48 protein-coding genes and 2 pseudogenes (2 of these 50 only partly in view) are annotated in these 57,671 nt (G+C 64.8%); 28 read left to right on the forward strand and 22 right to left on the reverse strand.

Going from position 1 to position 57,671, the window contains the following annotated elements; genetic code table 11:
* The 4 genes from nusA to rbfA form a co-directional block, all read left to right on the forward strand.
* Positions 1 to 526 carry the 3' portion of a transcription termination factor NusA gene (gene nusA, locus BLJ79_RS15650; RefSeq protein ID WP_071215661.1) on the forward strand. The gene continues 449 nt to the left of window position 1, outside the view, so 526 of the gene's 975 nt are visible here — the last part of the coding sequence; its start codon lies beyond the left edge, outside the window; it ends in the stop codon at positions 524 to 526.
* 232 nt (positions 527 to 758) lie between these two features.
* Entirely contained in the window at positions 759 to 1,088 is a 330-nt protein-coding gene (locus tag BLJ79_RS22510; RefSeq protein WP_286135455.1) for a YlxR family protein, read from the forward strand.
* A gap of 165 nt (positions 1,089 to 1,253) precedes the next feature.
* Positions 1,254 to 4,136 carry a translation initiation factor IF-2 gene (infB, locus tag BLJ79_RS15655; protein WP_071215662.1) on the forward strand — a complete coding sequence of 961 codons (2,883 nt, stop codon included), beginning with the start codon at positions 1,254 to 1,256 and terminating at the stop codon, positions 4,134 to 4,136.
* 114 nt (positions 4,137 to 4,250) lie between these two features.
* Positions 4,251 to 4,688: a 30S ribosome-binding factor RbfA gene (gene rbfA / locus BLJ79_RS15660; protein WP_071215663.1), complete on the forward strand. Its 438-nt coding sequence runs from the start codon at positions 4,251 to 4,253 to the stop codon at positions 4,686 to 4,688.
* A 118-nt stretch (positions 4,689 to 4,806) separates the two neighbouring features.
* Here rbfA and BLJ79_RS15665 read toward each other — a convergent pair whose 3' ends face one another.
* Positions 4,807 to 5,904 (reverse strand): ScyD/ScyE family protein, encoded by a 1,098-nt coding sequence (locus BLJ79_RS15665; protein WP_071215664.1) that lies wholly within the window; start codon positions 5,902 to 5,904, stop codon positions 4,807 to 4,809.
* A gap of 424 nt (positions 5,905 to 6,328) precedes the next feature.
* Positions 6,329 to 7,780 carry an MFS transporter gene (locus BLJ79_RS15670; protein WP_071215665.1) on the reverse strand — a complete coding sequence of 484 codons (1,452 nt, stop codon included), beginning with the start codon at positions 7,778 to 7,780 and terminating at the stop codon, positions 6,329 to 6,331.
* Positions 7,781 to 8,014: 234 nt separating this feature from the next.
* On the opposite strand from BLJ79_RS15670, the gene truB reads away from it, so the two are divergent.
* Genes truB through BLJ79_RS15685 form a run of 3 tightly spaced genes read left to right on the forward strand, consistent with a single transcriptional unit; the run spans position 8,015 to position 9,821 of the window.
* Positions 8,015 to 8,893, forward strand: coding sequence for a tRNA pseudouridine(55) synthase TruB (gene truB / locus BLJ79_RS15675; RefSeq protein ID WP_071215767.1), 879 nt, complete (start codon positions 8,015 to 8,017; stop codon positions 8,891 to 8,893).
* A 53-nt stretch (positions 8,894 to 8,946) separates the two neighbouring features.
* Complete coding sequence (locus tag BLJ79_RS15680) at positions 8,947 to 9,321, forward strand: hypothetical protein (RefSeq protein WP_071215666.1); 375 nt, start codon at positions 8,947 to 8,949, stop codon at positions 9,319 to 9,321.
* Positions 9,318 to 9,821, forward strand: a complete 504-nt coding sequence (locus tag BLJ79_RS15685; protein WP_071215667.1) for a hypothetical protein — start codon at positions 9,318 to 9,320, stop codon at positions 9,819 to 9,821. Before BLJ79_RS15680 ends, BLJ79_RS15685 begins: the two co-directional genes overlap by 4 nt.
* Positions 9,822 to 9,931: 110 nt before the next feature.
* On the opposite strand, the gene BLJ79_RS15690 is transcribed toward BLJ79_RS15685, so the two are convergent.
* On the reverse strand, positions 9,932 to 10,543 hold the full coding sequence (locus tag BLJ79_RS15690) for a DUF937 domain-containing protein (protein WP_071215668.1): 612 nt from the start codon (positions 10,541 to 10,543) through the stop codon (positions 9,932 to 9,934).
* Positions 10,544 to 10,720: 177 nt separating this feature from the next.
* Between BLJ79_RS15690 and BLJ79_RS15695 the strand changes: the two genes are divergently transcribed.
* The 7 genes from BLJ79_RS15695 to narI all read left to right on the forward strand — a co-directional run bounded on the left by BLJ79_RS15695 (position 10,721) and on the right by narI (position 19,950).
* Positions 10,721 to 11,668: a bifunctional riboflavin kinase/FAD synthetase gene (locus tag BLJ79_RS15695; protein ID WP_071215669.1), complete on the forward strand. Its 948-nt coding sequence runs from the start codon at positions 10,721 to 10,723 to the stop codon at positions 11,666 to 11,668.
* Positions 11,661 to 12,476: a class I SAM-dependent methyltransferase gene (locus BLJ79_RS15700; protein WP_083411355.1), complete on the forward strand. Its 816-nt coding sequence runs from the start codon at positions 11,661 to 11,663 to the stop codon at positions 12,474 to 12,476. The genes BLJ79_RS15695 and BLJ79_RS15700 overlap by 8 nt, the downstream gene beginning before the upstream one ends.
* A gap of 97 nt (positions 12,477 to 12,573) precedes the next feature.
* On the forward strand, positions 12,574 to 12,783 hold the full coding sequence (locus BLJ79_RS15705; RefSeq protein ID WP_071215670.1) for a hypothetical protein: 210 nt from the start codon (positions 12,574 to 12,576) through the stop codon (positions 12,781 to 12,783).
* 432 nt (positions 12,784 to 13,215) lie between these two features.
* On the forward strand, positions 13,216 to 16,920 hold the full coding sequence (locus BLJ79_RS15710; RefSeq protein WP_071215671.1) for a nitrate reductase subunit alpha: 3,705 nt from the start codon (positions 13,216 to 13,218) through the stop codon (positions 16,918 to 16,920).
* The gene (gene narH / locus BLJ79_RS15715) at positions 16,920 to 18,551 is read left to right on the forward strand and encodes a nitrate reductase subunit beta (RefSeq protein ID WP_071215672.1); all 1,632 of its coding nucleotides are present in this window, start codon (positions 16,920 to 16,922) and stop codon (positions 18,549 to 18,551) included. Before BLJ79_RS15710 ends, narH begins: the two co-directional genes overlap by 1 nt.
* Complete coding sequence (gene narJ / locus BLJ79_RS15720) at positions 18,548 to 19,204, forward strand: nitrate reductase molybdenum cofactor assembly chaperone (protein WP_071215673.1); 657 nt, start codon at positions 18,548 to 18,550, stop codon at positions 19,202 to 19,204. Before narH ends, narJ begins: the two co-directional genes overlap by 4 nt.
* Positions 19,204 to 19,950 (forward strand): respiratory nitrate reductase subunit gamma, encoded by a 747-nt coding sequence (gene narI, locus BLJ79_RS15725; RefSeq protein WP_071215674.1) that lies wholly within the window; start codon positions 19,204 to 19,206, stop codon positions 19,948 to 19,950. The genes narJ and narI overlap by 1 nt, the downstream gene beginning before the upstream one ends.
* A 49-nt stretch (positions 19,951 to 19,999) precedes the next feature.
* Here the strand turns inward: narI and BLJ79_RS15730 are convergent, their stop codons facing one another.
* The gene (locus BLJ79_RS15730) at positions 20,000 to 21,160 is read right to left on the reverse strand and encodes a tellurite resistance/C4-dicarboxylate transporter family protein (RefSeq protein ID WP_083411356.1); all 1,161 of its coding nucleotides are present in this window, start codon (positions 21,158 to 21,160) and stop codon (positions 20,000 to 20,002) included.
* A gap of 350 nt (positions 21,161 to 21,510) precedes the next feature.
* Here BLJ79_RS15730 and rpsO point away from each other — a divergent pair, with 350 nt between their 5' ends.
* Positions 21,511 to 21,780 (forward strand): 30S ribosomal protein S15, encoded by a 270-nt coding sequence (gene rpsO, locus BLJ79_RS15735; RefSeq protein WP_071215675.1) that lies wholly within the window; start codon positions 21,511 to 21,513, stop codon positions 21,778 to 21,780.
* Positions 21,781 to 22,603: 823 nt separating this feature from the next.
* On the forward strand, positions 22,604 to 23,353 hold the full coding sequence (locus tag BLJ79_RS15740) for a YceI family protein (RefSeq protein WP_071215676.1): 750 nt from the start codon (positions 22,604 to 22,606) through the stop codon (positions 23,351 to 23,353).
* A 52-nt stretch (positions 23,354 to 23,405) separates the two neighbouring features.
* Here the strand turns inward: BLJ79_RS15740 and BLJ79_RS15745 are convergent, their stop codons facing one another.
* Positions 23,406 to 24,395, reverse strand: a complete 990-nt coding sequence (locus tag BLJ79_RS15745) for a GlxA family transcriptional regulator (protein ID WP_071215677.1) — start codon at positions 24,393 to 24,395, stop codon at positions 23,406 to 23,408.
* A gap of 357 nt (positions 24,396 to 24,752) precedes the next feature.
* Between BLJ79_RS15745 and BLJ79_RS15750 the strand changes: the two genes are divergently transcribed.
* On the forward strand, positions 24,753 to 25,988 hold the full coding sequence (locus BLJ79_RS15750) for an alpha/beta fold hydrolase (protein WP_217641923.1): 1,236 nt from the start codon (positions 24,753 to 24,755) through the stop codon (positions 25,986 to 25,988).
* A 456-nt stretch (positions 25,989 to 26,444) separates the two neighbouring features.
* Here the strand turns inward: BLJ79_RS15750 and BLJ79_RS15755 are convergent, their stop codons facing one another.
* From BLJ79_RS15755 to BLJ79_RS15765, 3 genes are all read right to left on the reverse strand, one after another.
* On the reverse strand, positions 26,445 to 27,557 hold the full coding sequence (locus tag BLJ79_RS15755) for an ImmA/IrrE family metallo-endopeptidase (protein WP_071215678.1): 1,113 nt from the start codon (positions 27,555 to 27,557) through the stop codon (positions 26,445 to 26,447).
* Positions 27,558 to 28,111: 554 nt separating this feature from the next.
* A complete protein-coding gene (locus tag BLJ79_RS15760) occupies positions 28,112 to 29,182 on the reverse strand; it encodes an IS110 family RNA-guided transposase (protein WP_071215679.1) in 1,071 nt (356 codons plus the stop codon).
* Positions 29,183 to 29,496: 314 nt separating this feature from the next.
* On the reverse strand, positions 29,497 to 30,546 hold the full coding sequence (locus BLJ79_RS15765; protein WP_071215680.1) for a transposase: 1,050 nt from the start codon (positions 30,544 to 30,546) through the stop codon (positions 29,497 to 29,499).
* Between the two features lie 288 nt (positions 30,547 to 30,834).
* Between BLJ79_RS15765 and BLJ79_RS22515 the strand changes: the two are divergent.
* A pseudogene (locus BLJ79_RS22515) lies at positions 30,835 to 31,035 on the forward strand (protein adenylyltransferase SelO family protein); the annotation flags it as partial.
* Between the two features lie 127 nt (positions 31,036 to 31,162).
* The gene (locus BLJ79_RS15770) at positions 31,163 to 32,185 is read left to right on the forward strand and encodes a DUF808 domain-containing protein (RefSeq protein WP_071215681.1); all 1,023 of its coding nucleotides are present in this window, start codon (positions 31,163 to 31,165) and stop codon (positions 32,183 to 32,185) included.
* A gap of 204 nt (positions 32,186 to 32,389) precedes the next feature.
* Here BLJ79_RS15770 and BLJ79_RS15775 read toward each other — a convergent pair whose 3' ends face one another.
* The 6 genes from BLJ79_RS15775 to BLJ79_RS15800 all read right to left on the reverse strand — a co-directional run bounded on the left by BLJ79_RS15775 (position 32,390) and on the right by BLJ79_RS15800 (position 37,377).
* Complete coding sequence (locus BLJ79_RS15775; protein ID WP_071215682.1) at positions 32,390 to 33,157, reverse strand: SCO1664 family protein; 768 nt, start codon at positions 33,155 to 33,157, stop codon at positions 32,390 to 32,392.
* Entirely contained in the window at positions 33,157 to 33,717 is a 561-nt protein-coding gene (locus tag BLJ79_RS15780) for a DUF3090 domain-containing protein (RefSeq protein WP_071215683.1), read from the reverse strand. Before BLJ79_RS15780 ends, BLJ79_RS15775 begins: the two co-directional genes overlap by 1 nt.
* Positions 33,718 to 33,726: 9 nt before the next feature.
* Positions 33,727 to 34,434, reverse strand: coding sequence for an MSMEG_4193 family putative phosphomutase (locus tag BLJ79_RS15785; protein WP_071215684.1), 708 nt, complete (start codon positions 34,432 to 34,434; stop codon positions 33,727 to 33,729).
* A gap of 293 nt (positions 34,435 to 34,727) precedes the next feature.
* A complete protein-coding gene (locus BLJ79_RS15790) occupies positions 34,728 to 35,435 on the reverse strand; it encodes an HpcH/HpaI aldolase family protein (RefSeq protein ID WP_083411358.1) in 708 nt (235 codons plus the stop codon).
* A 420-nt stretch (positions 35,436 to 35,855) separates the two neighbouring features.
* A complete protein-coding gene (locus tag BLJ79_RS15795) occupies positions 35,856 to 36,122 on the reverse strand; it encodes a hypothetical protein (RefSeq protein ID WP_071215686.1) in 267 nt (88 codons plus the stop codon).
* Positions 36,123 to 36,714: 592 nt separating this feature from the next.
* Positions 36,715 to 37,377, reverse strand: a complete 663-nt coding sequence (locus BLJ79_RS15800; RefSeq protein ID WP_071215687.1) for a cyclodeaminase/cyclohydrolase family protein — start codon at positions 37,375 to 37,377, stop codon at positions 36,715 to 36,717.
* Between the two features lie 343 nt (positions 37,378 to 37,720).
* On the opposite strand from BLJ79_RS15800, the gene BLJ79_RS15805 reads away from it, so the two are divergent.
* The 3 genes from BLJ79_RS15805 to BLJ79_RS15815 all read left to right on the forward strand — a co-directional run bounded on the left by BLJ79_RS15805 (position 37,721) and on the right by BLJ79_RS15815 (position 40,489).
* Positions 37,721 to 37,906 (forward strand): CsbD family protein, encoded by a 186-nt coding sequence (locus BLJ79_RS15805; protein WP_071215688.1) that lies wholly within the window; start codon positions 37,721 to 37,723, stop codon positions 37,904 to 37,906.
* Between the two features lie 141 nt (positions 37,907 to 38,047).
* Positions 38,048 to 39,289: an NAD(P)/FAD-dependent oxidoreductase gene (locus BLJ79_RS15810; RefSeq protein WP_071215689.1), complete on the forward strand. Its 1,242-nt coding sequence runs from the start codon at positions 38,048 to 38,050 to the stop codon at positions 39,287 to 39,289.
* Between the two features lie 108 nt (positions 39,290 to 39,397).
* Positions 39,398 to 40,489: a glucose 1-dehydrogenase gene (locus BLJ79_RS15815; RefSeq protein ID WP_071215690.1), complete on the forward strand. Its 1,092-nt coding sequence runs from the start codon at positions 39,398 to 39,400 to the stop codon at positions 40,487 to 40,489.
* Here BLJ79_RS15815 and BLJ79_RS15820 read toward each other — a convergent pair.
* Positions 40,486 to 41,790 (reverse strand): cation:proton antiporter, encoded by a 1,305-nt coding sequence (locus tag BLJ79_RS15820; RefSeq protein WP_071215770.1) that lies wholly within the window; start codon positions 41,788 to 41,790, stop codon positions 40,486 to 40,488. The two genes, BLJ79_RS15815 and BLJ79_RS15820, sit on opposite strands and share 4 nt — an antisense overlap.
* Positions 41,791 to 42,227: 437 nt before the next feature.
* Between BLJ79_RS15820 and BLJ79_RS15825 the strand changes: the two genes are divergently transcribed.
* Positions 42,228 to 43,466, forward strand: coding sequence for a serine hydrolase domain-containing protein (locus tag BLJ79_RS15825; protein ID WP_071215691.1), 1,239 nt, complete (start codon positions 42,228 to 42,230; stop codon positions 43,464 to 43,466).
* A 135-nt stretch (positions 43,467 to 43,601) separates the two neighbouring features.
* Here BLJ79_RS15825 and BLJ79_RS15830 read toward each other — a convergent pair.
* Positions 43,602 to 43,986, reverse strand: a pseudogene (locus BLJ79_RS15830) (type 1 glutamine amidotransferase family protein); the annotation flags it as partial.
* Positions 43,987 to 44,373: 387 nt separating this feature from the next.
* Between BLJ79_RS15830 and BLJ79_RS15835 the strand changes: the two are divergent.
* Entirely contained in the window at positions 44,374 to 45,297 is a 924-nt protein-coding gene (locus BLJ79_RS15835; RefSeq protein WP_071215692.1) for a polysaccharide deacetylase family protein, read from the forward strand.
* On the forward strand, positions 45,294 to 46,451 hold the full coding sequence (locus BLJ79_RS15840) for a C45 family autoproteolytic acyltransferase/hydrolase (RefSeq protein ID WP_071215693.1): 1,158 nt from the start codon (positions 45,294 to 45,296) through the stop codon (positions 46,449 to 46,451). Before BLJ79_RS15835 ends, BLJ79_RS15840 begins: the two co-directional genes overlap by 4 nt.
* Positions 46,452 to 46,734: 283 nt before the next feature.
* Here BLJ79_RS15840 and BLJ79_RS15845 read toward each other — a convergent pair whose 3' ends face one another.
* From BLJ79_RS15845 to BLJ79_RS15865, 5 genes are all read right to left on the reverse strand, one after another.
* A complete protein-coding gene (locus BLJ79_RS15845; RefSeq protein WP_071215694.1) occupies positions 46,735 to 48,474 on the reverse strand; it encodes an ABC transporter substrate-binding protein in 1,740 nt (579 codons plus the stop codon).
* A complete protein-coding gene (locus BLJ79_RS15850; RefSeq protein WP_071215695.1) occupies positions 48,471 to 49,580 on the reverse strand; it encodes a histone deacetylase-like amidohydrolase in 1,110 nt (369 codons plus the stop codon). The genes BLJ79_RS15845 and BLJ79_RS15850 overlap by 4 nt, the downstream gene beginning before the upstream one ends.
* 70 nt (positions 49,581 to 49,650) lie before the next feature.
* The gene (locus tag BLJ79_RS15855) at positions 49,651 to 50,727 is read right to left on the reverse strand and encodes an ABC transporter permease (RefSeq protein WP_071215696.1); all 1,077 of its coding nucleotides are present in this window, start codon (positions 50,725 to 50,727) and stop codon (positions 49,651 to 49,653) included.
* Positions 50,724 to 52,163, reverse strand: a complete 1,440-nt coding sequence (locus BLJ79_RS15860) for a sugar ABC transporter ATP-binding protein (protein ID WP_286135457.1) — start codon at positions 52,161 to 52,163, stop codon at positions 50,724 to 50,726. The genes BLJ79_RS15855 and BLJ79_RS15860 overlap by 4 nt, the downstream gene beginning before the upstream one ends.
* Before the next feature lie 75 nt (positions 52,164 to 52,238).
* Positions 52,239 to 53,231 (reverse strand): sugar ABC transporter substrate-binding protein, encoded by a 993-nt coding sequence (locus BLJ79_RS15865; RefSeq protein WP_071215698.1) that lies wholly within the window; start codon positions 53,229 to 53,231, stop codon positions 52,239 to 52,241.
* Between the two features lie 323 nt (positions 53,232 to 53,554).
* On the opposite strand from BLJ79_RS15865, the gene BLJ79_RS15870 reads away from it, so the two are divergent.
* Together BLJ79_RS15870 and BLJ79_RS15875 are read left to right on the forward strand one after the other, a co-directional pair.
* The gene (locus BLJ79_RS15870) at positions 53,555 to 54,334 is read left to right on the forward strand and encodes an SDR family NAD(P)-dependent oxidoreductase (RefSeq protein WP_071215699.1); all 780 of its coding nucleotides are present in this window, start codon (positions 53,555 to 53,557) and stop codon (positions 54,332 to 54,334) included.
* A gap of 135 nt (positions 54,335 to 54,469) precedes the next feature.
* A complete protein-coding gene (locus tag BLJ79_RS15875) occupies positions 54,470 to 55,210 on the forward strand; it encodes an SDR family NAD(P)-dependent oxidoreductase (RefSeq protein ID WP_071215700.1) in 741 nt (246 codons plus the stop codon).
* On the opposite strand, the gene BLJ79_RS15880 is transcribed toward BLJ79_RS15875, so the two are convergent.
* Positions 55,207 to 56,970 carry an ABC transporter substrate-binding protein gene (locus BLJ79_RS15880; protein WP_071215701.1) on the reverse strand — a complete coding sequence of 588 codons (1,764 nt, stop codon included), beginning with the start codon at positions 56,968 to 56,970 and terminating at the stop codon, positions 55,207 to 55,209. The genes BLJ79_RS15875 and BLJ79_RS15880 overlap by 4 nt on opposite strands.
* 137 nt (positions 56,971 to 57,107) lie before the next feature.
* Between BLJ79_RS15880 and BLJ79_RS15885 the strand changes: the two genes are divergently transcribed.
* Positions 57,108 to 57,671, forward strand: partial view of an APC family permease gene (locus BLJ79_RS15885; protein WP_071215702.1) — the start only. 783 nt of this gene lie beyond the right edge of the window; 564 of the gene's 1,347 nt are visible here — the first part of the coding sequence; it begins with the start codon at positions 57,108 to 57,110; its stop codon lies beyond the right edge, outside the window.

Below are 57,671 nucleotides of genomic sequence, written 5' to 3' on the forward strand. Positions count from 1 at the left end.
CACCCACGGCAACCGCATCCGCTGCTACGTGGTCGACGTCAACCGCGGCCCCAAGGGCCCGGCCGTCACCCTGTCGCGTTCGCACCCGAACCTGGTCCGCCGGCTCTTCGAGCTCGAGGTCCCGGAGATCGCCGACGGCGCCGTGGAAATCATGGCGCTGGCCCGCGAAGCCGGCCACCGCACCAAGATCGCCGTGCAGGGCAACGTCCCGGGCCTGAACGCCAAGGGCGCCTGCATCGGTGAAATGGGTTCGCGCGTGCGCGCCGTGATGACCGAGCTGAACGACGAGAAGATCGACATCGTCGACTACAACGACGATCCGGCGAAGTTCATCGCCTCGGCGCTGTCCCCGTCCAAGGTCGTCTCGGTGACCATCACCGACGAGTCGACCCGCTCGGCCCGCGTCGTGGTTCCCGATTACCAGCTCTCCCTGGCCATCGGCAAGGAAGGGCAGAACGCCCGCCTGGCGGCCAAGCTCACCGGCTGGCGCATCGACATCATCTCGGACGCCGTCGCAGCAGAGTAGCCGCTTCAAGCCATCAGGCCGTCGCGCCCACAGGCCGGTAGGCACCCCCACGACGGGGAGCCAACCGGCCGGGGCCGGCGGTCTTTTGCCTGCCGGGCGCCGCCCGCGGCCCATCGGCACGGAAACTCGATCCACGTGTCCCACGGCACGCTCCATGGATTCCCGAAACGCGCTAGACTTGTCTGTGGTCCACTATGCATAGTGGTAAATCGAATGCAGGAGAAGAACCAACGTGTCATTGCAGCAACAGCCGCAGCGCACGTGCATCGGTTGCCGCACCGTGGTGGACCAGAACCAGCTGACGCGCTGGGTCTTGAGGGCGAAGGACGGCAAGTCCGTCCCGGTGCCCGATCCGACCCGTCGTCTCGCCGGGCGGGGTGCTTGGCTGCACCCCAACCCGGAATGTGCCCAACGTGCCGTACAACGCGGGGCATTCGCACGGTCCTTTCGGACCAACGTGGATGTCTCCTCGCTTGTGGCGGAACGGCGGGCCAAGGAACGGACCCAACCTGGGAAACCGGCCTTCACAAACGTCCAACCTGAAAGCGGGTCAGAAATCTGATGGAAACCCGATGAGTTCCAAGCGATGAGCGCCTAACGATGATGAATCGGTTATGCGTCGCAGCGCCTGTGGCATCCGTTTTGGATGCTGGGCTAGACAGCAAACGTTGGTTCGTACCAAAAACTTTGTAAGAAGAAGTGGTGCGGACCTTCAGACAGGAGAAATGTGGCTAAGGTCCGCGTACACGAGCTCGCCAAAGAGCTCGGAATCACTTCAAAGGATGCAGTTGCCAAACTGCAGGAAATGGGCGAGTTCGTCCGTTCCGCATCCTCAACCATCGAGGCACCGGTCGTGCGCAAGCTGCGCACCGCGTTCCCGAACGCTGCCCCGGCAGCACCCAAGGCAGCCCCGGCAGCCAAGGCTCCGGCCGCCCCGGTGACCCCGGGCGCAGCCGCACCGAAGCCGGCCGGCACCGTCCCGGCCCCGGCTCCGGCAGCAGCAGCCCCGGCCGCATCCGAGGCGCCAGCCGCCCCGGCAGCACCGGCCCCGGCCGCCGAAGCAGCAGCACAGTCGGCCGCCCCGCGTCCGGGTGCCAAGCCCGGCGCACCGCGTCCGGGCAACAACCCGTTCTCTTCCCAGCAGGGCATGCGCCCCACCGGTGAGAACGCGCGCCCCGAGCGCACCGAGCGTTCGGACCGCCCGGCTTCGGCCCCGCGTCCGGGTGCCAAGCCAGGCGGCCCGCGTCCGGGCAACAACCCGTTCGCATCCCAACAGGGCATGCGCTCCGGCGGCCCCGGTGCCGGTGGATCCCGTCCCGGCGGTCCCCGCCCGGGTGGCCCGCGTCCCCCGGCCGGTGCCGGTGGTCCCCGTCCCGCAGCAGGCGCCGGCGGTCCCCGCCCGGCAGCCGGTGCAGGCGGCCCCCGTCCGGCCGGTGCCGGTGGACCGCGCCCCGCAGGCGCAGGTCCGCGCACCCCGGGAGGCGCTCGCGCTACTCCCGGCATGATGCCCAACCGCACCGAACGTCCGGCTCCGGCCGGTGCACGTCCGGGTGGTCCGGGCCGCGGTGGCCCGGCACGTCCGGGTGGCGCACCAGGCGCCGGCGGAGCTCCGGGAGCAGCCGGTGGCGGCGGCGGTTACAAGGGCGGCGGCGGTCCCAACCGCGGTCGCGGTGGAACCCAGGGTGCCTTCGGCAAGGGCGGCGCAGGCCGCGGCAAGCAGCGCAAGTCCAAGCGCGCAAAGCGCCAGGAACTTGAGCAGATGAGCGCTCCGTCGCTGGGCGGCGTCAGTGTGCCCCGCGGCAATGGCTCGACCGAGGTTCGCCTCCGTCGTGGCTCGTCGATCACCGACTTCGCCGACAAGATCAACGCCAACCCGGCAGCTCTTGTCACCGTGCTCTTCCACCTGGGAGAAATGGCCACCGCCACCCAGTCCCTGGACGAGGCAACCTTCGACGTCTTGGGTGCCGAGCTCGGCTACGTCGTCACCGTCGTGTCCCCCGAGGACGAAGAGCGCGAACTGCTCGCCTCGTTCTCGATCGACTTCGACGCCGAGCTTGACGCCGAAACCGAGGACATGCTTGAGGCACGTCCGCCGGTGGTCACCATCATGGGTCACGTTGACCACGGTAAGACCCGCCTGCTGGATGCCATCCGCAAGTCCAACGTCATCGAGGGCGAAGCCGGCGGCATCACCCAGCACATCGGTGCGTACCAGATCCACCACATCCACGAAGAGATCGATCGTGCGATCACCTTCATTGACACCCCGGGCCACGAGGCGTTCACCGCCATGCGTGCACGTGGTGCCAAGGTCACCGACATCGCCGTGTTGGTTGTTGCAGCGGACGACGGCGTCATGCCGCAGACCGTTGAGGCACTCAACCACGCCAAGGCCGCCGGTGTTCCGATCGTCGTGGCAGTGAACAAGGTCGACAAGGAAGCCGCGAACCCTGACAAGGTCAAGGGCCAGCTGGCCGAATACGGCCTGGTTCCGGAGGAATACGGTGGCGACACCATGTTCATCCACGTCTCCGCCCTGCAGAAGCTCGGCATCGACGAGCTGCTCGATGCAGTGCTGCTGACGGCCGACGCCGCGTTGGACATGCGTGCCAACCCGGACAAGGACGCCCGCGGCATCGCGATCGAAGCGAACCTCGACAAGGGTCGCGGCGCCGTGGCAACCGTGCTGGTCCAGTCCGGTACCCTGGCCGTCGGCGACACCATCGTTGCCGGTACCGCACACGGCCGTGTGCGTGCCATGTTCGACGAGAACGGCGACAACCTCGACGTTGCACTGCCCTCGCGCCCGGTCCAGGTCCTTGGCCTGTCCTCGGTGCCGCGTGCAGGCGACACCTTCCTGGTGACCGACGACGAGCGCACCGCTCGCCAGATCGCCGAGAAGCGCGAAGCCGCGGACCGCAATGCGGCCCTGGCCAAGCGTCGCAAGCGCATCACCCTGGAAGACTTCGACCAGGCCGTTGCCGACGGCAAGATCGACACCCTCAACCTCATCCTCAAGGGTGACGTTTCCGGTGCCGTGGAAGCCCTGGAAGATTCGCTGCTCAAGATCGACGTGGGCGAAGGCGTGCAGCTGCGCGTCATCCACCGCGGCGTTGGCGCAATCACCCAGAACGACGTCAACCTTGCAACCGTTGACAACGCGATCATCATTGGCTTCAACGTCAAGCCCGCGGAGCGCGTTGCCGAAATGGCCGACAAGGAAGGCGTCGACATGCGCTTCTACTCGGTCATCTACGGTGCAATCGATGACATCGAGCTGGCTCTCAAGGGCATGCTCAAGCCGGAGTACGAGGAAGCCCAGCTGGGCACCGCGGAGGTCCGCGAGGTCTTCCGTTCATCGAAGTTCGGCAACATTGCCGGCTCGATCGTTCGCTCGGGCACCATCCGCCGAAACACCAAGGCACGCGTCCTGCGCGATGGCAAGGTCATCGGCGAGGGCCTGACCGTGGACTCGCTCAAGCGGTTCAAGGACGACGCCACCGAGGTCCGCGAGGGCTTCGAATGTGGTATCGGCCTGGGCTCGTTCAACGACGTCAAGGACGGCGACACGATCGAGACCTACGAGATGCGCGAAAAGCCGCGCGCTTAATCAATACCAAGCGCTGCTAGTCGACGGTGGGGCGCCGCAACCGCACAAGGTTGCGGCTCCCCGCCGTCGAAGCGCATTAACCGGCATCCGCGGGTGCCGAGAAAAGGAGTGAACGTGGCTGACTCAGCTCGCGCCGCAAAACTGGCCCAACGCATCAAGGTGGTTGTAGCCCAGGCACTGGGCAAGGCCGTGAAGGATCCACGCGTGGAGGCCATCACGGTCACCGACGCACGGGTGACCAACGACCTGCAGCACGCCACCATCTACTACACGGTCTTTGGCGACGACGAAGCCAAGGCCGATGCAGCAGCTGCCCTGGCGAAGTCCAAGGGCGTCCTGCGCAAGGAGGTCGGCAAGAACGTCACCGTGCGCCTGACCCCGACCCTGGAATTCGTCGCTGACGAGATCCCGGTCAACGCCTCGAACCTCGAGGCGCTGCTTCGGGTTGCCAAGGCCAAGGACGCCGAGGTTGCCGCGCTGGCGGCAGGCAAGACCTTCGCCGGCGACGCCGACCCGTACAAGCGCGACGAAGAAGAAGAGGACGACGCCTAGGCGTTTTGCCCCTTCCGCCCGGTTCCCCGGGCAGCACGAAACCCCGCAACGGGAGCCTGGAAACCAGGATCCGGTTGCGGGGTTTCTGCGTTCGGCGTGCAAGGCCGCGGACATGGCGCTACTTGATCGTGGCGGTCACCACCGATCCGGAGGGTGTCAGGACCATGGTGCTGACGATCATCTTTTTGTTTTGGATCGCGATGTCGGCTGCCAGGCCCGCGGGAAGGACCGTGGTGGCGTGGCCGTTGACGATCTTGGCGACGCCGCCGCCGAAGAGCTCGGCCACGTAGATGTTGCCCATGTGGTCCAGTGCGACCCCGGTGGGGGCGTTGAGCCCGGTGGCAACGACCTGGGTCTTCTTGGTCTGCAGGTTCATCTTGTAGACCTTGCCCACGGAGAGGGATTCACCCGGTACCCCCGGCAGGACCGTGTAGTACAGCCAGTTGCCCTTGACGGTGATGTCGGTGGGAACAGGCTGGGCCCAGTAGGTGTGCCCGAGCATGCAATCGGGAACCGTCATGCCCATCTCGGCGGCCATCGCCTGGACCGCCGCGGTGATCGTGATTCCCTCGGCGGGAAGCGCCTTCACCAGCGAGACCTTGCCCTGGTTGTTCACATGCAGGATGGCGTTCGCCCCGGCATCACCGACGTACAGGCCGTTGCGGGTCGGCACGCTGGAGTACGGGTGGGAGAACTCCTCGCCCATGGACTGCAGGTACGGTGCCTGGGCCAGGCAGCCGGCCGAGGCGTCGCGGACCCCGTAGACGGTATTGCCGTCGGAGTTGTGCGTCCTTTCGTACTCTGCCATGTCGGTCACGGTGCGGACCTTGCCCTTGTGGTCGATGGTCTTCAGCACCGCCGGGGTGAGCCCCGGAGCGGGCGGCTCCCCGCCTTCGGAACCCGCGTTCTGGAAGTAGTACGTGGTGTTGTTGCCGTAGGAAACACCGGCGATTTCATGTCCCGGCGCCGAGACCAGCACGGTCTTTTTGCCCGAAGGTGAAATGGAGGAGACCAATCCCGCCATTGCCTCGGCAACCAAGACATTGCCATGTGGCCCGAAGGCAACCTTCAACGGCCCCCCAAGACCCGTTGCAAGCTGCTTGACGTTGGTGATGTCCGGGGACGGCGGAGCGGTGGCTGACTGGGCCGGGGCGACGGAAAGCGTCACCGTCATGGCCGAGGCTGCGGCTACTGCCGCAAAAACGCGAAACTTCATGGTGGAGTGTCCTAGTCAAGAGAACTGGATGCGCCGCAAGCAAGCGGCACGTGAACTGTTGAACTGGCTCGTCTCATCACGCGACATGGCCCAAGGCAGCGGCCCGATGGACGCTGCCGGAAATTGGTGGTGCAAGGAATCATCAATGGCAGGCGAGTGACGCCGATGAAGGAATTAACGAGTGGATGCCGTGAAAACGGTGACGAGGGTGTCGGCGCCCCCAGTTGCGCCCTGCCCGATACGAGTGACCCGGCCGTGGCCAGATAGTCAGAAGGTTATGGCGCGAATGCGGGGAAGTCAATGGAAAACGTGTCCCACTCGTTATTGACATGAGCAGGGATGGCGCCGGCATTTGATATCCCAGGGAAGCCTTGGGGCCGGGCCCTGCGTCGAGTCGGGGCCGGGCACGGACCTAACGGCTCCCTCAGGTGGGCTGGAGCCCGCGCTCTTGCCCGTCCCCGTCCAGCCCGTGGGACACGATGCGGTCGTGGCACGCGGCGGTGGCCTCGGGCGGGATGGGCGGTGCACCGACGTGCAGCTTGTTGCTGATGCCCAGTGCCGAGACGACGCCGGAAACCACCATGAGCACCGCGGTCACCAGCACCACCCTGTGGAAGGCGGCGGTGTCCAGCACCGGCCCGGTGACCAACCCCACCACGGCAATCGCGAGCAGCCCGGCCACCCGGGACACCGCGTTGTTGATGGCCGAAGCGATGCCGCTCTGCGCCGGATCGATGGCGCCGAGGATCGCGGCGGTCAGCGGCGCAACGGTGACCGCCAGGCCCAGGCCGAACACCACGACGCCCGGCAGGATCTGCCACCAGTAGTCCAACGGGTCCTCGGCGAAGAGCATCAGCGCGAAGCCCGTTCCTGCCAGCACCGGTCCCACCGACATGAATAGCCTTGGTCCGTATTTGCCCGCCAGCGTCCCGAAGAGCGCCGAAAGCGCCAGGGACATGAGCGTCAGCGGGATCGTTGCCAACCCGGCGGCAAAGGCGGTGAAGCCCGCGGCTTCCTGCAGGAAGACCGGGATGATGAATGTCCCCAGCGAGATGCCGGCATAGAAGGCCGCGGTGGCCAGGTTCCCGATGCCGAAGTTCCGTTCGCGGAACAGGTGCAGCGGCATCATCGGATCCTTGGCCCGCGACTCGCGCCAGATGAAGGCGGCCAGGCACAACAATCCCAGCGTGAATGGCAGGTAGACCATGGGGTGTGCCCAGCCGGGCCCGGCCTGGAAGATCAGGGCAAAGACCGTCCCGGCGAGCCCGAAGGCCACCAGCACGGCACCGGGAAAATCGATCGGCGTCCGGGCTTCGATTCGCGCCGGGTCGTGCAACCGGGCCAACAGCACCAGCGTGGTGGCGATGGGAATGACGTTGATGGCAAAGACCAGCCGCCAGGAGACGGTGTCCACCAGCAGACCGCCGAGCAGCGGACCGGCAACGAACGCCGTGCCGGTCCACCCGGTCCAGGTGCCGATGGCGCCCGCCCGGGGGCCTTTCTCGAAGGTGGAGGTGATCAGGGCCAGGGAACTGGGGACCAGCAACGCCGCCGCGGCGCCCTGCAGCAGGCGGGCGGCGACCAGCACGGCCCCGGTCGGTGCCGCGGCGCACAAGAGCGAGGCGATGCCGAAAAGGATGAGCCCGATGCGCAGGATCCGCACCCGCCCGAAGATGTCCGAAAGGCTTCCGGCGACCATGATCAGGGACCCGAGCGTGAGCAGGTAGCCGTCAAGCACCCACTGCTGGGTGGTGATGCCGCCGCCCAGTTCCCGGGCAATGGCCGGCAGCGCCACGTTGACGATCGAGCCGTCCAGGAAAGCAACGAAAGACGAGAGGATGGCCACCAAGAGCACGATTCTTTCATGCCGACTCATGATGTTCGTCCCCTTTGGCCTTGGCATCCCTTGCCCCGACCGTAGGAGCCGGGCCCCAGGCAAGTCAATGGCTTGTCGGCCGATCGCCGGATGGGGCCGGGCACGCAACAACGGGCCGCCGTTCCCTGAAGGCCGGAAACCCGAGGCCCGCGGAAGAACCGGGGGAAAAAGCCCCCAGCGAACCGGCCTATACTGGAGGGCGTGAAAACTGCCCCGGAGAACCCCACCCAAGTCATCGGCTCAGGCCTGGTCATCGTCGACAAACCGCAGGGTTGGACGAGCCACGACGTGGTCGGGCGCACGCGCCGGCTGGCGGGGACCCGCAAGGTCGGGCACGCGGGCACCTTGGATCCGATGGCCACCGGCGTGCTGGTGCTGGGCATCAACAAGGCCACGCGCCTGCTGACCTACATCGTGGGCGCCAACAAGACCTACACGGCCACCATCCGCCTGGGCGAATCGACGATCACCGACGACGCCGAGGGCGAGATCGTGCAGACCCGGATCGCCGCCGCGCTCACCGAGGAGCAGATCCGCGCCTCCATCGCCAAGCTCACCGGCCCGATCGAGCAGGTGCCCTCATCCGTCAGCGCCATCAAGGTCAACGGGGAGCGTGCCTACGCCCGCGTGCGTGCCGGGGAAGACGTGAAGCTGGCCTCCCGCCCGGTGACCATCCACCGCTTCGAGGTGCACGACATCCGCCGCGAACGAGGCGGCAAGGTCCAGGACATCGACGTGACCGTCGAGTGCTCCTCGGGCACCTACATCCGGGCCCTGGCCCGCGACCTGGGCGAGGACCTGGCCGTGGGCGGGCACCTGACCGCGCTGCGCCGCACCGAGGTCGGGCCCTACACGCTGGACCGTGCCCGCACGCTGGAACAGCTGGCCAAGGACTTCGAGTACCTGCCGCTGGAACTGGCAGCCGACGCGCTGTTCACCCGCCGGGACTTGAGTGAGCACGAACGCTCCGAGCTTTCCTTCGGCCGGCGGATCAGCGCGAACGAGACCGAGGAAATGACGGCGGCCTTCGCCCCCGACGGGACCCTGGTGGCCTTGCTGAAGAACAAGGGCAAGGAAGCCAAGCCCGAACTCGTGTTCGCCACCGCTTCCTAGCCTGGCTGCGTGCCCGTGTGTGAACGAATGACTTTTAAGGGGTAACTTCCGCCGTGATCGTTGACGGATTCTTCATTGCCGGTGCCATCCTGTGCGCCGTGGCCGTGCTGCTGGGCGTGCTGGCCACCATCATCCGCACCTATCCGGACGACTTCGCGTTGGTCGCGGTCGCGCTGCTGGAGGTGTTCCTGGTGGTCTACGGGATCGCCGCGGCGATCCGGCAGGCCGGGGGACAGGCGATCAGCGGGGAGCCCTGGGAGTTCTGGGGCTACCTGCTCACCGCGCTGCTGATCCCGGTGCTGGCCTTCGTGTGGGCGGTGACCGACAAGTCGCGGTGGTCGAACACCGTGCTGGCGGTCTCCGGGGCCATAGTCTTTGTCATGTTGTACAGGATGGAACAGATTTGGGACGGGGCGTTGCCGGCATGAGCGAGCACGGAAAAAACCAGGTGAAGCGTTCGCGCATCGTGGATGCGGCTAACCGCAAGGACAACAACAAGCCGGTGCGCTCAAACGGCGGGCGCAGCTCGGGCCTGGGCCGGATCATCATCGCCGTGTACGGGGTGCTGGCACTTTCGGCCACGGTCCGTGCCGTCTACCAGATCCTGCTGGACTTCGGCGCGGCTCCGCTGGCCTACCTGCTCAGCGCGCTGGCCGGTGCCGTGTACATCGTGGCGACCCTCGCGCTGGCCTCGAAGAAGCCCGGCAGCTGGAGGCTCTCCTGGTACGCAGTGCTCTTCGAGCTGGTTGGCGTGCTGGTGGTGGGCACGCTCAGCTTCGCGCTGCCCGCGCTCTTTGCCCACCCGGCGGTGTGGTCGCACTTCGGTTCGGGCTACGGCTACGTGCCGCTGGTGCTGCCGCTGATCGGCCTGTGGTGGTTGGCCAGACACAAGATGCCGCAGGCCCGGGAGGAAACTGTGGGGGAGTAGCTTCCCAACGCGCAGAAGCACGGATACACCACGAGCCGGGTTTCCCCGCCTTTCGCCAGTGACGAAAAGGCCAGGGAAACCCGGCTCGCTTGGTCTTGCGGGAAGTGGCGTTACTTCTTGCCGAAGAGCCCGCCGAGGATGCCGCCCAGATCCGGGCCGCCGGCACCCTGCCCCGGCTGCTGCTGGCCGGCGCTGTTCCCGCCGCCAAAGAGCCCGCCCAGGATGCCGCCGAGGTCCAGCCCGCCGGGAGCCTGGCCGTTGCCGGCTTCCTGGCCGCCCAGCAGCCCGCCGAGCATGCCGCCCAGCCCGCCCTGCGAGGAGGACAGCTTCTTGGCCAGGAACGCCATGACGAGCGGGGCCAGGATCGGCAGCGCCTTTTGCACCAGCGCGCCAAGGTCCACCCCGCCGCCTGCGGCGCCGCTGAGCTGGGAGGCAAGGGCCGACTGGTTCTCTCCCAGGGCGTGCTGCACGATCTTTTGCCCGTCGGCGGTGTCCACCGCGTCGATGTCGACCCCGCCGTCCAGGAACGTCGCGTCGTGCTGCGCGATGGCCGCGGACAGGGCATCGGCGCCGTCGGGGGAGGCCGCGTTGTTTTGCAGGCCCGCCAGCAGCGAGGGAAGGGCCGTGGCGGCGGTGGCGCGTGCCGTGTCGGCATCGACCCCCAGCTTCGCCCCGAGCTGGTCCAGCGGGATCATGTTGAGCAGTTCGTTCAGGTCGGCCATCGAGAGCTCCTTGCGATTGGGGGACCGGCGGATTCGCGGCCCTGGGCCCCATCCTATGGCGCGCGCCACCTCGATGGGTCGCACGACGGACAAGAATCGGCACTTGGAGTATTTGTCGTCCATAATGGTTATGGCCGTGCTCGAATCGGCCGCCCGGATCACCAGCGAAGGAGCAACGTGCACTATTGGAAAGGCCTCGAAGCCGTACCCCCCGGCATCGGCCCGTCGGTAGTGACCATTGGCAACTTCGACGGGGTCCACCGCGGCCACCGGGAGGTGCTCGCCGCCGTGGTTGCCACGGCCAAGGAGCGCCACGCCAGGGCCGTGGCCATTTCCTTCGACCCGCACCCGGCACAGGTCCACCGCCCCGACGACGCCCCCGAACTGATCATGGGGATCGAGGACCGCATCGAGACGCTCGCCGAGGAGGGCCTCGACGGGTTGCTGATGATCCGCTACACCTTGGACTTCGCGCGGGCCAGTGCCGAGGAATTCGTTGCCAAGGTCATCGTGGGCGCGCTGAACGCCTGCACGGTGGTCGTGGGCCACGACGTGCGCTTCGGCCGCGAGAACTCCGGGGACTTCAACGTGATGGTCGCCCTGGGCAAGCAATACGGTTTTGACGTCATTGGCATCGAGGACGTGGGGGAGCACCGCCGCTGGTCCTCGACCTGGGTGCGCGAGGCGCTGAACCGCGGCGAGGTGGCCACCGCCGCCCAGATCCTGGGCCGCCCGCACCGCATGCGCGGCGAGGTCGTGCACGGGGCAGCACGCGGCCGCGAGCTCGGCTTCCCCACCGCCAACCTCGACCCCGCCGCCTCCGGCATCATCCCGGCCGACGGCGTGTACGCCGGCTGGTTGGTGGACGAGGCACAGGTGCGCTGGCCCGCCGCCATTTCCGTGGGCTCCAACCCGACCTTCGAGGGCGTCAGCCGCCAGGTCGAGGCCCACGTGATTGACCGGCCCGCCGAGGGCGTGGAGGACTTCGACCTCTACGGCCAGCAGATCATCGTGGAGTTCGTCGAGCACCTGCGCCCGATGGTGGCCTACCGCGGCATCGAGGCGCTCATCGAACAGATGCGCGAGGACGTTGCGCGTACCCGGACCGTCTTGCTAGATGCCTGATTCAACCCCGGAAACCGGTGAGCAGGCCCCTCGGCCGGTTCCCGGTTTGCCCGCCCGCGCCTTCACCATGGACGCCAAGCGCCGCCGCGAACTGGCCACGGCGTTCAAGGTCGGCGGCGCCCACTATGACGCCGTGCGTCCCAACTACCCCGACGCCGCACTGGCCTTCATGGTCCCCGTAGCCACCCGCGACGTCGTGGACGTGGGCGCCGGAACCGGGATTTTCACCGCACAGCTCTTGGCCCGCGGGCTGAACGTCACGGCGGTCGAGCCCTCGGCCGACATGCTCGCGGTGCTGCGCGAGCGCCTGCCCGAGGTCATGGCCCAGGAAGGGACCGGGGAAGAGACCGGGCTGGAGGAATCCAGCGCGGATGTCATCACCTACGCCCAGGCCTGGCACTGGGTGGACCCGAACGTTGCCAGCACCGAGGCCGCCCGCGTGCTGAAGCCCGGCGGGAAATTGTCGCTGGTGTGGAACCAGCTCGATGTCTCGGTGCCCTGGGTGCACCGGCTGGCCCGGATCATGCATGCCGGGGATGTGCACCGGCCGGACTTCGTCCCGCCGGTGGGTCCGGAGTTCCACGCCCCCGAGTCCGGTTCCTGGATCTGGGAGCAGTCGCTGAGCGCCGAGCAGGTCATCGAGCTGGCCAAGTCCCGAAGCTATTACCTGCGTGCCGGGGCGGCGACCCGCGCGCGGGTCGAGCACAACCTGTCCTGGTACCTCTACGACCACCTGGGCCACACCCAGGGGGAACCGTTCGGGCTGCCGTACCTGACCCACGCATGGCGGGCGAGGCTGCGCAGCTAGATTCCTGGGGGTTGGCTTGGGCACGTGCCTCGCCGCCTACGCTACGATCGGTGGTATTCCGATCATCGTCGTTGCAAGCTGCTTGTCAGGAGCTGAAATGAGTAAGACGTTCTTGGTCGCCCTTGGGGCAATGGCCCTGGCAGGAGTAGTTCTGATCCTGTCGATTCCCGCATTGTTTGGCCAGCACCAGCCCTACCAGGAACAGCTCACCGGGTGGGCGGGAGGACTCTTCGTCGTGTTCACCGCGATCGTGGTCTCCCTGAGGATTTCTGCACGGCGCAGGCCCCGGCCGGCAGGCAACAAATAAAGCGATGCGCAATCGTTCTTCGAGGACGGCGGTGCCGGAGGCGCTCCCGCTTCCTTGAATCCGGTTCAGCCGCGAGCCGGGGCAGTGTCGCTCGGTGAGCCGAGATCTTGGTGGTATCGACCTGCATGCGTCATGGGCGAGGGTGCGCAGCCCAGACCTCGGCGCGAGTGGGGTCCACTGCGCCATGAAGCCCCGGAGACCCGGGCTGTACCGCCTGCGCAGATTTCCCGGGTGCCGCCGGAGCGTTTCCCGGCCGGAACCGCAGGCGGATGCGCGGGGCAGAAGCCGGGTGTGATGGTGGTCTCAATCCTTCCGTGTTAGCGTGAGGGGAATTCGAGGTTCTGGGCCCGGTCACACCGGTAATTGCCGGTTGGGTTCGGGCATAGGCACCGATCGATTCCGGCGTTCTTGCACCGGGGGAGAAGGACCACCATGGGCACCAGCATGAACTCCGGCCTGACAGACGCCTTGATCAAGACCCGAAGGTTTTTTACCAGCAAGGAGGCGGTGTCCCCCGACGGACGCACCCTGCTCAAGGTCGGCGGGCGCAGCGGGGACGCGTTCTACCGCGACCGCTGGAGCCACGACAAGGTGGTCCGTTCGACCCACGGGGTGAACTGCACCGGCTCCTGCTCGTGGAACGTGTACGTCAAGGACGGCATCATCACCTGGGAAACCCAGGCCGTCGATTACCCCACCACCGGGCCCGACAAGCCGGAATACGAACCGCGCGGCTGTCCGCGCGGAGCTTCCTTCTCCTGGTACACCTACTCGCCGACCCGCACGCGCTATCCGTACATCCGCGGGGTGTTGCTGGAGATGTACCGGGAAGCCAAATCGCGCCTGAAGGATCCGGTGCTGGCCTGGGCGGATGTCACCGAGGACCCGGAGCGCGCGCAGCGGTACAAGCGGGCCCGCGGCAAGGGCGGGCTGGTGCGCGCCAGCTGGGACGAGGCGGTCGAGATCGTCGCCGCCGCGCACGTGCACACCATCCGCAAGTGGGGTCCGGACCGGGTGGCCGGTTTCTCGCCGATCCCGGCCATGTCGATGGTCTCCCACGCTTCCGGGGCCCGGTTCGTGAACCTGATCGGCGGCTCGATGCTGAGCTTCTACGACTGGTACGCCGACATGCCGATCGCCTCCCCGCAGGTTTTCGGCGACCAGACCGATGTCCCCGAATCGGGGGACTGGTGGGATGCCGGATACCTCATGATGTGGGGCTCCAATGTCCCGGTGACCCGGACCCCCGACGCGCACTGGATGACCGAGGCGCGCTACCGGGGGCAAAAAGTCGTCGTGGTGTCTCCCGACTTTGCCGACAGCACCAAGTTTGCCGATGAATGGCTGGCCGCCGAGCCTGGCACCGACGGCGCCCTGGCGATGGCCATGGGGCATGTGATCCTCAAGGAATTCCATGTCGAGCGGCAGACCCCCTACTTCACCGGGTACGTGAAGAAATACACCGACCTGCCGTTCCTGGTCATCCTGGACGAGGCGCAAGACGCGGACGGGGCGCGCACCTTCACGGCCGGAAAGTTCCTCACCGCCGAGGACCTGACCACGGAAATCGCCCATGAAGAGGAAAACGCGGCCTTCAAGGCGGTGCTCGTGGATGCGGCGACCGACTCCCTGGTGGTGCCCCCGGGCACCTTGGGCCACCGCTACGGCGAAACGGGCGTGGGCAAGTGGAACCTGGACCTGGGGGACATCGACCCGAGACTCACGTTGATCGACAAGGCCGATGAAAACGTGAGCGTGGACATGCCGCGCTTCGACGCCGGCCAGGGCAACATCGGAGTCATCCGCCGCGGGGTCCCGGCGCGCCGGGTCGCCGGCCGGCTGGTGACCACCGTCTTTGACTTGCTGCTGGCCCAATACGGGGTGGGACGCCCCGGGCTTCCGGGGCAGTGGCCCACAGGCTACGACGACGCCGACTCCCCGTACACCCCGGCCTGGCAGGAAAAGATCACCGGGGTCCCGGCAGCCGCGGCCGAGCGGATCGGCCGCGAGTTCGCGCAGAACGCGGAGGATTCCAAGGGCAGGTCCATGATCCTGATGGGTGCCGGAACCAACCACTGGTTCCACTCCGACACCATTTACCGCACCTTCCTGACCATGACCACTGTCACCGGATGCCAGGGGGTCAACGGCGGGGGCTGGGCCCACTACGTGGGCCAGGAAAAGGTCCGTCCGCTGACCGGATACACGCAGCTGGCCAACGCCTTGGACTGGATGCGGCCGGCACGGAACATGGTGCAGACCGCTTATTGGTACCTGCACACCGATCAATTCCGCTACGACCAGTTCGGCGCGGACGCGCTCACCGCCCGGACCGGCAAGGGCCAGCTGGCCGGCAAGACGACCGCCGACGTCATAGCCCAGTCCGCACGTCTGGGCTGGATGCCTTCCTATCCCACTTTTGACCGCAACCCGTTGGTCATCGGCGCCCAGGCGCGGGAAAAGGGGCAAACCTCTGCGGACTACGTGGTCGAGGAGCTCAAGGCCGGGCGCCTGGCCTTCGCCGCGGAGGACCCCGACGCCCCGGAGAATTTTCCCCGGGTGCTTTCGCTGTGGCGCTCGAACCTGATCGGTTCCTCGGCCAAGGGCAACGAGTACTTCCTCAACCACCTGCTGGGGGCCTCGCACACGATCACGGCGAAGGAAACAGCCGAGCGTTTCCGGCCCAAGGACGTGAAGTGGCGTGAGAAGGCACCGATCGGCAAGCTCGACCTGCTGACCACGCTGGATTTCCGGATGACCAGTTCGACCCTGCACTCGGACATCGTGTTGCCTGCGGCGACCTGGTACGAGAAGTACGACCTGTCCACCACGGACATGCACCCGTTCGTGAACTCCTTCAACCCCGCGATCTCCCCGCCCTGGCTCGCGCGCACGGACTGGGATGCCTGGCAGGAGATTTCCCGGGTCTTCAGCAAGCTGGCCGAACGCCACCTGGGCACGCAGACCGACGTGGTCGCCGCACCGCTGACCCACGACACCCCCGACGCGATGGCGGCTCCTCACGGGAAGGTGCGGGACTGGAAATATGGCGAATGCGAGCCCGTGCCGGGCGTCACCATGCCCAAGATCATCGAGGTCGAGCGGGACTACACCGCAATCGGCGAGAAGATGCGATCGATCGGGCCCCTGCTGGACACCCTGGGCGCCACCACGAAGGGCATCACCTTTGAGCTGGGACCGGAGATCGAGGAGTTGAAGAAGAAGAACGGGGTCGTGCGCGGAGGCGTGGCCCACGGGCGCCCGGACATCCTCAAGGACTTCCAGGCCTGCGAGATGATCCTGATGCTCTCGGGCACCACCAACGGGCGCCTGGCGACCGAGGGCTTCAAGACGCTGGAGAAGCGCACCGGCACCAGACTGCACGACCTGGCCTCGGAACACGAGGGCAAGCGCATCACCTTTGCCGACACCCAACGCGGACCGGTGCCGGTGATCACCTCGCCGGAATGGTCGGGCTCCGAAGCCGGGGGACGGCGGTACTCCCCGTTCACCATCAACGTCGAGCGGCTCAAGCCCTGGCACACCCTCACCGGGCGGATGCACTTCTATCTGGACCACGACTGGATGACCGAGCTGGGCGAGTCGCTGCCCACCTTCCGCCCTCCCTTGGACATGACCGCACTGTTCGACGAACCGGAGATCGGCTCCACGTCGTCGGCGGGCGTCACCGTGCGCTACCTGACCCCGCACAACAAATGGTCCATCCACTCCGAGTACCAGGACAACCTGCTGATGCTCTCGCTGTTCCGGGGCGGGCCGGGGATCTGGATGAGCCCGATCGACGCGGAAAAGATCGGGGTGCAGGACAACGAATGGATCGAGGCGGTCAACCGCAACGGCACCGTCACCGCCCGGGCCATCGTCTCGCACCGGATGCCCGAGGGAACCGTCTACATGTACCACTCCCAGGACCGGCTGATCGACATGCCGCTGTCGGAGACCAGCGGCCAGCGCGGCGGCAACCACAACTCGCTGACCCGGCTGATGATCAAGCCCACGCACATGATCGGCGGCTACGCCCAACAAACCTACGCCTTCAACTACATGGGGCCCACGGGAAACCAACGCGACGAGGTCACCGTGATCCGCCGCCGCAACCAGAAGGTGGAGTACTGATGCGTGTCATGTCGCAGATGGCCATGGTGATGAACCTGGACAAGTGCATCGGCTGCCACACCTGTTCGGTCACCTGCAAGCAGGTCTGGACCAACAGGTCCGGAGCCGAGCACGTTTGGTTCAACAACGTCGAAACCCGTCCCGGCCAGGGATACCCGCGCACCTACGAGGACCAGGAGAAGTGGAAGGGCGGTTGGACGCTGACCAAGCGCGGCCGGCTCAAGCTCAAGGCCGGGGGACGGCTGAAGAACCTCATGACCATCTTCGCGGCCCCCAACATGCCGGGCATCAAGGACTACTACGAGCCGTGGACCTACGACTACGACAACCTGACCACCGCCCCGGCGCAGAAGCACATGCCGGTGGCGCGGCCCAAGTCGCTGCTGACAGGGCAGGACACCAAGATCACCTGGTCCTCGAACTGGGACGACGACCTGGCCGGGTCGACGCAGAACACGCACAACGACCCGATCCTGAAGCAGGTCGGAGACAAGATCAAGTTCGAATACGAACAGACCTTCATGTTCTACCTGCCGCGCATCTGCGAGCACTGCCTGAACCCCTCCTGCGTTGCCTCCTGCCCCACCGGGGCCATCTACAAGCGCGAGGAAGACGGGATCGTGCTGGTGGACCAGGACCGCTGCCGCGGCTGGCGCCAGTGCGTGGGCGGCTGCCCGTACAAGAAGATGTATTTCAACCACAAGACCGGCAAGGTCGAGAAATGCACCTTCTGCTACCCGCGCATCGAGATCGGCCAGCCCACCATCTGCTCGGAGACCTGCGTGGGGCGCCTGCGCTACCTCGGGCTGATGCTCTACGACGCCGACAAGGTGCTGGAGGCGGCATCCACCACGGATGAACACGGTCTCTACGAGGCCCAGCGCGACGTGTTCCTGGATCCCCGGGATCCCGAGGTCATTCGTGAAGCGAAACTGGCCGGAATTCCGGACGATTGGGTGGAAGCGGCCCAGCGCTCGCCGATCTGGGCCTTGATCAACGAATTCAAGGTTGCCCTGCCGCTGCACCCCGAGTACCGAACGATGCCGATGGTCTGGTACATCCCCCCGCTGTCCCCGGTCGTGGATGCGGTCGGAGAGACCGGGGAAGACCCGGAGCGCAAGGACAACCTGTTTGCGGCCATCGACAAGCTGCGGATCCCGATCGAGTACCTGGCCGGGCTCTTCACCGCGGGGGACACGGTGCCGGTGGACCGGGTCCTGCACAAGCTTGCGGCCATGCGTTCCTACATGCGCGACATCAACATGGGATGGGAACCCGACGAGTCCATCGCCGAATCGGTGGGGATGACCGGGCAGCAGGTCCGGGACATGTATCGGTTGCTGGCCATCGCCAAGTACGAGGAACGCTACGTGATCCCGGCGGCCCACTACGAGGACGCCCACAAGCTGGAGAACATCGCCACGGAGTGCTCGCTGGATGTCGAGGGAGGTCCGGGCATGGGCGGCATGGGTGGCATGGATGATTCCTTTGGTTCCGACCCGGGCGGCGGGGGACCGGATGTCCCGGGCCGACCCGAAGGTGTGCGCATCAACCTGCTGAACTGGAACGGCCAGGGCACGCCCACCGGGCTGTTCCCCGGCACGCCGCCTGACCCGGGAGCCACCCCGTGACGCCCAAGGTGCCGGCCCTGAAGTACACCTCGGAGGAAATCACCGCGGCCTGGCAGTGCGCCTCCATCCTGCTGGATTATCCCGACGAGCTGATGCTCTTGCGCCTGGACCTGCTCGACGAGGTCGCCGCTTCCCTGCCGGCCAAGATCGGGGCGGGCCTGCTCGAGACGATCCGATACCTGCGCCGGCCAGGGGTGGCGGACACCCAGAGCCAATACGTCGACACCTTCGACACCCGTCGGCGCGGATGCCTGTTCCTGACCTACTTCTCCAACGGCGAGACCAGGAAGCGGGGGTTGGCGCTGCTGCGCATCAAGCAGGTCTACGCCCGGGCCGGCCTGGAACCGGCCCCGGAGCAGCTGCCGGACCACCTGTGCGTGGTCCTGGAATTCGGCGCGCTCACCGATGCCAAGGCGGGCCTGAAGATCATCCTGGACAACCGGGCCGGCTTGGAACTGCTACGCCTTCACCTGCGCGAGACCGACTCGCCATGGTCTGGGGCGGTCGAATCGGTCTGTTCCACCCTCCCGGGGCTCAAGGGCACGGACCACGAGATCGTGGCACGGCTCATTGCCGAGGGGCCCGCGGACGAACAGGTCGGACTGGACACCTATGGAATGCCGGATTTGGCACCGATTCAAGGAGGCGTGTGATGGATAACGGATGGCAAGTGTTCCTGTGGCTGATTTTCCCCTACATCTGCCTGACGGTCTTTGTCCTGGGGCACATCTGGCGATACCGCTATGACAAGTTCGGGTGGACCTCGCGCTCGAGCCAGATGTACGAGAGCAGCATCCTGCGCTGGGCCAACCCGATGTTCCACTTCGGCATCCTGGCAGTATTCCTTGGCCACGTCATGGGCCTGGGCATCCCCAAGAGCTGGACGGATGCAATGGGCATTTCGGACGGGGCATACCACTTCATGGCCGTCTCGGTGGGCGCCGTTGCCGGGGTCTTCACGATTGTGGGATTCCTTGGACTGCTCTACCGGCGCCGCTTCACCAAGGCGGTGATGGGGGCAACCACCGTGATGGACAAGGTCATGTACCTCGTGCTCGGAATCGTGATCCTGGGCGGACTGGTCAACACCGTCTCCGGGGTGGCGGGGGAGTACAACTACCGGGAAGGGGTGTCGGTCTGGTTCCGCAGCATCTTCTACTTCAACCCGCAGCCGGAATTGATGGTCGGTGCACCGCTGAGCTTCCAGTTCCACGCGGTTGCCGCCATTGCGCTGTTCGCGCTGTGGCCCTTCACCCGCCTGGTGCACGTGTTCACCGCACCGGTGGGTTATCTCTTCCGCCCCTATATCGTGTATCGCAGCCGCGACGCGCACGAGGGCTCGCGGGCGCACCGGCGCGGGTGGGACAAGGTCGATACGATCCCGCGCCGCCCCAAGTAAGCAGCGCGAGGAAGGGGACTTGCCGTGCCACGGAACCGGGCCGGTGAGGTCAGGACACTGCGGGGCCCGGCCGCGTGCCACGGAGGCCCCGGCGGCGGCGCAGCCAGGAGAATGCCGCATGGGCCATGGCGAGGGAGGACGCCAGCCAGGCGAGCAGCGCCACCCAAATGATGATCCGGCCCAGGCCCACCATGAAGTCGAGCCCCTCGACGGTGCCAAAGAGCATGCTGGCGCTGGCATACATGCCCAGCGGGAAGACGATGCTCCACAGGCTGATTTCATAGCGCAACGGCCGGTGCCGCAGCACGTGCCGCCAGATCCCGAAGAGCAGCAGCAACGGGATCCACCACAGGCCCAGGGCCCACAGGATGAAGCTGATTCCGGCAACGGCCGGTCCCGCGGTTTCCAGGATGGGCATCTGCGCGGGCAGCAGCAGGATCCGGGAACCGGCCAGCACCGAGATGGCGGTGGCACCCATGTAGATCCAGTAGGTGGGGCTCAGGGATGCCGGGTCCACGGGGTGGGTGAGCAGACGTATCGTGACAAGGGTGGCCACAATCAGGTAGAGCATCACGCCGACTCCCCACAGCCCCACGGCGGCAGCGGCCAGCAGCTCCGATCCGCCCAAGCGGGCCACCATGGCTGCGGCCACGGCAACGGATTGGGTTCCCACCACCCACAGGAACCAGCTGCCGTTGATTTCCGCGATGATGGGGTTCTTGCGCTCCGCGACCAGCAACTCCGTTGGCAGCGTGTAGTTGAGCACCACCCACACGACGGCACCCACCACGGCCATGGCCAAGGCCGTGGTGATCCAGCCGTACATCTCAAATCGCGCGCCAAGCACGTTGGCGGCGGCCACGATGGTGAAGAATCCGAAGGCGCGGCCGGGGCTTCGGACATCGCGCACCACCCTGCCGAACGTGCCGATCAATCGCAACAAGGTCGCCGCGGCGAGCACGATCCCGGCGAGCACCGCAATGATGAAAAGTACCAATGCCGGCACGGGCGCGCCGTAGAGGTCCAAGCCTGTCGAGACTATTCCGGTGGCCATCACGAAGGAAAAGGAGGCCGGCGGCAGGTTGGCGATCAGGCCGCCCGATGGGTTTTCAACACCGGGGAGAGGTGCATTGGCGGGATTGAGCTGTCCTTCGCTGAACTCGTCGGAGGCCAGCATGGCTAGCGGCCCGGGCCAATGGAGGGCAGGCATGCGGCATTTTTCCGCTCAGGAACCATGTTCCAGCTCTTGGGCTCGGCTGCAACCCGGTCACCGGCTTGTGTACCTCGTGGCCTTGATTCCATGCCTTCACCCTAGGCATCCAAGAGGCCAGTGGCCAGAGAAGCCGGGCAACTCGACAGGAAACGACCGTATCAGCGCAAGCATTTTCTTGGCGTGAACCGGTACCTGCGGGCCGCAGTGCATGTGCCTTGCGTCTCGAGGCGTGCCGCCAGGGGCCAAGTTCTTGGTAGACTTTTCTGCGGTGCCCGCTGCAGTCCGCGGTTGCGAGTGCACCTGCCGGTGACGGTGTTTTGAAACGCGGTACAACTCTAGGAGTTATTGTGGCATTAGACGCCGCTGTCAAGCAGGAAATCATGAAGGCCTACGCCACCAGCGAAGGCGATACCGGTTCGCCGGAGGTCCAGATTGCCGTGATGTCACGTCGCATCCTGGATCTGACGGAGCACCTGAAGATGCACAAGCATGACCACCACACCCGCCGCGGCCTGATGGCCCTGGTTGGTCGTCGTCGTCGCATGCTTGCGTACCTCAAGGGCACCGACATCGAGCGCTACCGTTCGCTGATCGAGCGCCTCGGCCTGCGTCGCTAATTTTTAGCACTAGGTTTGATTGAGATTCCCCGGTTCCCGTCACAGGGCGCCGGGGAATTTTTTTATGCTTTCGCAGAGGACGGTATTTGCGCGGGCTTGTCTGTTCCTCGAAACCATAGCGTGGAGTCGATCCTGTGAGCACAGATACCTTGCGAGCTGTCCGCTGGAACATATCATTGCCGGAATCCGAGTAGCTGAGCACCATGGATTCGTTTGGAACGGCTTACAAGCGCACCATCGTTGCGCATCGAAGAAGGGGCTGCTGGCCAGGCGGTCAAACCGGGCGGAGCCGTTAGGGAAGGCGCGTGCCATCCGTCGACATGTAATTGAGCTGATTACATATGTCTTTGCATTCAATAAGAAATGTTCATAGTGGGAAGTGTAGACGGAGAGTCACCAATTGGCTGCTGGAATATGCCCGGTGAGATCGCCCGGGTCGGGTAACGGGTATGAATTCCTCTGTGTGTTCGTTAATTTGCCAAGGCCGGGGGACCGCACAGAGCCTTTGCATCAGCCAGAACAACGTACAGATCGCTGCCGTCATTGGACTGTCCCATCGCAGTTAGAGTGAACCGGTATACGCCGCTGAGGTCGCGAGTGAACGAGTACTCTCGCCAAGCGGAATGGCACGCCATGCGGGACTTTCCTGAGCTTTCCACCGATCATCCCTCCAGATACCAAGCTTCCCTTTTTGTGGCCTGTGCGTCTTTGGTGAACTTTGCGGGATTACCGCACTATTCGCTTTGCAGCGCCCCAGATGATGAAACAATTCAATGATCAACCAAAGTTCGCCGGAAGATGACGCGATCGATCAGGAGACTCCATGGCCGACCAGCCCGCATCGCCCCATCCCAAGAACAACGCCCGGAAGAAAAGACCGAGGTGGATCATCGCCATTGCGGTCGCGGTGATCATCGCTGGTGTATTCATTGGCAGCCGCATCTACGCCGCCAACGTCTCCGCCCAGGCCGATGCCGTTCCGACTTTGTCTGCGATGCCAAGCAGCGCGGCGTCCAATGGTGCGGGGGACGCGAGCGCGGCATCAACATCTGCCGACCGTGACGGGACTTGGACCGTAGGTTCCGGATCCTTCGCCGGGTACAGGCTCAACGAGGTACTCAACGGTGCAGACGTGACCGTCACGGGACGCACCGAAGACGTCGGCGGCTCATTGACCGTCGAAGACGATCGGCTCACGGCCGCGGATCTCGTCCTCAAGGTGGAAACCATCACCACGGACTCAGGCCGGCGCGATCAGTACTTCCGCACCTCGGCGATCGATACGTCGCGATTCCCCGAGGCGAGATTCACGCTGACCGAGCCCGTCGACGTGTCCGCAACGCTCGAGGGGGAGACCCGGACAATCCCCATCACCGGTGATTTGACGCTCAACGGCCAGACCGTGTCCGTCGAGGCCAACGTACAGAGTGCTTTCAGCGACGGAGCTGCGAAACTGGTTGGCCAGATACCCACGACCTGGGCGGAATTCGGCGTCGAAGCGCCGAACTTGGGCTTTGTTGCCGTGGAGGATTCCGGATTCATCGAGTTCTCGCTGGAAGTCACCCAGGGCTAGGAATCGCATCGTGCCGGAAGGGAACCGGCCACGATGGCCTTGGCAAGGATGGTCATCGAGGCTTCGCCAGGATTTCCCTTTCCGGCGATTGAGACGTCATCCCTGGCCGTTTCCGATCCGCGAATACGCGGCGGTAACTGGAAGGTGTGGTGTTGAATTCACGGGTGAAATGCAGCCTGAAGTTGGCCGAGGTTCCCAAGCCGGTCCGGGCGGCAATTGCCCCCACGGTCAGGTTGGTTGTTTCGAGCAGGCGGCATGCCTCCGTAAGCCGCTGGCTTGTCAGCCAGCGCATGGGTGTCAGGCCGGCCACTGCCAGGAATTTTCGCGCAAAACTGCTCGACCCCCAGCCTGCGTGGGTTGCCATGTCGTGAACGCTCAACGGCTCGGCCAGGTGGTGAAGGGCCCAGCCGCACGTTTCGGCGAAATGGGTCAAGGGCGGGGCGACCGGGCGTTCGATGAACTGTGCCTGCCCTCCCTCGCGATGGGGTGCAACGACCATCCGCCGGGCGATGCGGTTGGCTGCCTCGGTGCCGTGGTCCGTCCTGACCAGGTGCAGGCACAGGTCGATTCCGGCCGCGACGCCGGCGCTGGTGCTGACACCGCCCTCGTCGATGTACAGCACGCCGGCGTCGACGCAAACTTCCGGATGGAGGGTTTGCAGGTGTTCCGCGTTCCTCCAATGAGTGGTGGCGCGCTTTCCGTCCAGCAGCCCGGCGGCCGCCAGCGCAAACGCCCCCGTGCAGACGGATACCAATCGGGTTCCCTTCGCCGCGGCGCCGCGAAGGGCGCTGGAGACCTCGGGAGGCGGGTCGGTGAGCGGGCTGAATCCTGGCACCACGATGGTGTCGGCTGACAGAAGGGCTTCGAGACCTTCGGCCGCGTGGATGGCGTAGCCCGTCGTGGTCTTGACCAATCCGGGTTCTGGGGCGCACACCGCGAACGAGTACAGCTGGCGCTCATCCTCGTGGCCGAATACCTGCGCCGGGATGGCCAGGTCAAAAGCGACGACATCCGGCAGGGCCAGTGCAACGACACGGTGCATATGGCCACTGTACGCCGGGCCGTCGAGACGGGAGCCTTGATAGCTGCAGGATCCTTTTCATACTGGTCATTTTTGCCGCTCCCGCCAGCTGCCCAGGCTGGGGAGACTTGAATCATGATCAACCTAGGAACTTCAGCCACTTCCGCACAGTCGGATTTACCGCCTGCAAAACCACGCCTGCCCTTGGCCGCCCGGAACTCGACACGAGGGGGCAACGGCCGCAGCAGCACTCCCTTTTCCCCCGAACAACCGGTAGGCGGACACCAGCCGACTGCCATCCCCGAGAGCCGCCGATCCGAGGACGAAGACCGTCTTCCGCGTACTGGCCCAATGCGCAGGGGACCTATCGCTTGGATCGTGGCCGGATCCTTGATCGCAGGCGTCCTCGCCGCCGTGCTGCTGGCCACCGCCTCGATCATTCCGGCCACCGAAAGCAGCATGGTCGGCGCAGTGCTGTCGGGGCTTGCCCTGGGCTGGGCGATGTTGGCTGTGCTTTCGTTAAAATTCACGGACCAGCCGCAGAAGTGGGCGGTGGTCCCGGCTTCGATCATGGGCCTGGGCGGTCTGCTTTTGCTGGTGTTCGGATCCCCGATGCGCGAAGCGCTTGCCTGGGCATGGCCACCGGCCGTGCTGTCCGCGGCGGTGTGGATTTTCCTCCAAGCCCGTCGGCAGCTACGCAGCCGAATCGGGCGTATGATGCTCTACCCGGTGATCGCACTGCTGGCCCTGGCCTCGTTGGGCAGTGGCTATGAAACGGTGCGCGCAGTGGTTGATGCAGGGGCTTCGCCGGTCCAGGGACAGTTGGTCGACGTGGGCGGACACCACTTGTACTTGAACTGCACCGGCTCGGGCAGTCCAACCGTCGTGCTTGAACCGGGCGCCGGCCTCATGTCATCGGATCTCGCATTGGTCGCACCGCATGTAGCCGCTGCGACGCGGGTGTGCGTCTACGACCGGGCCGGGAAGGGCTGGAGCGAACCGGCGGCCACCCCGCAGGATGGTGCGCAGGTCGCGACCGACCTCCACACCCTGCTGCAGCGGGGGAACGTTCCGGGACCGTACGTGCTGGCCGGGCATTCGTTCGGCGGCCTGTATGCACTGACTTTCGCGGCCCGCTACCCGCACGACACGGCGGGACTGGTGCTGGTGGACTCGACCGCACCGGCCTCGAAACAGGAATCGGTGCAGGCTACCCGCCCCGGCTCCGAGACCACCATGAACCGTCTCTCCGCGCTGGTGGCGGGCGCTTCCAGACTCGGCCTCGGCCGATTGTCCGACGGGGCGACCGCGAGCCAGGCACGAAGCACGATCGACGAATACATCCGCGCGGGATCCTCGGCGCAGCAGGCCGCAGCCCTGACGGACTTCGCCGACAAGCCGCTGGTCGTGCTGACGGCAGGCACAGGCAGTGCGACCACTTGGGCCGCTTCGCAGGAAGCCCTTGCCTCGCTGTCGACCAACAGCCGGCACCGTGTCATCGACGGGGCCACCCATACGTCGCTGCTCTCGGACCGGGAGGACGCGGCCACGACCGCCCGCGGGATCCTCGACGTCGTCTCCGCAGTGCGGACCGCAAGCCGCTTGATCCCGTAGGACGAAGGAGCCCAGCGGCTCGCCGAAGGGTCGCGGGCGTGGTCCCGGGATTTCTCCCAAACCGGCAATCCGTGGTAGCTCTCGGCTTTTAACCGTGACGATAGACATATCGACACATGGCTCCGCACCAAGCACGACAACGAAAACTGACGGACCGCCGGCGGTACCGTTGACATCGGAATGCCCGATCTGGCGGGAGACAGCAACTGGCGGCCACCCCAACGATGGGGCGGCCGCCAGAATCGGTGAGCTGTTGGAATCAGTGTTCGGTGTGTGTCGGCGGCCTTTTCCGCAACGTTCTCGGCGCGCAGGGCCTCGACCTCGTCAAGCTCGAGTGTCTTCTCCTGGTGCATGACTCCGGCCGGGAACTTCTCCATCGCCTTGGCCGTGTGGGCAAGAACGAACGGCCTCCTGTCTGGAACGGCCCTCAGCACGATGGTTGGCCGGAATGCTCGTCTATTCGTCACCGTCGTTGATTGCCAGGCGCTTATAGAGGCCGCGCCCATTTTGGTAGGGCCATATTCCGTCATGATGCATCCGACCCACAATGATGCCCGGGCAAACACCTATGGCAGCGGCAAACTCTCTAACTTCTTGAAGCGAACGAAGACTGCCGAGGCGTTTGGCCATTCCCGGCTTGATCAAATAATCGGAAGCAAAGCCATCGGCTTCGGCCTCCAATATCGATCCGCCGTCGCCGTCCTGATTCTGAATGAAAAGTTCGTTGTGAGGATGATGTAAGACATGGCCGAACTCGTGGAACAGCGTAAACCAAAATTTCCCCTCATCATCTCCTCGCGTGGTCAGGGTGATGACTGGATGGCCGCCAATCCACTGGGTCGCCCCATAAGCGCGGATGCCTTTGACTTCGCTCTTGTAGATGAGACGGATCCCAACGTCCCCCAGCATCTGCGGAATGAGTGAACCGTACTCTTCGGGAGATTTAAGTGACAGTGCGCGAATTTCAGGTAGCAACTCGAGGAATGCTTCTCTGTTGTAACGGCTCTCCAACTCGTCTAGGCTGGCGAGCTCGAGCTCAATGAGCCTAAGCCATACCTGCACGGCAGCGGGGTCCACAGGGTGTGCAGCGTCTTGGCGAAATGCGGCTAGTGGCTGGGCTCGCGACTTTAAGCCTTCTAAAGAACCAACTGCGAAGAATCCCATGAGCTGCATGAGTAGAATCCCTGGCCGACGCATAGTCTCCGTGATGATGCCCATCTGTCGGAGTTCCTTGACCGGAAATAGTGCTGCTACGTCCTTCTCGGCCGCGAGTTCGGCTTCAAGACCAAGACGCGCGATATCAGCGCGATACGTTGCTTCGTAACTGAGCCAGATCCTTGCCGGAACGCCAGTGACAAGCTCCAATTTCATGGCGACAGTCTCAGTGAGGCGCGCGCCAGCTATCAACTTACTTACATGCTTTGGCGATACATTTAGTCGGCGTGCCAGCTCGGCCTGCGACATATTGTTTTCTTCGAGCCATTCCTCGATGAATTCACCGGTTGGGACGGCATAGTCGGAATCGGCCGATACATAGTCAGTCACCTTGCCCTCCTCGTTGTTATCCATCGTGGTAATCCTCGATACTTTCAAGCCGAGCAATCAGTCCGTTCGGGCTGCTGCTGTCAAAGGTCACTATTAACCGCCAACCTCCCTGGAGGCTGGCTGCGAACTCGCCCTTACGGTCTCCTTTGAGGGGATGCCAGTTTCCGGGTCCCTGAAAGAGGTCATCGATGGCTATGGCGGACTCGACCTGCTTTATTCGTCGCCTGAGATATTTGACGCAGACATCGCCAAGCACTTTGGTTGCTTCTCGATTATTTGTGCATAGTTTCGCTACTTCGGGCGTCTGATAGAGCAACTTCAAGATAATCCCTCGTTACCTATCAGGTAATAGCATGGCACAATTTTCTGGTTCACACTATACCCTGAGGCCTCGCTGAAGCGTGATGAGGCTGACATGGGATGCTTGGACACCGGTACCCCATTGGCAATTTTGCCCTTCCATAACTTCATCCGGATTCGTCAGCGAGTGCTTGCGGACGTTGAAGTAATGGTTGGTCAGGTCGAGCACCAGACAGAAGGCGAACCTTGGCCACGTCTCACAGACCCTTCTATATCTGTCAAGTGGGACTCGTGGCTGTAGTGCCGGCGTTCAGGATTCGGTAGACCTTTCTGGAGAGGTACCGTTTGATGCACCTGCGGATCTCTTTGGTGGTGCGTCCTTCCTGGGTGCGTTTGTCGGTGTATTTTCTCGTTTCCTCATCATGGGTCATGCGGACCATCGCAACAATGTGCAGGGCCTTGTTCAATTGCCGGTCCCCTCCACGGTTCAGTCGGTGCCTTACGGTATTGCCCGAGGAAGCTGGGATGGGATTCACCCCGGCCAGGGACGCGTAGGCGGCTTCCGAGCGCACCCTGCCGTGGTGGGACCACGTGGTCAGGCAGACCGCTGCGGTGACCGGCCCGAATCCTGTTTCCTCCAACAACGCTGCGGCCTCACTGACAGAGACCAGCTCGGTGATCCGGGTAACGTTGGCTTTCAACTGGTCGTCGAGGTCGATGATGCGTTTGGCCAACCGGATCGCTTCGGCCCGGGCCGTGGCCTCGGCCAAGGCCTCATCGCGTTCACGCCACTTAGAGACCGCGATGATCTTTTCCCCGGTCAATGCCTTGCGGGCGTCTATCCCCAGCTCGGTGATCCGCAGCAGGGCCGTGAGTCCGTTGACTGCGCTGGTGCGTTCTCCGGTCATTGAATCGCGGGCGGTCAGCAGCACCCGCAGAGCGGCGCGGACTCCCTCGTTCAACCGGGGTGTGCGCAGTTGATCGGCAGGCAGTGGCAAGGCGGCGGTGGCGATACGGCGGGCGTCCAGCGGATCGGACTTGCCGACCCCGTGGCGGGCCTTGGCACTCATCCTGGGGGCTTCGGTGACCCGGTATCCGGCAGTGGAGACGGTGCCGGCCAGGACTGCGCCGTAGGAAGCCGTGCCTTCGATGACCCAGAGTGTTTCGGCGTCTCCGCCGGTGCGCTTGCCTGCCCAGGTGATTGCACGGTTGATCCCGGCAACGGTAGTGGGGAAATCGCGGGTATCGAGGTGTTCGCCGGTGGCGGCATTGATGATGGCATAGACATGATTTTTCGCGTGAGTGTCAACCCCCACGACAAACCCGTAGGTTCGCGAGACAATAGACATTGCGGTTCCAAACTCTTCTCTTAGCGGACAGGGGGCGGCGACCGTTTACGGCCGGCACCGGTCCGGGGAGAAGTCACTTCGGAACAATACTGTGATGAGCCACGCCACCACTGGCGGCGGGCAGCCTTCTGATCAAGTTACCGAGGTGGGCCGGGCAGGCGCCGGCCGGCCACCCCATGGTCGGACAAGTCAAGACAAAGACACCTTGCGGGTCAGATCCGGTTTGAGCCACGACCACGGAATGGACGGCTGGCTCCTACTCTGCCAGCTGATCCCAGACCAGCCAGTTCAAGACTCACAGACCCTTCTATGGATCAAGTCAAGAGGGCCGGCAACTTCCTGAAGAGTTGGCGGGCGATGAATCGTTTGATACAGCGGCGGATATCCCGAAGGGTCTTGCCTTCCGCGGTCCGCCGTTCGACGTATGCAATGGTAGCGGGGTCGTAGGTCATTCGGGAGCGGGCAATCGTGTGAATGGCCTTATTGAGCTGCCGGTCGCCGTAACGGTTCAGCCGGTGCCGGGTCTTGTTGCCCGACGAGGCGGGGATCGGATTCACCCCGGCCAGTGCGGCGAAGGCGGCCTCGGAACGGACCCGCCCGTGGTGCGAATAGGAAACCAGTACCTGGGCAGCCGACACCGGCCCGACGCCAAAGAGGTCCAGCAGGCCGGCTGCCATCAGGCCCACGACCTCCTGCAGCTGCTGGTGGTTCGCTTCCAGCTCCGCGTGGAACTGGAGGATGGCGGTGGCCAGCCGCTTGGCCTCGGCGCGGGCGATCCTGGTCGACAGGTCGTCGTCGCGGCAGGCGCGCCAGCGGCTGACCGTCAGGACCTGCCCGTCGGTGAGGGCATGGCGGGCATCGACACCCAGGTCCATGGTCCGCAGCATGGAGGTGAGCATCAGCCGGTCGGCGGTGCCCTGTCGTTCCATGACGGTCCGGGCGTTAAGCAGGATCCGCAGGGCCTCACGGTTGCCCTCGGCACGGGGATCCAGCAGGGCCTCAACCTGTTCGCCGAGCACCGTGCGGGCGGCTGCCAGGGCGTCGATGTCGTCGGATTTGCCGCGTCCCGTGCGTGAGGTCCGGCGCGGCGGGCGCACCTCGCAGAGGTCCATTTTCGTGGTTCGCAGGGCTCGGGTCAGCCCGGAGCCGTAGGAGTTGGCGCCCTCGATGGACACCAGTGTCCGGCCCGGCTGACTGCGCCTGTCTATCCAGGCGATGGCCCGTTTGAGGCCCGGAGGGCTGGTGGGGAACGTGGCGGTATCCACGAGGCCGCCGGTGGCGGCCACCAGGATGGCGTAGGTGTTGGTGCGGGCGTGGGTGTCCACGCCGACGATGTTCGTGTATTTTTCCCGGACTGCGCTCATGGCAGTGGCTTCCTTCCCAAGACGGGATGCTGGTCGGCCAGCCGGGGTGGGATCGCGCCGAGGCAATTCTCTAACGAGTCACATCCTGCGGGGGTTCCACTGGACGGACAACCTTCTATCAGGCCACCGTGCGAGCCAGACTGGCACCCACGGGCCGGGCGGACAAGTCATGAGAAAGACACTGCCCGTGGCAGGTCAGAAAAGTTCCGAGTCACGCCCGGCCCATGTGGACCAAGTCTGGCAGCCAGCCGCAGGCTTGCCACTATCCATTAGAGAAAAGGCCGGACTAGGCGGGGTGACGGCCGGGCGCTCCTGCTCGGCGAGATTGCCGATGCCGAGGGCCGTCTTCGGGACATCCAGCTCAAGGGCTCGGGGCGAACGCCGTTTGCCCGCGGCGGCGACGGATTTGCCACGGTCGGTCCGATGCTCCGTCAATACCTGGTCAGCGAGGCGATGCACGCCCTGGGCATTCCCACCATGCGCTCCCTGCAGTGCCGCACCCGTTTCCCCCGTCGCTGCCCGACTCGCCCGCATATACTCGGAACATGCCAAATATGCGCCTTGACCGAGCCTTCCACGACCAGTCGTCCGCCCTCGAGCAGCACCGGGGCGCTCTGTGAGCGGCGGCCTCGTCGCCCTGCTGGACGATGTCGCGGCCCTGGCCCGCATCGCGGCCGCCTCGGTGGACGACGTCGCCGCCGGAGCCGCGAAGGCGGGAGCCAAGGCCGCCGGGGTGGTCATCGACGATGCCGCCGTCACCCCGCAGTACGTTTCCGGTGCCGACCCCTCCCGTGAACTGCCCATGATCAAGAAGATCTTTTGGGGTTCACTGCGCAACAAGCTGCTGGTCATCCTGCCGGCGCTGTTGCTGGTCAGCGCATTCCTCCCGGGGATCATTCCGTTCATCCTCATGGCCGGTGGCACCTACCTCTGCTACGAGGGCGCCGAAAAGGTGTGGCACAAGCTCCGCGGACACCATGAGGCGGAAAAGTCCCCGGCGGTCGACCGCGGCCCGTTGGCGGAGGCCAAGGTCATCAAGGGCGCCATCACGACCGACTTCATCCTCTCCTGCGAGATCATGGTGATCTCCATGAACGAGGTGGCCACCGAGTCACTGCTCTCGCGGGCCATCATCCTTATCGTCGTGGCGCTCGCCATCACGGTGCTCGTGTACGGGGCCGTGGGGCTGATTGTGAAGATGGACGACATCGGCCTGCACCTGGCCACCAAGGACTCCGCGGGCGCAAAGCGCTTCGGCGAGGCGCTTGTCAAGGGCATGCCCGCCGTGCTGGCCGCAATCACCTTTGTCGGGACGATCGCCATGTTGTGGGTGGGTGGCCACATCATGCTGCAGGGTGCCTACGACCTCGGGTGGCATGCACCCTACGACCTGGTCCATGTCCTGGAGAAGCCTTTCGCTTCGATCCCCGCGGTGGGCGGCTTCCTGGCCTGGCTCGTGAACACCCTGTGCTCGGCCATCCTCGGAATCATCTGGGGCAGCGTCGTCATGGCCATTGTGCACCCGCTGCTCAAGGCGCTGCCGTTCGGCAAGGCGAAGGGCGGACACGAGGAAGGCGACCTCAGGGCGGAAATCGCCGGGTACCGGCCCGGGAAGGCCAACGTCGATCCCGCCCCGTGACCGGGGTGCCAAGGATGGTCTGCAGGCCGCACAGGGGACGCATTCCTGTGTCCTGCGCCGCAGGGGATCACATCGGGGGAGTTGCGCTGCCTGTCGGTGTGGCCTTCGATGGCGGATTTCCCTGCCTGTAGGGATCTAGATGCTTCCCACCTGCGGCGTCCGTAGGACGACAGGTGCTTGGTCCCGCCGGCAACTGTTCTTTCCCTAGAACAGCGGCCAGGGCACCGCCGGCATCCCACCGCTCGGAGCCGGAAACCGCCGGGCCAAGCTCAACCGCGTGCAACGTGCGCCGAGCGCGGAGATTTCCTCGGCGGTGAGCAAGGGCGCCAGGTCGCGTCCAAGCTGGCCGTCCAGTCCTTGGATGATACGGTCCACTCCGTCGAGTTCCCCGGCGCTCAGGGAGGCTCCACTCCAACCCCACAGCACCGTCCGCAGCTTGTGGTCACTGTGAAAAGTGAGCCCATGGTCCACGCCGTATCGGTGTCCGTCCCCCATGGCAAGAACGTGGTTGCCTTTGCGGTCGGCATTGTTGATGACCACGTCGAAGACGGCCATGCGCCTGAGCGCCTGCGAGTCTTCATGGACGAGGGCGACCCTCCGCCCCTCCTCGTCCCGGCCCTCAAGGACATGTTTCCAGCCACTGTTCGGCACGTCGTCCGCAACCACCAGGTCCACGGCATTCTGGGCGGGATCTTGCTCCTGCCAGAGCTGCACCATTCCTTCACCCAGCGGGCCGTCGCGCAGCCAGGTGTGCGGCACGACGTTCCAGCCCAGGGCCTGCGAGACCAGGTAGGCTGCCAGCTCCCGGTGGGCCAGGGCGCCGTGGGGAAAATCCCACAGCGGCTGTTCACCTGCCATTGGCTTGTAGACGACCACCGCGTCGCCGATGCTGCCCAGGAAGGTGGCATTTGAAGCCGTGGTGATGCGGCCGGTGAGCGTCAGCTCGGCGGTTGTCAGGTCGGGTGCCGGCATCAGTTCTCGGGAAGGGTGCAGGTGTGTCCGTCGGCGTCCATGGGGTAGCCGCAGAGCAGGCACATCGGACGCCCGGCAGCCACGATCTCGCGGGTGCGCTTGGCGAATGCCCGGGCGGAGCCCACCGGCATGCTCACCAGCAGCATTTCGTCCGCGTCGGGGTCAATTCCCTCGGGCGATTCGACGTCTTCGTCATCGTTGTCATCGACATCGGTGATCGGGTAGGCCTTGATGACGACCTGGGCCGTCGTGGGGTCCCAACCCAGGCCCATGGCCCCGGTGCGAAACTGTTCCTGGACGGCCTCGAGCTGGTCGTTGTCGACCAGTTCAATGGGAGTGCTCCCGGGAACGCTGAAGGGGTTGCCCTCGAGGGCCATCAGCTGGTCGAGGATTTCATCGACCTTCTCGGCAAGCAGGGCCGCCTGCTGCTTCTCAAAGGCGATACTGACGATCTGCCGCCCCGCCCGCACCTGCAGGTAGAACGTGCGCGACCCCGGCAGGCCCATGGTGCCGACAATGACCCGATCAGGCCAGATGAATTCGTGAACACGTGTAGGCATGTAACCATCTTAGGCTCCGGAGGTTCGTGGCGCCTCCTGCCCTGCCCCGCCGCCCACCGGTGCGTCGCCGAGTGGGGTGCTGTTCGCCAGCCACGAAAGATCCCCGGCGTCGGTGTTGGTCGCGTGGACGGTCGGCCGGGTGGCGCCATAGCGCACGATGGACACGGAGGCGGGGCCCACATTGATGCGCTGGAACAGGTCGAGGTGCATGCCAAGTGCGTCGGCGAGGATGGCCTTGATGAGGTCCCCGTGGGTCACCGCAGCCCATACTGCCCCTGGCCCGTGCTCCGCTTCGAAGGCTGCATCGTGGCGTCGAATCGCTGCCACCGACCGGGCCTGCATTGCGGCCAATGATTCACCGCCGGGAAAGGTGACGGCCGAGGGTTGCGACTGCACCACGGACCATAGCTTCTCGGTCGCGAGATCTTCGAGCGTGCGGCCCTGCCACTGGCCGTAATCGCACTCGATGAGATCCGGTTCGATCGGCGCGTACGGGATGCCGGCCTGGCGTTCGAGGAGGAACCGGGCGGTCTCCCGGCAACGCTCCAGGGGGCTGGACACCACCGCGACCAGGGGCACGGCCGCGAGCCGGTCTCCGGCCCGAGCTGCCTGGTCGATCCCGATTTGGTCCAGACTGATGCCCGCTGCCCTACCGGCCAGCAGCCCAGCGGCATTGGCATTGGTGCGGCCGTGCCGCACGAGAATAACTGTCGCCATCCATCCAGCATAGCCATCCGCTCGACGGCCTTGTCCATCCGGGACATGAGAACCAGTCGAGAGCGGTCCGTTGTCATCTAAGTTGAACAACGAAAAGCCCGAAATCTAGGGTTTTGATTCAACTGTAATGACACGATTTTGGCCACTTTGGTCACTTCAATTGAATCAAATCTTTAAATCTTGCCTGCCCTCGCGCTCAAACCGCAAATTGCGATCTTTGGAATCCGACTGTCCCGTCATGACGAACGCTGAGCGGGTCAGCGGAACCGGAATCCCGCCCCTCAACGGCAGAATCAGCCATCCAGGGCTTGTGCGGCACCGGCCTTCAGGAGCCCCATATCCGTATCGGTGGCCACCCAGTCGTAGCCGAGTGCTTCGAAGGCGCTGGCCCTGACTGACGAGCCGGCGAAAGCGCCTACTTCAATATGGTGGTCATGGCACGCTTTTGCTATGTATCCAAGGGGGGAGTCCTTGGCGGCGAGCAACGAATCCACGTCCGTTCCAAGGCTCATTGCCAAGTCGACTGGGCCCACGAATATGGAGTCGATGCCCGAGGTACCAACGATTGCGTCCAGGTTTTCCAGTCCTTCGGCGGATTCAATCATCGCCGACAGGTGAATTCGAGAGTTCGCTTCTTGGGGGTTAATCACGGGCGCCCCGAACAGCGCACTCATCGGTCCCCAGCTTCTCCCGCCCTGTGGAGCGTACCTTGCCGCGTGGGCTACCTCTTGGGCTTCTTCGGCCGTATTGATCATGGGGACCATGATGTGGGTGGCACCTGCATCGAGAGCAAACCCGATATCTGCGTAGCTTCCGCTTCGAAGCCGCACGGCGATGTTGCCACTTGGCGCGGCAGCAAGAGCGGAAATTATTTGGGGTTCACTCCACAGGCCATGCTGCATGTCCAACCCGTGCCAACCGAAACCCATCTTTGAGGTTGTTGCCAGAATTGCCGGTGAGTCAAGAAAATGCCACAGTCCACGGCCTGAATACCTTGCCAAGTTGTCCTCCTAGAATACTGCCCATCGAACAGCGGACAGTCCATGGAAAATTTACATCTTTTCCGTGGGCAAGACGATTCAGCAGGGGTTGCGCGCTTCATCCTTTCGGCATTCATGTCGGGCATCTTCAAGGATCCTGCATTGGGTTGAAATTCAAAGACGTATCGCAGGGCCCCGTCCCTTAAGCCGGTCCTCAAACGGACAAACCAATCGTTGACCAGTGTCTTTGTGACCGCAAGATTTCTGGCGTCCCGTAAATGACAATGGGGCGAGAATGCATCACCAGTAACAAAGATGCGTCAACTGTGGTGACAAGAATCAGCGCAATGCTTCACCTGTAGCGACAAAAATAGGCAGGATGCGTCAACTGAAATGCCATCTGACGGCCTAATGCGTCAATTTAGTTGAGAATGCTTCAACTTAGATGACAAAGGACAAGAGCGGTTCAACGCGCCTTGCCGCCGGCAGACGGGTTCCGCGCAGCCTGACCATTTGTTGCACCAGCTTCGATTCCGGTGCCGCCAGATGCCGAGCGAAGTTGGGCGGTGCGGCTCCGGCTCGTTCCAGCGACTTGTTCATTGGCACGTTGCTGGACCACCGGTGTTCCGCGGCTGCTCCGGCGTGCCATTCCCGGGAATCCAGCGGGAGGTTCTTGTCCAGCAGGACCTGGATGTGGCGCCCCGGCAAATGTCCCACAGCCTGTGGGGAATTTGGCCGCCGGGCGGTCCACGCGGCTGCGAACGTGCGCAGGCAATGCAGGTTCGGTGCGCGACAGGCCGGTCATTTCGAGGAATTCCCGGCGCAGCTCCGCCGCCAGCCGGGAGATGACCGTGCTTTGCAGGCCATCGCGTTTCTGTTCGTTCAGGATCCGGGTCCGGTATTCCAGTACAAGTCAATGAGGGCGCTGTTCAGGACCAGTGGGGCCCGTACCCGGGCCGCGGACATGGTCCTTCACATCGGAGAGGAATGGGGTGTAGGTGTCGGGAAAGACGGGATCGTTTGTTGGCATGGGTACCCGCCTATTGCCGCTCCGGAACCCGGTGGGTGCAGCCCGGGGCCTGCTGTGGAAGACCCCGTTGTTCTTCGGTGAGCCAACCGGCATCGGCCCGACCCCGATGGTGCGCTTGGAACTCGCAGCGGTGCCCACGCGGGGTGGGCCCGCCATGCAGGCGAACTACGACCGTGCCCGCGGTCGGTATGCCTGATGGCGATGCCAGAGCCGAACCACCAACCATTTTCACACGCGCCCACGTGGGGCGCTCGCGTTTTTCGCCCTGCCCTATGGGGCAGCGTCGGTGGGAGCGGCTCGATGGTCGATCTCAGCCGTGAGGCTGTCTATGCGCTCCAGGGCGGCATTGAGGTCCGTGACCGTGGCCCAGAGATCCGGGTGTTGCTCGCGGATCTCTTCCATGGTGCTGCCATGGGAGGTGAGCGCGGCGAGGTCGAAACTGACGTTGGTGCGCGCCCCAGCGACCGTCGCCCTGAGGGAGCCGAACGCGACCACGACATCGGCGATGAGTGCCCGATTGCCGTGAACCGCGAGCCATGCCAATGCGTCGATGGCCTCGATGGCCCGCTGGCCCAACACTGCCGACGACTTCGCGGCATCCACGGAAGCTCGGGTCACGGCCTCATCACGCTCGGCTCCCGGTTCCAACCGGAACGCGGCACCGAAGGCCAAGGAAGCGGATGCGTCTTGGTCGGCCAGCCGCAGGGCCTCCTCGCGGAGTGCCTGGGCACGCTCCCGCACGCGGGAGAGTTCCGCCCGCAGGTCTTCCTCGGGTTCCGTGTAGCCGGCAACCATCGACGCCAGGGACGCGGCGACTGCCAGCATCAGCCCCGTCCCGGCCCCGCCGCCCGGTGAACCCGTCGATTGCGCCAGCGCGCGGGTCCAGTCCTCAACCGTCGAGTTCTGGGTGGTCACCGAGTCCGTTTCATCCATGGCACCCAGTGTGCCGCAAAGCGGTCGACTTTGTGCAGGGGAAGTTGAACCGGACAGCCACGTGGTTGCCGGCCATCGGCAGGCCGTCCATCATTCCGGGCGCCCCGAAGGCATCGCGTCCGTCTGTTTGCCCCGGATTCATCGCGTGGAAGCCCGTGCAATCGTCCGCCGGGACGGCCCGGCGCCCCGGCGGACGATKGCACGGGCGAGGCGACCGGCGGCACGCATGCAAAACTGTTGCCACCGGGCTTTCGATCAAATAGTTTGGATGTTCCCAGCGCTGGCCCGCATGCGGGCCAGCTGCCGGGATTGTTCCCGTTTCGTCTACCGAAGGAGGACCCCGATGGGTCTCGACGACAAGATTGGCAACAAAGCGCAGGAAGCCGCCGGCAAGGTCAAGGAAGGCGTCGGAGACGCCACCGACAACGAAAAGCTGCAGGCGGAAGGCGCCAAGGACCAAGCAGCAGCCAAGGCCAAGCAGGCCGGGGAACACCTCAAGGATGCTGCCAAGGATGTAACCGGCCACTAGGGCCGCTGCGGCCACTGGCGAAAATGCTCCCCGTTCCGGGTTCCGCGCTCATCGGGAACCTCTGGACGGGGAGCATTTACGTTCCCGGGCTGGGCCGGAATGTACCTGTTACGCGGACGTGTCCGAGGGTATGGTGCTCGTATGGACGACATTTACCAGGTCATCGTGGTTGGCGGCGGATTTGCCGGCATGGCCGCGGCCCGGGAGCTGGGCCGCAAGCGGATTTCAGTGCTCCTCGTCGACGCGAACAACTACCACCAGTTTCAGCCGCTGCTCTACCAGGTGGCGGCATCGCAAATAGGGGTCTCGGCAGTGGCCCGGCCGCTGCGTTCGGTATTCCGCCGCATCAGGGACGTGCGGGTGCTCACCGCCGAAGCCACGTCGATCGACGCTGCCGCCCACACCGTCACCACCGCGGACGGCACCCGGTACCAGGGACGGATCCTTGTCATTGCCGCCGGCGCCGTCCCGAACTTCTTCAACACCCCCGGAGCCCAGGAGCACGCCTACCCGCTGTACTCGCTCGACGATGCCGTACGCCTGAGCACCGCTCTCACCCGGACGCTGGAAACTGCCGAGCGGGAAGGTTCCGGCGCCACGGACGTCGTCATCGTCGGTGGAGGGCCGACGGGGGTGGAGACCGCAGGAGCGCTGGCCGAGAACATCAAGTACATCGTGCCGAAATATTTCTCGCCGGCCCTTGCCGACCGGTGCCGGGTCCATCTCGTGGACATGGTGCCCAACGTGCTCAACGCCTTTTCCCCGAAATCCCAGGCCTACGCCCGGGCCCGGCTTGGGAAGCTCGGGGTGCAGCTGCACATGGGCCAGAGCGTGGGCGAGGTCCGTCCCGACGGGGTGGCGCTGTCCGACGGAACCGACATCCCCGCGCGGATCACGGTGTGGGCCGGTGGCCTGCAGGCCGGGAAGATCATTGCCGAGTCGGGCCTGGCGCAGGGCAAGGGCGGGCGCATCGACGTCACCCCCGAGTTGCGGGCACCGGGCGTCGAGGGGATCTACGTGCTGGGGGACTCGGCCAACATCACCGATGACACCGGAGCCAAGCTGCCCCAGCTCGGATCCGTCGCCCAGCAATCGGGCAAGTGGGCGGCTCGCAACATCCATGCCGACCTCACCGGCGGCACCCGCCAGCCGTTCAGGTACAGCGACAAGGGATACATGGCGATGGTGGGCCGCGGCGCGGCGGTGGCCGAGCTCGGGCGCAAGCGCATCCAGGTGCAGGGGCCGCCGGCCTTCGCCTCATGGCTGGTTGTGCACCTGGCGCTGCTCCCGGGCGTGCGCCAAAGGATCCGTGCATTGTCGTCCTGGGCCGCCGGCTACCTGACGCACAGCCCGACGCAGGTGTTCGTGGCCAAGCCGGACTAGCGGCAGCGCCGGGGGAGCGGCATCGGACCGGTGCAAGCACCACCATTGCCTTGCCCGCCGCTGCGCGCGACGCTGGCCAAGGAAGAAAAGTCTGCTTCAGGAGTGCTCATGCAGGCCCTGACTCTCATCCCGGGCGTGAAGGATTCATTGGCGCTGCGCAAGATCCCGGAGCCGGGCCCGGACCAAGGCTCCGTGCTGGTGGAAGCACTGGCCGTGGGGCTGTGCGGGACCGATGCGGAAATCACCGCGGGCAACTATGGCCAGCCGCCTCCGGGCCACAAACAGCTGGTGCTGGGACACGAGAACCTGGGCAGGGTCCTGGAAGCGCCTCCGGGATCCGGCGTGGCTCCCGGAGACCTGGTGGTGGGCATCGTGCGACGGCCGGACCCACACCCTTGCCCGGCTTGTGCCGCCGGTGAATGGGATATGTGCCTCAACGGCAAGTACACCGAGCATGGGATCAAGCAACTGGACGGCTTTGCCCGGGGACGCTGGCGGGGCGAGCCAAAGGACATGGTGAAGCTGGGGCCGGGGCTGGCGGTTGTCGGCGTGCTGCTGGAACTCACCACCATCGTGGCCAAGGCCTGGGAACAGATCATGCGCATCGGAGCGCGCGCTTTCTTCGACCCCCACGTAGCGGTGGTCACCGGAGCCGGCCCGGTCGGCCTGCTCGCGGCATTGCTCGGGGTCCGCCGGGGGTTGGAGGTCCATGTCTTTGACATCGTTTCCGATGGACCGAAACCGGGATTGGTTCGTGGCTTGGGTGCGACCTACCATAGCGGAACCCTGCCCGAGTCCGGGATCAGTGCCGAGATCCTGGTCGAATGCACGGGGATCACCGACGTGGTACTCGACGTCCTGGGCCGCCGGGCGCCCGATGCCATTACCTGCCTGACCGGGGTGTCGGGCACCGGGAAGGAAACGGAAGTGGAGGTCGGTGCCCTGAACCGGCAGGCAGTGCTGGGCAACGGGGTCACGTTCGGAAGCGTCAATGCCAACCGCCGGCACTTAGATGCCGCGGCTTGCGCGCTGGCCGCTGCCGACCCCGCCTGGCGGGGCCGGCTGTTTTCCCGCCGGGTGCAGCTGGAAAACTTTGCCGATGCCTTCAAGCGCCACCCGGACGACGTCAAGGTCGTGCTGGAGATCGGGTCGGGACGGGCCGCGGGCAAGGACCGGGCCGCGGGGCGGCAGGACCGCTAAACGGTTGGGGTGGGAGCCTGGCCCTCGTCCCCGAAGCGCTGGCGCAAGCGGCGGTTGCGAAGCCGGTCCAGCCGGTTCATGGCCGGGCCGGCGGAAACCCCGTGCACGAGAATGGAAAGCGCCACGACCAGCCCGATGAAGGCCCACAGCTCCTCGGCCTGGCCACCGAAGTCCCCTTCGGCCAGCGCATATCCGAGGTAGTACAGGGAGCCGATGCCGCGCACCCCGAAAAATGACAGCGCGATGCGGTCCCGGGGACCGGTCCCGCCCCCGGCAAGGCCGATGAGGCCCGCCGCCGGCCGGACCACCAAGAGGAAGGCCAATGCCACCAGCACTTCCCTCCAACCGATTCCGTGCAGCAGCCCGCGCGCGATGGCGCCCCCGAGCAGCACCAGGACGATGACCGTCAGCAGCCGTTCCAGCTGATCGACGTAGTTGTGCAACACCCGGTGGTAACCGTGGGTGTGCTCCACGGCCCGGATGGTGACCGCACAGATGAAGACGGCAATGAAACCGTAGCCTTCAACCATCCCGGTCACCCCGTAGGCCAGGAAGACGGCAGCCAGCGCCACGAACCCTTCGGAATGCTCGGCCAGCCGGATGCTTCCATGCTTGGCCGAGAAGAAGATCCGCGCCAGCAGTTTCCCGGTCCCGAAGCCCAGCATCACCCCGATCCCGATCCGCCACAGCACGTCCACGGCAAACCACTGCGGAAACCATTGCGCCGGCGACGCACCGAGGACGCTGAGGGAAATGGCCAGATACACGAAGGAGAATGCCAGCCCGTCATTCAGCCCTGCCTCGGAGGTGAGCCCGAAACGAACCTCGTCTTCCCGCTCGGCGCCGGCCTCGTCGTCCGCCGGTTCCCCGACCTGCACCTCGGACGCCAGGACCGGATCGGTGGGGGCAATAACAGCGGCAACCAAGACGGCGGCGGCCAGCCCGAGTCCCAGGCCCCACAGCCCCAAAAGGGCCAGACCCACCATGGACAGCGGCATCACCACACCGAGCATCCGCCAGGTCGTGGCCCACCGCTTCCACCCCGGCGGACGATCGATGGCCAGGCCCGCGCCCATCAGCGAGACGATGACGCAGACCTCGGCCAGATGGGTGGTGAAATCCGCGTACCTGACCGGATCGGGGTCCGGCAGGTCCACCAGCAGGGTGAAGGCGGCCATCCCCGCGCCCAGGAAGACCAGCGGCATGGACACCGGGACGTTGCGCAACAGTCGCGGCAGCACCGCCGCGGCGAACACGGCCACGCCTGCGGCGGCAAAGACAATGCTGGGAGCTTCAAACACCACGGGCCCTTCGCCTTGGCCACATCCTCGGGGCAGTTACTGGAACAAGTATCATTCAATCCCAGCCGCAAACGGTAGGGTCGCCCGGGATTTTCCGAGGGGAACACCGTGTCACGCTCAGGGGCGACACTGGACCCGGTACGCGAAGGATCACCTGGACAGGGAGTATCCGTCTGGAGCCGTGTTTCCGCCCCACGAAGCGGGCAGCGACATGGGCAGGGATCGAGGAAGTCCCTGCGGATGGAACACCGATCAGGACGTGCGCCCCGGGAGCCCCGCCCCTTGGTGTGCCGGAGGGCATGGGTGCCCGGGGAGGAGGCCGGTCCGATCTCGGCAAGAGGCGCGCAGTGAACGCCACGGGCATGAATCGGGACGGGATGGTTACCGGGTGGTAATGTCCCTATATTCAATGGCGCAGCAACGGACAAGGAACCCTCATGGACGACACACACCTGGACCACATTCCCGCAGGAGTGGACATGACCAGCTGGAAGCTTCCCGAGAACCTGCGCTGGTCCTTCCAACACATGGCCGACTTCCTGCCCACCGCGGTGATATCACGGGGTGAAGGGCCGGCGGCGCAGCTTCCGGCCGCCCACCGTGACCTGGATTCGGTGATGTTGGCCCCGGTCGTCGCCGGGGAAACGCCGGTGAGCGTGGGTTCGGTCATGGGCACGACCGAAACCGACGGGTGGATGTTCATGCATCGCGGCACGGTGCTGACCGAACAGTACTTCGGGGAGATGACGGCCGGCACCCCGCACCTGCTGATGTCCATGAGCAAGTCGTTGGTCGGCACGGTGGCGGGGGCCCTGTGCGATGCCGGGGTGCTCGATGACGGCGCGCAATTGACCGATTACCTGCCGGAGCTCGCCGAGACGGGCTATGCCGGGGCCACGGTGCGCCAGTTGCTCGACATGCGCTCGGGCATAGATTTCTCCGAGAACTATCTGGACCCGAGCTCGGGGGTGCGGATGATGGAGCAGGCCATCGGATGGTCTTCCCTAAGTGCTCCCGGGCCCACGGGCGTGTACCCGTTCCTGCGTACCTTGGTGCGCAAGACCGCCCACGGCGGGGTATTCGAGTACCGCTCCTGCGAGACCGACATGCTCGGCTGGATCTGCGAGGCTGCGTCCGAGAAGCCCATGGCCACGTTGATGACCGAGTTGGTATGGGGCAAGCTGGGCGCCGAATCGGATGCCACCATGGGCATCGACCAGTTCGGCACAGGGATATTTGATGGCGGGATCAACGCCACGATGCGCGACATGGCCCGTTTCGGGTCCCTCTTCCTGAACGAGGGTCTCTCGCCGAACGGCGAACGGGTGCTCTCCACCGAATGGATCGCCCGGACGCTGGCCGGGGCACCGGACTCCCGCGATGCCTTTGCCGACAGCCCCGTGGACAACCTGATGCCCGGCGGGATGTACCGGAACCAGATGTGGTTCCCGTACCCCGGCGACGATGTTGTGCTGTGCCTGGGCATCCACGGGCAGATGGTCTACATCAACCGTCCCGCCGAAGTCGTGGCGGTGAAAATGTCCAGCTGGCCGATGCCGCAGGACCCCGCCAGGCTCTTCCCCACACTGCGCGCCTTCGACGCCATCGCCGCGGCCCTCTTGGTGGAGGCCAACAGTGCATCACCGGCGGCGGTGGAACCCGCCGCAGCCGGCTGACAAAACCTGACGCGGCTGGAAGCATCGGCAATCCGTGCCGCCGCACTCAGCCCGGCGACGTACTGGCATGTTCGAAACGAAGGCCGGTGGCCGCCCCTCGCAGGGGCGGCCACCGGTTTCAGCGAGCTGCCGTCGTTAGTGCTCGTGGTGTTCGTCGGCAGCCTTCTTGGCGGCCTTTTCGGCGTCCTTGCTCGGCGCGCAGCGCGTCGGCCTCGTCGTGTTCCTCGGCCTTCTCCTGGTGGATGACCTCAGCCAGGAGCTTCTCCATTTCCTTGGCCACGCGGGCCGCGGAAGCCGGGTTCTGGCCGGTCACCAGTCGTTCGTCCACCACGACGTTCTCCGTGAAGTTCTCCGCCGGCACGTGGGTGGCGCCCTGCTCCTCGAGCCGGTCCGCCAGGAGGAACGGGACGACCTTCTCCTTACCCACGGCAACTTCCTCCTCGTTGGTGAAGGCAGCACCCCTCCGGCCCTCGACGAGGCGGAACCCGTTGTCCAGTTCCACGTTCACCCGTTGGCACGGCGGCGTATTGGTAGGTTTCAACTCGATGAAAGTTGCCGTGACGGAGCCCGGTTGGAAGAGGGCGGACCTCGACCCTGCGAGAAAATGTCATGGCGAGTCTGCATTCTCAGCCACCCTGTTTGTTGCCTGTGAATTCATGCATGACGTCGCATGATTGGCACACTATTCGGGATGTGAGCGATGGATATATATTGGCTCGGCCATTTTGAGTAACCGTCGTGGTTTTGATGCACATCATCACGCCGCTACCCGCTTTGGAATCTCGACGTGAACCGGGGGATACGTCATTTGACCCATGACACAAGGCAATGTGCCCGGCAGACTGTATCTTCACGCAACTACCATGGCATTCCCATTCCCAGCGGGATGCCACACGAGTGAGGATACATGATGGTTTTGTGGCCGCAGGACAAGGATTTCGGCGCAAGCATTACCTTTGATTTTGACGCCGAAGAGGTTTGGATCGGAGAGAACCCCGCGAATGCCAACCGTCCCGGAGTGCTTTCGCAGGGAGCCTATGGTCCGCGTGTGGGAGTGCCGTTGATCCTGGATCTGTTGGCTAAGCACGACGTGAAGGCAACCTTTTTCATTTGCGGCAAGGATGCCCTGCGCCATCCCGAGTCCGTTAGGGCGATCTTGGCCAGGGGCCACGAAGTCGCTCACCACGGGCACTCACACACGAACCCCACTACGCTCAGTCCCGCGGCAGAGCGCGCGGAATTGTACGACGGGCTGGCCGTGTTGCGGGACTTAGGTGCCGAGGTGACGGGATATCGGTCCCCCTCATGGGATTTCACGGACCAGACCCTTGATCTGCTTCAGGAAGCGAACTTCACATACAGTTCCAACATGCTCAACGACATCCGCCCTTACCGCTACGAGAGCCACGATATCGTAGAGGTCCCCGTGTCGTGGATACTGGACGATGCCCCGCATTTTTGGTTCGCCAATGACACCTGGGAAAAGACCATTCGCTCCACCCGCGAGGTACTCGAGGTGTGGCAGCCAGAGATTGAGGGCATTGCGGCACTGGGCGGACACGTCATGCTGACTTTCCACCCGATGATTTCCGGGCGCCCCTCGCGCCTGGCCATGCTCGAAAAGATCATCGTGGGACTAAAGGGGGCCGGCGCGTGGATTGGCACGGTACGGCAGACCGCCGAGCTGCTGGATGAAGACTCTCCGACCGGGACACTGTCCGCGGCCGAGGCCCCGACTTCGTTGCCCGCCCATTTGCTCCAGGCACCGGTGGACGAACCACATTTGGGCATCGCGGAGGTCGCTCTGGCAGGACGGATCGGCCAGGCATGAAAACTGCAGGCTACCCGCGTATCCGGGTCAGTGGCGGCCCGTTTGAGCGCGGCGAGCAATACGGTTCCCTGGCCCGCCCGCAGGTGCACCATGCCCGCAACGGCTACGAGCGCTCCTTCGCCAGCAAGGGCGTGCCCTGGGCAGAAGCCGTCATCCATGCCCAGGGGTACGCTGAATCCATCCAGCGTTTCTTTCCGGATATCTGGGAAGAAATGCGCGGAATCGCCATGGGCGCGAACCTGCCGTTCGAAGACATACTGGCGATGAATTGCCGCACCGAGATCCTCTGGCGAGCATTGGTCTCCTCGCACCAGATGGCGACGGGTCGGGCCGCCTCGTTGCGCGGCGTCGGGGAGTGCTCCTCCTTTGCGATCGCCCCGACGCACACGGCACTGGGCCACACTCTGATGGGCCAGAACTGGGATTGGCTTGTGCATGGGTTCGATTCGGTTATCCTTCTGGAGGTTGAACGCGAGGATGGACCGAACTACGTCACCATCGTGGAAGCCGGGTTGCTGGCCAAGACGGTGATGAACGAGCACGGCATCGGCCTGGCAGTAAACACGCTTGTGACGAGCACTGACGGATCAACACCGGGTGTCCCGTTCCACGTGTTGCTGCGGGCGCTTGCAGATTGCGAACGAGTCTTTGATGCGGTGGAATTGCTGGCCTCCCATCCTAGGGCTTCCTCCGGAAACTACGTGCTGGGAGCCGCGGACGGGGCAATTCTGAATATTGAGACGGGGCCGGGGGACGCACGTAACATCAACATCCAGATTGCCAAACATGGCAAGACCTTCCACACCAACCACTTTTTGTATTCAGTGCAGGGCGGTTTCGACCTGGCTCCCGTGGCCATGTCGGATTCCTATGTGCGCCTGTCCCGGTTGCGCGAGTTGGTCGGCATCAAGGCACAGGCTGTCACCGTCGCTGCCCTGGACCAGGCCCTGCGCGATCACACGGACGCCCCGGGTTCGATTTGCTGCCATCCCGATGGCCGATCGGATCCTGCGGCGCAGTGGTCGACGGTCATGTCTGTCGTCATGGATCTGGAAAACCGGGTGCTGCATCTGGCAGAAGGCAACCCCTGCCTGGCGCCTAGAAATGCTGTCGATTATGCCGAGTTTTTACAGCCAAACCTTGTGAAGGCATAATCGTTCGCCTTCCCGTATCGCGTTTCCACTCACGCCCGCGGGAGTCGCAGATCCTTCAGGTTTAGTCTCCGTCGGGGGTGTCTAGACCGGCCAAGGTGCTGAACATTGAGGCAGTGGTGGTCCCTTTTGACTGGGTGCGTGCACGCTGTGAGCCTCGTTTCCCGTCTTCGGTGCCGCGATAACTTCGCAGGCCGCAGAAAACGACAGTGTTCTCCGAACCCTCACTCTCCAGGAACTCCACCACGGAGTGGGGATCCTGGGGAACCGGCCATGCAGCTTCAGGCTAGCGGTCAACGGCACCGTGCATTCCCGGAAACTGCAACCGGCTCATGGAACCAAACGGCGCTGGGCTGAGCACCACCGGTCCATCCGGTTGGATTTGGCAGGTCAAAAGCGGCATCCCGATCGTAGGGTCGATGGTCCCGTCTGGGTAGCTGAGTGGCGACTGGCCGTCCTCTCCCAGATAGTAGGTTCCGTTGAGCCCGCGATAGAGGATCTCGCGCAGGGCCGCGCTCACTCCAGCACTATCGGTCCCTCCATTTTGGCGCCACGCGGTGGCCAATAGCTGGACTTGGTCGTAGGCCGAGCTGGATTGCGCGGGCCCGGGTTCGACCCCGTAGCGGACCGCGTAGTTGCGCTGGAACGTGCGTGCGATGGCGGAATCGGTTCGGTTGGTCACCGAGCTCCACACCACACCGTTGGCAAGGTCCCCCAGCTGCTCCACAAACCGGGGGCTCGAGGCGGCATAGACATAGTGGACCAGTCCGGTGAAATTCGCTGCATGCAGCTGCCGCTGCAATTCCGCGATCTCGTCGGTGATGAAATGCGCCACGAGGATGACCTCGGCGCGGGACTCCACCAAACGCCGGGCCACTTCTTCCCAATCCGACTGCCGGAAGGGTGCGCTTTCGCGGCTGACAATGCTCCAGCCCACTGAAGCGACAGCGGGCTCGAAGCCGTTTCCACCGATGTGTGCACTCGGCGTATCCATCTCTACCAGCGCCATCCGGCGTTCCTTGGGGTGATAGTTCCGCAATGTCCCGAGATCGCGCAGGAACCGCACAAACGCCATCGCGTAGTACTTTTCCGACGGGCATGTCTGGAACACCATTCCGTAACGTCGGGGATTGCTCCGGACCAGGTCCACGTGGCGCTCGAAAGTGTCAACGTGGAGAAAAGGCCTGCCGTAGTTGGCGGCCATCTCCAGCAGGAAGGGATTTTCGGCGCTCGAGTAGTGCGTGGTAATGGCATCGACTCCGGCATCGATGAGCCGCTGCATGGCGGCCCGGACAGCGTCGGGGTCATACAGGTCCGCGTCGGCAACAAGGTGTTCAAGGGAACGGCCTGCCACTCCTCCGTTGGCATTGATCTCCTCGACGGCCAGCGCCGCTCCTCGAACCAGCTCCTCGCCCTCGTCGTTGGCCTGGCCGGTCAGGGACGCGAGCGTTCCGATCAAGATCGGTCGCGGACCGTCGACCGTCTTTGAACCTGAAGGTATTCGCTGGGTCACGTCATCGACCATGCCGGCGAATCGTTCGACGCTCACGACGGAGATGTGCGCCACCCCGTCGATGCCTCCCGGCACCGGCAACGCAAGCAGGTGGCTGTCCACGACGAGCGAGGCCAGCCCTGCCCTGCTCACCTGGCCGAGCTTGTGCAGCAGCCGTTCCACCTGGGTGGACACGGTCCGACGGCTGGTTCCGAGCCGGTCCCCGATCTCCGGGTTGGACAGCCCGAGCGACAACAACGTCAGGACTTCGATTTCGCGCCGGGTGATGCCCTGTGGCAGTTCGGCCGGAACGGCGCGGATCAGCGCCCGTTCGTACTGCTCACCGCGCCGGCGGGTCCGTTCAACCACAACCGACAGCCACGGTTCGGCGGCACGGTACAGGAACTGAACACGGTGGCGGTTCAGGAGGAGGAACCCGCGGGCGTAAGCCACCAGGTCTGGCGGCGGCGGACCACCGTGGACGGATTCGATCCGTCCACGGTGGTCGGTGAGGAACTCGAGTATTTGGGTCATCGGCGGTGGTCTGGCACGTTTTTCACGAGCTCACCGGCCATGTCGACGGCTTCCTTCTGCCAAGGTTCCAACTGAAGCTGCGGATAGTCGGCAAAGAATGCCATGTAGGGGTCTTCGACCCCCGATTCCAAGCCCGTCAATTCCTCAAGGACCGCCATGCCACAGAACGGGACATAGTGCGCCGAGTAGCCTCCCTCGTGGATGAACGCTATGCGACCTGCACAAAGTTCGGAAGCAGCGTCGATCATCCGCCGGGACATGGCCCTGAACCCGTCACTGGTGACCACCATGCGGCCAAGCGGATCCGTGGCCGAGGCGTCGAAGCCGCTGCCGACGATGATGAGTTCGGGCTGGAAACGTTCCAAAGCCGGACCCACGACGCGCTCCAGGGCATCGAGGTAACCGCCGTCTCCCGTTCCCGCCGGCAGCGGGATGTTGATGGCGGTTCCCTCGGCGTCCGCACCGCCGTTCTCGCCGTGCATTCCGGAGTCCGTCGGGTAGAGCCTGTCTTGGTGCAGGGAAATCGTGAGGACGGCCGGGTCGTTCCAAAACACACTCTGTGTCCCGTTTCCGTGGTGCACGTCCCAGTCGACGATCGCGACCCGCGTGAGCCCGAATTCGTCCAGGGCGACCCGCGCGGCGATCGAGGTGTTGGCAAAGAGGCAGAAACCGCGGCCGCGGTCGGCTTCCGCATGGTGCCCGGCGGGGCGCACCAACGCGTAGGCGTTGTCCACCTCGCCGCGCAGCACGGCCCGAACCGCGCCTACGGCGGCACCTGCCGATAGCTTCGCGATCGACAGGCCCTGCGGGCCGAATTCCGCGCTCTCCCCGGCGTCTCCGCCGGTCTCGTTCATGTCCTCGAGACGTTGCAGGTACCCGGGGGTGTGCACCGCCAGGATCTCCTTGTCCGTCGCAGGGGCCGCATCCAACGCGACCATTTTCTTGTCGAACGCGCTGACCTGCACCAACGCCGCAAAGCGTCCCTTGGAGTCGGGCGAGTCGAAGGCCGTGTGGGGCTGGATGAAGCCCCCGGGCCGGAAGAAACCCGATCCATTGCCGGTGTTGTGCCAGTTGAAGGCCTCGTGCCAGATCCATCCGGTGCTCATGATTGCGTGCCCTTCTTTGCGTGAATTCTTGTGTTTCGGGGCTATGCGGCCCTCGAGGTATTTGAGACGGCTAGTGTTTGCCGGCACCCAGACGTTGGGGCTCCCCGGCCAGGGGCGTGCTGGGATCCCCGGGATCACCATCTGCCTCGATGCWWGCATCGAGGACCGCCTTGCCGCGGGTTGCCCAGGATTGCTTGACGATCTTTTGGATCGATTCGTCGAGCGCCACGGCCACCACCAAGGTCAGGCCCACGATGATCGTCTGGAGGAACGGGGAGGCCTGCAGGAAGACCAAGCCGTTGCGCATGACGCCGAAGAAGAGCAGGCCGGCCAAGACACCGCCGACGCGGCCGACGCCGCCGGCAAACGCCACGCCGCCAAGCAGGGCAACCGTCAGGGCATTCATTTCCAGGTTCAAGCCCACGGCGGGGCTCACCGACTGGACCTTGGCGCCCAGCATGATTCCCGCCAGGGCGGAGGCGAGGCCTGTGGCCGCGAACAACCCGAACCGGACGCGGCGCACGTTGACGCCCATCAGACGCGCGGCGCGTTCGCTGCCTCCGATGGCGTATGTCTCGCGACCCACCCGGTGCCTGTTCAGCACGTACCAAACGGCGGCAACAACCAGTATCAGCAGCAGCATCCGGACCGGGAAGGGACCAACGGTGGCGGTGCCGAAGCCTTGGAATGTCTCGGGCAATTCCCGTCTGGTCACGGTGCGTCCGCCCGTCACCATCATCGCGTAACCACCCCAGACGCTCAGGAAGCCCAAGGTCACCACGATGGGATTCAAGCCGAGATAGGCGACGAGGAAACCGTTAAGGGCGCCGGCGGCAATTCCAAAGGCCAGACCCACTGCGATGCCCAAGACCGTCGATCCGGTGGCGCTCATGACAAGCGCCGAGTTAACCGCGGCGGCCGAGGCGATGGACCCGACCGACAGGTCGACCGAACCGGAAATCATCAGCAGTGCCAAGGGAAGCGCCACGATGCCGAGCTCGGCGACCTGCAGCACCACATTCAGTGCATTGCTGGTGCTCATGAAGCGCGGGTTGAGGATCGTGAAGAACACGATCAGGAGAACGAGTGCAAAGAAGATCCCGTTCTTGGCCAGAAAGCTCTTGAGATTGACTGAGGGTAGCTTCACCGGGAGACCCCTTCCATGGGTCGTACTGCATCTGATAACTGGAGCAACGTGGAAACAAGGTCTCCGCTGAATTCGGGGCCGCGCGGGACTTCACTGCGTGAGCCTCCGTACATGACGTAGGAACGGTCGCAGAGCTGGGCGATCTCGTCCGATTCCGCGGAAGCGACCAGCACCGCCACACCTTGGGTTGCGAGCCCGCGCACGGCGGTGGCGATGTCCTGCTTGGCCCCGACGTCGACGCCTTGGGTCGGCTGGGCCAGCAGCAGGACACGCGGTTGGCGCGGAAACATCCAGCGCGACAGCAGGTGTTTTTGCCGGTTTCCGCCGCTGAACTCGTCAATTGGCGCGTCGGCTCCGGGGCCTAGGATATTGAGCTGTTTCCGGGCTTCCGCGTAGGTGCCCTTCCCTACCGCAGGACCCACCCACCATCCGCGGCCGGGCAGTTGCCGGAGCCACGGGAGGAACACCGTGTCCAACGCCGAGGCGCCGGATACCAGTCCGTCGTTTTCACGGTCCGCGGGCACCAAGTGGATACCCCAGCGCACCGCGGCTTCCGGCGAGGCGATGTCGACGTCCTCGCCATTCCAGCTAAAGCGCCCATGGCCGTCCAGACCGAAGAGCCCGGCCAGGAAGCTGAATTGTTCGCCCGCCGCCATCCCGAAAAGGCCGACCACTTCGCCGGCGGCGACGCTGATCCCGTTTGAATCGAGGCACCCTGCACCCACTTGTACCCGGGCCGGAACGAACTCCTCGTCGGCCATTCCCGGGGCCAGGGCTTGGGCCAGCGTCCGGCCCGTGAACGAATCTGCGGCCCCGTCTACCACCAGCTGCCCGGACCTGAGCACCAAAATGCGCTCGCATACGTCCAGGATGTCTGGCAGCCGGTGGGAGACGTAGATGACCGTCACCCCGCGCTTGGCCAACTGCCTGATCAAGGCATGCAATGATTCGGTTTCGGCACGGCCCAATGCGGCGGTTGGTTCATCGAGCAGCAGCATTTTCATGTCGCCGGTCAGGAACCCGCGCGCCAAGTCGACGAGCTGGCGCTCACCCAACGAGAGTGCATCGACCATGAGATCCAGGTCGAGGTCGGATCCGACCTCGGTCAGGGCACACCGGGCACGCTCGCGTTGTCCGGTGCTGCGCCGAAGACCCTGTCCCAGGAACATGTTGTCCAGGATGCTTAGGTTCGGGGCCAATGCTGGCTCCTGGTGGATCACCGTGATGCCCAGCTTCGAGGCTTCCTGCGGCGTCAACTTCCCGGGTGCAGGCGCACCGTCGACGATGAACTCCCCGCTCGATGCGGCATAGACCCCGGAGAGTACGTTGAACAACGTGGACTTGCCGGCACCGTTGTGGCCCAGCAGGCCGACGATTTCACCGGCCGCCACCGAGAGCGAGACCCCGTCCAGCGCCCGGGTGGCGCYGAATTCCACGGAAAGGTTGTCCAACTGCAGTCGCAAATCGTCTTCACCCGACTCCGGCCGGGACTGTGTGGCATGCACCCTGGGTCAGCTTCCGCTCTTGCGGTCGCTGTGGAAAGAGGCGGCGTTTTCCGGGGTTACCCGGGTGGAAGAAATCTCGATGTTGCCCTTCAGAGTTCCCTCGGCCGCGTCGATGAGCAGCTGCGCGTTCTTCTCGGCGAGTTCCTTGGCCGGCAGGATGAACCCGAGGCGCCAGATGCTGTCCTTTTCCTGGATCAGATCCAGGGATTCGTCCGTGGCATCTAGAGCACCAAGTAGGTAGTCGGGGTCCTTGGGGTCCACGCCGTGGGCCATGAGAGCCCGGTAGGAACCGATCAGTTGATCGGAGCCGGTTGAAAGCCAGACCTTGGTGTTGGGATCCGCCGACAGCTGGTTCTTGGTGTTTTCCAGTCCGTCCTCGATGGTCAGTGACGGCATGTCCGAGATCTTGACCTTCGCCCCCGCCTTCTTCAGGCCGTCCTTGATGCCGTTGGAACGGTCAATGCCCAGGTCGGTCTCGTAGTAGCTGAAAAGGCCGACGGGGACTTCGGCGGCACCGTACTTCTTCACGATCCACTTGCCTGCCTCCTCGCCAAGGGTCAGGCCGTCGTTGTAGTTGTCGATGACCAATGCGGCCTTGATGCCGTCCCATTGGGTGGCATACCCGACGACGGGAATGTTCGCGGCCGTCGCCTCGGCGGTGACGGGAACCATGGAGTCCGATTGCACGGGGTAGCCCATGATGGCCTTGATGTCGCCGCGCTGGATCCATGACTGCCAGCTGGAAACCTGGTTCTGGATGTTCCACTGTGGATCGTCACTGACCAGTTCGTAGCCCGCCGCTGACACGATTGGCTTCATGTATTCGAGTTCATCGACCCAGATCTGGATGTCCAACCCTGCGAAACTCATCGCAACCGCGCCCTTGTCGGGAGCGCCGGACGAATCCCCTTCGGCCGGGGCGCCGGAGGCGCATCCGGCAAGGACGAGTGCCGCCACGGCACCGAGCGACGCGAGTCGTGCAAACCTACGAGATTTCATTGTTCCTCCAATGGCTGCGACGGATACCCGGCGGCTTCCCCGGCTGGTGTCCGTGTCTTCTGAGAAGCCATCTCACCAGAGCAGAACATACAGCACATGCGTCATCTGACGTATGAACGATTAAGCCCGGATTTCGAACCCGTTTGGAAATATGGCTTCCCTTCCCGTACGTCATTCGACGCATGCAACTTGCCGCAGGGAGTTCAAGGATGGGAACACGCGAATATCGGGAGGTAAAAGCCAATGAGCCATGGGGCCGGGCGCCAAGGCAGCCACAGCATGATCGACCGCGGCAGGAATGCCACACCGGACCGGGTCCGGGCATGACCGGGTCCTTCCAGCGGGCCCCGATGCGGACCTTGGTGACCGGCGCGGCGCGCGGCCTCGGCAGGGACATCGCCCTGAAGCTCGCGGACCAAGGGCATCTGGTCTTGGCATGCGACGCGTCCGCCGCGGTCTCCGAGCTCGGGGGCGAACGCGGCGGCAGGATCCGCACGATGCAGCTGGATCTCACGGAGTCCGACGCCGACCGTATGTTGGTTGGCGGTGCCATCGAGCTCCTTGGCGGTCTGGACGCGCTGGTCAACAATGCCGGCGTCGGCGGCCCCGGAACCCTTCTGGAGCACACCACCGACGCAGACCTTGAACAGGTGCTTGCGGTCAACCTGCTCTCACCGGCACGGCTGTGCCGTGCCGCCCTGCCCATCCTGCGCCGCGGCGGGCGCGGCCGCATCGTCAACGTGGGATCGCTGTTCGCGAACCACCCCCAATCGCACGGAGTGGCCTACTCGATGTCCAAAGGCGCACTCGCCGCCCTCACCCGTAGCCTCGCCGTGGAGGAGGGACCGTACGGGACCACCGTCAACACGGTTTCCCCGGGCTACATGCTCACCGGCATGCACCGCGAGGAAGCCGCGCTCCAGGCGGCCCTCCGGGGCGTGGGCGTCGCGGAAGAGCTGGAGCGCATCAGCTCCGCCATACCGATGCGTCGGCACGGGACGGGGGAGGACGTGGCGGCCACCGTGGCATGGTTGCTCAGCGAACCCGCTGGCTACGTCAGCGGGCAGGATATCCCGGTCAACGGCGCCGCGGCGTTCGGCTAGGCCGAGTGGCCAACGCCGACTTTAGTTTCAATCCCAGGAAAGAAAGCAGCACAATGTACAACACGGCATTTCCGAGGCCCGCCGCAGCACGGCGGCCATACACGAGGGCAACAGCGCGCTCAACCGGGGCCCTCCGTGGCTGAGTATTTCCCGGTGCTGGCCGTCACCGGTGCCACCTCGGGGATCGGCGCAGCCACTGCCCGGCTGGCCACGGCCGCCAATTACCGGGTCGCCATGCTGGACCTAGCCGCGCCCGCGGACGAGGCCCTGCTGCGGCATGAAAACACCATCTTCGCCAAGTGCGACGTGACCTCCCGCGAGTCGCTGCAGTCGGCGCTGGCCCTGATTGAGGAGACGTGGGGGCAGGGCCCGGATGCGGTGGTCCACTGCGCAGGCGTCTACCAAACAAGCGCCACCGAGGACTTGGACCTCGACCTGTTTGCGCGGGTGCAAAACATCAACACGACCGGGACCTTCCTGACCGCCGGGATCCTGGGCCGGTCTATGCTCGAGCGCGGCGCGGGCAGCATGGTGCTGTTGAGTTCGATCGCCTTCGCCCTGGGAGACGAGGCCGAACCCGGCGCCGCCTATGCCGCCAGCAAGGGGGCCGTCGTGTCGATGGGCCGGCAGCTTGCCGCGGAGTGGGGCCCGCGCGGGGTCCGCACCAACGTCGTGGCCCCCGGCGTCATCGACACCCCCATGACCACCATCGTCGACAACGAACGGGCCTACGGGGACCTTCTGGCAACTCACCCGCTGCGCCGGCTCGGTACTGCCGAGGAGGTCGCACGGGTGTGCCTGTTCCTGGTCGGCCCGGGGTCCAGCTACGTCAACGGCGCGGTCATCCCCGTGGATGGTGGCCAGTGCATCGTCTAGTCGGCATCTAAGCGGGGCTGTGGCTCCTGGTCCTGGTGGCCGGGCAGCTGGAGCCTGGCCATCGATCCGAAGAGCGGCGGGCTGAGCACCACCGATTTTCCGCCCTGGATCTGCGAGGTGACCAGGACCTGGCCGATGGTCGGGTCCGAGGTTCCGTCCGGGTAGCTCAGCGGCGATTGCCCGCCCCCGCCGAAGTAGTAGATCCCGTTGAGCCCGTGGTACACGTCCTCGCGCAGCACCTTGCAGGTCCCGCGCGGGACCGTGCTGCCGTTGCGTGCCCAGCTCCAGGCCAGCAGCTGGATCTGGTCGTACGCCGAGCTCGCCTGGGACGGGCCGGGCTCCGCCCGGTAGCGCATCACGTAGTTGCGGTGGAACCGAGTCGCCGAGTCCGAATCCATGCGGCTGGTCACCGAACTCCAGATCGCGCCGTCGGCCAGCGGCCCGAGCACGTCCCGGAAGCGCGGGATCGAAGCCCCGTAGACGTAGTGAACCAGCCCGCGGAACCCGCCCTCGACCAGCAGCCGGTGCAAGGTGGCGATTTCATCCGGGACGTAGTGGGCCACCAGGACGACGTCCGGGGCCGCCTCGCAAATCCTGCGTGCGATCTTTATCCAGTCGGTGCTCCGGACCGGCGCCGCATACCTGGCCAAGACGCCCCAGCCGATAGCGGCGAGTTCTTGATCGAACCCCTCCCCGGCGATCCGGGTGCTGGCTGAGTCCGTTTCCACGATTGCGATCCGCCGGTTGGCCGGCTCGTAGCGGCGCGACGCCTCGAGTTCTCCCAGGAAGCGCAGGAAGGCAAGGGCGTAGTATTTTTCCGAAGGGCAGGTTTGGTAAACCATCCAAAAGCGGTCCGGGCGCGCCTCGACCAGATCCACGTGCTGTTGGAATGTGTCCAGATGCAGGAAGGGGCGGCCGTAGTCGGCCGCCGTCTCCAACAGGAAAGGGTTTTCCGCGCTGATGTAGTTCGTGGTGATCGCATCGACCTGCGCCCCCACCAGCTGGGCCATGGCCGCCTCGACGGTTGATGGGTCGAAGAGGTCGGCACCCGCGACGAAGTGTTCCAGGCGGCGGCCGGCCACGCCCCCGTTGGCGTTGATTTCCTCGATGGCCAGAGCCGCACCGCGCACCATCTCCTCCCCGTCGTCGGCCGCGATGCCCGAAAGTGCGGCCAGCGTGCCGATGACGATGGGATGCCGGCTGGCCAGCGTGGTTTCCGGGTCGGCGGAGGCGCCCCTGCCAGAACGAAGGGCGGCGGCGAATTGCTCCAGCCCGACCGCCGCGATCGGCGCCACCCCCTCGACACCGCCGGGTACCGGGAGCGCCAGCAGACTGGCGTCTACCGCGATCGCCGCCAGCCCGCCGCGGCCGCGCTGTTCAAGCTTGTGCAGCAGCCGCTCGATCTGCGTAGTCACAGTCCGCGGGCTGGTACCCAGCCGGCCGGCGATTTCCGCATTCGGTAGCCCGAGCGCAACGAGCGTCAGCACATCGATTTCCCGCGGGGTGACTCCCCGGGGCAACATCAGGGGGTTTGCGTTGACCAGGGCATGGTCGTGTTGCTCGCCGCGCGTGCGTTGGCGCTCCATGCGGATCGCGAGCAGGAGTCCCTCGGCGCGATAGACAAACTGGATCTCCGAGCGGTTGGTGAGCAGGAACCCCCTCGCATACAACGCCAGCAGTGCCGGAGGTTCCAGCCCGCGAAGCAGCGTGGTGCGGCCGCGGTGATCGGTGGTGAACTCGGCATGGGAAGCACGCGGCAATCGGATTCCAGTCACAGCGAGAACACTAACAGATTGAAAATCTTCATACGCATAAATACGCATGACAGATTCCCGCGGCTGCCCCCACACTGGATGAGCCATATGAGTCACATCACAAGTCGCACCTTGGAGTGGAAATGAGCACTGTCTCTCAAACGACGAAGAGCCCCCGCCTCAAGCGGGTGCTCGGGCTGCCCGCCACCGTCCTGTTCGGCCTGGCCTACATGCTGCCGCTGACGGTCTTCACGACCTACGGCATCGTCAACCAAATCACCGAGGGGCACATCGTCACCTCGTACCTGGTGACCCTGGTTGCCATGCTGTTCACCGCCGCCAGCTACGCACGCATGGTCAAGGCCTTCCCGATGGCGGGATCCGCTTACACGTACACCCGAAAGACCCTGGGCGGGAACGTCGGATTCCTTGGCGGCTGGGCCCTGTTGCTGGACTACCTGCTCATGCCGATGATCACGTACCTGGTGATCGGCATCTACATGCATGCCAGCTTCCCCGCTGTCCCGCAGCCAGTGTGGATCGTGCTGTCGCTGGTCATCGTGACGGCCCTGAATGTCGCCGGCATCAAGATGGTGTCCAAGGCCAGCAGCGTCCTGCTCGTCTTCCAGACCGTTTTCCTCTTGGTGTTTGCGGCGATGGGCATCCGTGCCGCCACGAACAACCCAATGCCCTCCATCGTGGACATG

Origin of the sequence: Arthrobacter sp. UCD-GKA, assembly GCF_001863355.1 — a bacterium.
GTDB lineage: Bacteria > Actinomycetota > Actinomycetes > Actinomycetales > Micrococcaceae > Paeniglutamicibacter.

Coding starts and splice junctions, on each gene's coding strand:
- BLJ79_RS15775 (WP_071215682.1), bottom strand. CDS start 33,157: ATGCCGGCACCCGACCTGACAACCGCCGAGCTGACGCTCACCGGCCGC.
- BLJ79_RS15845 (WP_071215694.1), bottom strand. CDS start 48,474: ATGACCCAAATACTCGAGTTCCTCACCGACCACCGTGGACGGATCGAA.
- BLJ79_RS15825 (WP_071215691.1), top strand. CDS start 42,228: ATGGACGACACACACCTGGACCACATTCCCGCAGGAGTGGACATGACC.
- BLJ79_RS15805 (WP_071215688.1), top strand. CDS start 37,721: ATGGGTCTCGACGACAAGATTGGCAACAAAGCGCAGGAAGCCGCCGGC.
- BLJ79_RS15745 (WP_071215677.1), bottom strand. CDS start 24,395: ATGCACCGTGTCGTTGCACTGGCCCTGCCGGATGTCGTCGCTTTTGAC.
- BLJ79_RS15755 (WP_071215678.1), bottom strand. CDS start 27,557: ATGGATAACAACGAGGAGGGCAAGGTGACTGACTATGTATCGGCCGAT.
- BLJ79_RS15850 (WP_071215695.1), bottom strand. CDS start 49,580: ATGAGCACCGGATGGATCTGGCACGAGGCCTTCAACTGGCACAACACC.
- BLJ79_RS15690 (WP_071215668.1), bottom strand. CDS start 10,543: ATGGCCGACCTGAACGAACTGCTCAACATGATCCCGCTGGACCAGCTC.
- narI (WP_071215674.1), top strand. CDS start 19,204: ATGGATAACGGATGGCAAGTGTTCCTGTGGCTGATTTTCCCCTACATC.
- BLJ79_RS15800 (WP_071215687.1), bottom strand. CDS start 37,377: ATGGATGAAACGGACTCGGTGACCACCCAGAACTCGACGGTTGAGGAC.
- narH (WP_071215672.1), top strand. CDS start 16,920: ATGCGTGTCATGTCGCAGATGGCCATGGTGATGAACCTGGACAAGTGC.
- BLJ79_RS15740 (WP_071215676.1), top strand. CDS start 22,604: ATGGCCGACCAGCCCGCATCGCCCCATCCCAAGAACAACGCCCGGAAG.
- BLJ79_RS15710 (WP_071215671.1), top strand. CDS start 13,216: ATGGGCACCAGCATGAACTCCGGCCTGACAGACGCCTTGATCAAGACC.
- BLJ79_RS15815 (WP_071215690.1), top strand. CDS start 39,398: ATGCAGGCCCTGACTCTCATCCCGGGCGTGAAGGATTCATTGGCGCTG.
- BLJ79_RS15685 (WP_071215667.1), top strand. CDS start 9,318: ATGAGCGAGCACGGAAAAAACCAGGTGAAGCGTTCGCGCATCGTGGAT.
- BLJ79_RS15760 (WP_071215679.1), bottom strand. CDS start 29,182: ATGTCTATTGTCTCGCGAACCTACGGGTTTGTCGTGGGGGTTGACACT.
- BLJ79_RS15870 (WP_071215699.1), top strand. CDS start 53,555: ATGACCGGGTCCTTCCAGCGGGCCCCGATGCGGACCTTGGTGACCGGC.
- BLJ79_RS15865 (WP_071215698.1), bottom strand. CDS start 53,231: ATGAAATCTCGTAGGTTTGCACGACTCGCGTCGCTCGGTGCCGTGGCG.
- BLJ79_RS15670 (WP_071215665.1), bottom strand. CDS start 7,780: ATGAGTCGGCATGAAAGAATCGTGCTCTTGGTGGCCATCCTCTCGTCT.
- BLJ79_RS15665 (WP_071215664.1), bottom strand. CDS start 5,904: ATGAAGTTTCGCGTTTTTGCGGCAGTAGCCGCAGCCTCGGCCATGACG.
- BLJ79_RS15785 (WP_071215684.1), bottom strand. CDS start 34,434: ATGGCGACAGTTATTCTCGTGCGGCACGGCCGCACCAATGCCAATGCC.
- BLJ79_RS15810 (WP_071215689.1), top strand. CDS start 38,048: ATGGACGACATTTACCAGGTCATCGTGGTTGGCGGCGGATTTGCCGGC.
- BLJ79_RS15835 (WP_071215692.1), top strand. CDS start 44,374: ATGATGGTTTTGTGGCCGCAGGACAAGGATTTCGGCGCAAGCATTACC.
- BLJ79_RS15840 (WP_071215693.1), top strand. CDS start 45,294: ATGAAAACTGCAGGCTACCCGCGTATCCGGGTCAGTGGCGGCCCGTTT.
- BLJ79_RS15780 (WP_071215683.1), bottom strand. CDS start 33,717: ATGCCTACACGTGTTCACGAATTCATCTGGCCTGATCGGGTCATTGTC.
- BLJ79_RS15705 (WP_071215670.1), top strand. CDS start 12,574: ATGAGTAAGACGTTCTTGGTCGCCCTTGGGGCAATGGCCCTGGCAGGA.
- BLJ79_RS15700 (WP_083411355.1), top strand. CDS start 11,661: ATGCCTGATTCAACCCCGGAAACCGGTGAGCAGGCCCCTCGGCCGGTT.
- BLJ79_RS15730 (WP_083411356.1), bottom strand. CDS start 21,160: ATGCCTGCCCTCCATTGGCCCGGGCCGCTAGCCATGCTGGCCTCCGAC.
- BLJ79_RS15765 (WP_071215680.1), bottom strand. CDS start 30,546: ATGAGCGCAGTCCGGGAAAAATACACGAACATCGTCGGCGTGGACACC.